Source organism: Sphingobacterium sp. (assembly GCF_039596235.1).
Lineage (GTDB): Bacteria > Bacteroidota > Bacteroidia > Sphingobacteriales > Sphingobacteriaceae > Sphingobacterium.
The window spans coordinates 1-57,671 of record NZ_JBCNKE010000001.1 but is presented as its reverse complement, the minus strand read 5'-3'; the positions used below and the strand labels follow the sequence as shown (position 1 = coordinate 57,671).

48 protein-coding genes and 4 tRNA genes (1 of these 52 running past the window's edge) are annotated in these 57,671 nt (G+C 39.4%); 16 read left to right on the top strand and 36 right to left on the bottom strand.

Annotated features, from left to right (window positions below):
• The 5 genes from ABDW32_RS00260 to ABDW32_RS00240 all read right to left on the bottom strand — a co-directional run.
• Positions 1-762 carry the 5' portion of an aldehyde dehydrogenase family protein gene (locus tag ABDW32_RS00260; protein WP_343558532.1) on the bottom strand. It extends 636 nt beyond the left edge of the window, so 762 of the gene's 1,398 nt are visible here — the first part of the coding sequence; the start codon lies at positions 760-762; its stop codon lies beyond the left edge, outside the window.
• Positions 763-801: 39 nt separating this feature from the next.
• Positions 802-1,878 (bottom strand): SO2930 family diheme c-type cytochrome, encoded by a 1,077-nt coding sequence (locus ABDW32_RS00255; protein ID WP_343558531.1) that lies wholly within the window; start codon positions 1,876-1,878, stop codon positions 802-804.
• Positions 1,879-1,880: 2 nt separating this feature from the next.
• Positions 1,881-3,155 carry a parallel beta-helix domain-containing protein gene (locus ABDW32_RS00250; RefSeq protein ID WP_343558530.1) on the bottom strand — a complete coding sequence of 425 codons (1,275 nt, stop codon included), beginning with the start codon at positions 3,153-3,155 and terminating at the stop codon, positions 1,881-1,883.
• Positions 3,156-3,182: 27 nt separating this feature from the next.
• The gene (locus ABDW32_RS00245; protein ID WP_343558529.1) at positions 3,183-5,936 is read right to left on the bottom strand and encodes a TonB-dependent receptor plug domain-containing protein; all 2,754 of its coding nucleotides are present in this window, start codon (positions 5,934-5,936) and stop codon (positions 3,183-3,185) included.
• 76 nt (positions 5,937-6,012) lie between these two features.
• Positions 6,013-6,621: a TetR/AcrR family transcriptional regulator gene (locus ABDW32_RS00240; protein WP_343558528.1), complete on the bottom strand. Its 609-nt coding sequence runs from the start codon at positions 6,619-6,621 to the stop codon at positions 6,013-6,015.
• Positions 6,622-6,938: 317 nt separating this feature from the next.
• Between ABDW32_RS00240 and ABDW32_RS00235 the strand changes: the two genes are divergently transcribed.
• Complete coding sequence (locus ABDW32_RS00235) at positions 6,939-7,610, top strand: DinB family protein (RefSeq protein WP_343558527.1); 672 nt, start codon at positions 6,939-6,941, stop codon at positions 7,608-7,610.
• Between the two features lie 4 nt (positions 7,611-7,614).
• On the top strand, positions 7,615-8,064 hold the full coding sequence (locus tag ABDW32_RS00230) for an SRPBCC domain-containing protein (RefSeq protein ID WP_343558526.1): 450 nt from the start codon (positions 7,615-7,617) through the stop codon (positions 8,062-8,064).
• A gap of 247 nt (positions 8,065-8,311) precedes the next feature.
• Here the strand turns inward: ABDW32_RS00230 and ABDW32_RS00225 are convergent, their stop codons facing one another.
• The 4 genes from ABDW32_RS00225 to ligD form a co-directional block, all read right to left on the bottom strand.
• Positions 8,312-8,659: a nuclear transport factor 2 family protein gene (locus ABDW32_RS00225; RefSeq protein ID WP_343558525.1), complete on the bottom strand. Its 348-nt coding sequence runs from the start codon at positions 8,657-8,659 to the stop codon at positions 8,312-8,314.
• A 545-nt stretch (positions 8,660-9,204) separates the two neighbouring features.
• Positions 9,205-9,468 carry a SemiSWEET transporter gene (locus tag ABDW32_RS00220; RefSeq protein WP_343558524.1) on the bottom strand — a complete coding sequence of 88 codons (264 nt, stop codon included), beginning with the start codon at positions 9,466-9,468 and terminating at the stop codon, positions 9,205-9,207.
• Positions 9,469-9,498: 30 nt separating this feature from the next.
• Positions 9,499-9,684 carry a hypothetical protein gene (locus tag ABDW32_RS00215; RefSeq protein WP_343558523.1) on the bottom strand — a complete coding sequence of 62 codons (186 nt, stop codon included), beginning with the start codon at positions 9,682-9,684 and terminating at the stop codon, positions 9,499-9,501.
• 45 nt (positions 9,685-9,729) lie between these two features.
• Positions 9,730-12,426 (bottom strand): DNA ligase D, encoded by a 2,697-nt coding sequence (ligD, locus tag ABDW32_RS00210; protein WP_343558522.1) that lies wholly within the window; start codon positions 12,424-12,426, stop codon positions 9,730-9,732.
• Positions 12,427-12,946: 520 nt separating this feature from the next.
• On the opposite strand from ligD, the gene ABDW32_RS00205 reads away from it, so the two are divergent.
• Entirely contained in the window at positions 12,947-13,087 is a 141-nt protein-coding gene (locus tag ABDW32_RS00205; protein WP_343558521.1) for a hypothetical protein, read from the top strand.
• 428 nt (positions 13,088-13,515) lie between these two features.
• Here ABDW32_RS00205 and ABDW32_RS00200 read toward each other — a convergent pair.
• The 4 genes from ABDW32_RS00200 to ABDW32_RS00185 form a co-directional block, all read right to left on the bottom strand.
• Positions 13,516-13,599: transfer RNA gene (locus tag ABDW32_RS00200), tRNA-Leu, on the bottom strand.
• A gap of 74 nt (positions 13,600-13,673) precedes the next feature.
• Positions 13,674-14,552, bottom strand: coding sequence for an exopolyphosphatase (locus ABDW32_RS00195; RefSeq protein ID WP_343558520.1), 879 nt, complete (start codon positions 14,550-14,552; stop codon positions 13,674-13,676).
• A 394-nt stretch (positions 14,553-14,946) separates the two neighbouring features.
• Positions 14,947-15,492: a hypothetical protein gene (locus ABDW32_RS00190; protein WP_343558519.1), complete on the bottom strand. Its 546-nt coding sequence runs from the start codon at positions 15,490-15,492 to the stop codon at positions 14,947-14,949.
• Positions 15,493-15,567: 75 nt separating this feature from the next.
• Positions 15,568-18,144: a phosphoenolpyruvate carboxylase gene (locus ABDW32_RS00185; protein ID WP_343558518.1), complete on the bottom strand. Its 2,577-nt coding sequence runs from the start codon at positions 18,142-18,144 to the stop codon at positions 15,568-15,570.
• A gap of 255 nt (positions 18,145-18,399) precedes the next feature.
• Here ABDW32_RS00185 and ABDW32_RS00180 point away from each other — a divergent pair, with 255 nt between their 5' ends.
• Together ABDW32_RS00180 and ABDW32_RS00175 are read left to right on the top strand one after the other, a co-directional pair.
• Positions 18,400-20,592, top strand: a complete 2,193-nt coding sequence (locus ABDW32_RS00180; protein WP_343558517.1) for an FUSC family membrane protein — start codon at positions 18,400-18,402, stop codon at positions 20,590-20,592.
• 30 nt (positions 20,593-20,622) lie between these two features.
• Complete coding sequence (locus tag ABDW32_RS00175; RefSeq protein ID WP_343558516.1) at positions 20,623-21,609, top strand: YpdA family putative bacillithiol disulfide reductase; 987 nt, start codon at positions 20,623-20,625, stop codon at positions 21,607-21,609.
• Here the strand turns inward: ABDW32_RS00175 and ABDW32_RS00170 are convergent.
• The gene (locus ABDW32_RS00170; protein ID WP_343558515.1) at positions 21,606-22,220 is read right to left on the bottom strand and encodes a TetR/AcrR family transcriptional regulator; all 615 of its coding nucleotides are present in this window, start codon (positions 22,218-22,220) and stop codon (positions 21,606-21,608) included. The two genes, ABDW32_RS00175 and ABDW32_RS00170, sit on opposite strands and share 4 nt — an antisense overlap.
• Positions 22,221-22,324: 104 nt before the next feature.
• Here ABDW32_RS00170 and murB point away from each other — a divergent pair, with 104 nt between their 5' ends.
• From murB to ABDW32_RS00155, 3 genes are all read left to right on the top strand, one after another.
• Positions 22,325-23,341, top strand: coding sequence for a UDP-N-acetylmuramate dehydrogenase (gene murB, locus ABDW32_RS00165; RefSeq protein ID WP_343558514.1), 1,017 nt, complete (start codon positions 22,325-22,327; stop codon positions 23,339-23,341).
• A 261-nt stretch (positions 23,342-23,602) separates the two neighbouring features.
• Positions 23,603-24,112 (top strand): sigma-70 family RNA polymerase sigma factor, encoded by a 510-nt coding sequence (locus ABDW32_RS00160; protein ID WP_343558513.1) that lies wholly within the window; start codon positions 23,603-23,605, stop codon positions 24,110-24,112.
• A gap of 32 nt (positions 24,113-24,144) precedes the next feature.
• Entirely contained in the window at positions 24,145-24,402 is a 258-nt protein-coding gene (locus ABDW32_RS00155; RefSeq protein WP_343558512.1) for a cytochrome b5 domain-containing protein, read from the top strand.
• Here the strand turns inward: ABDW32_RS00155 and ABDW32_RS00150 are convergent.
• The 5 genes from ABDW32_RS00150 to mgtE form a co-directional block, all read right to left on the bottom strand.
• Positions 24,397-25,311: a PfkB family carbohydrate kinase gene (locus ABDW32_RS00150; RefSeq protein WP_343558511.1), complete on the bottom strand. Its 915-nt coding sequence runs from the start codon at positions 25,309-25,311 to the stop codon at positions 24,397-24,399. The genes ABDW32_RS00155 and ABDW32_RS00150 overlap by 6 nt on opposite strands.
• A 57-nt stretch (positions 25,312-25,368) precedes the next feature.
• A tRNA-Asn gene (locus tag ABDW32_RS00145) sits at positions 25,369-25,442 on the bottom strand.
• Between the two features lie 94 nt (positions 25,443-25,536).
• Positions 25,537-25,610 (bottom strand) — tRNA-Asn (locus tag ABDW32_RS00140).
• A 50-nt stretch (positions 25,611-25,660) separates the two neighbouring features.
• A tRNA-Asn gene (locus tag ABDW32_RS00135) sits at positions 25,661-25,734 on the bottom strand.
• A gap of 257 nt (positions 25,735-25,991) precedes the next feature.
• A complete protein-coding gene (mgtE, locus tag ABDW32_RS00130; RefSeq protein WP_343558510.1) occupies positions 25,992-27,368 on the bottom strand; it encodes a magnesium transporter in 1,377 nt (458 codons plus the stop codon).
• A 645-nt stretch (positions 27,369-28,013) separates the two neighbouring features.
• Here mgtE and ABDW32_RS00125 point away from each other — a divergent pair.
• Positions 28,014-30,863, top strand: a complete 2,850-nt coding sequence (locus ABDW32_RS00125) for a hypothetical protein (RefSeq protein ID WP_343558509.1) — start codon at positions 28,014-28,016, stop codon at positions 30,861-30,863.
• Here the strand turns inward: ABDW32_RS00125 and ABDW32_RS00120 are convergent.
• From ABDW32_RS00120 to sppA, 3 genes are all read right to left on the bottom strand, one after another.
• Positions 30,860-31,702: an endonuclease/exonuclease/phosphatase family protein gene (locus ABDW32_RS00120; protein WP_343558508.1), complete on the bottom strand. Its 843-nt coding sequence runs from the start codon at positions 31,700-31,702 to the stop codon at positions 30,860-30,862. The genes ABDW32_RS00125 and ABDW32_RS00120 overlap by 4 nt on opposite strands.
• A gap of 391 nt (positions 31,703-32,093) precedes the next feature.
• Positions 32,094-33,284 (bottom strand): phosphoglycerate kinase, encoded by a 1,191-nt coding sequence (locus ABDW32_RS00115; protein ID WP_343558507.1) that lies wholly within the window; start codon positions 33,282-33,284, stop codon positions 32,094-32,096.
• Between the two features lie 111 nt (positions 33,285-33,395).
• Positions 33,396-35,162, bottom strand: a complete 1,767-nt coding sequence (gene sppA, locus ABDW32_RS00110; protein ID WP_343558506.1) for a signal peptide peptidase SppA — start codon at positions 35,160-35,162, stop codon at positions 33,396-33,398.
• Between the two features lie 121 nt (positions 35,163-35,283).
• Between sppA and folK the strand changes: the two genes are divergently transcribed.
• Positions 35,284-35,787 (top strand): 2-amino-4-hydroxy-6-hydroxymethyldihydropteridine diphosphokinase, encoded by a 504-nt coding sequence (gene folK / locus ABDW32_RS00105; RefSeq protein ID WP_343558505.1) that lies wholly within the window; start codon positions 35,284-35,286, stop codon positions 35,785-35,787.
• A complete protein-coding gene (locus ABDW32_RS00100; RefSeq protein ID WP_343558504.1) occupies positions 35,768-36,112 on the top strand; it encodes an Hpt domain-containing protein in 345 nt (114 codons plus the stop codon). Before folK ends, ABDW32_RS00100 begins: the two co-directional genes overlap by 20 nt.
• A 1-nt stretch (position 36,113) precedes the next feature.
• Here the strand turns inward: ABDW32_RS00100 and pssA are convergent, their stop codons facing one another.
• Both pssA and rho read right to left on the bottom strand, forming a co-directional pair.
• Complete coding sequence (gene pssA / locus ABDW32_RS00095) at positions 36,114-36,794, bottom strand: CDP-diacylglycerol--serine O-phosphatidyltransferase (RefSeq protein ID WP_343558503.1); 681 nt, start codon at positions 36,792-36,794, stop codon at positions 36,114-36,116.
• 174 nt (positions 36,795-36,968) lie between these two features.
• The gene (rho, locus tag ABDW32_RS00090; protein ID WP_343558502.1) at positions 36,969-38,468 is read right to left on the bottom strand and encodes a transcription termination factor Rho; all 1,500 of its coding nucleotides are present in this window, start codon (positions 38,466-38,468) and stop codon (positions 36,969-36,971) included.
• Positions 38,469-38,763: 295 nt separating this feature from the next.
• Here rho and ABDW32_RS00085 point away from each other — a divergent pair, with 295 nt between their 5' ends.
• The 3 genes from ABDW32_RS00085 (at position 38,764) to ABDW32_RS00075 (ending at position 42,676) form a co-directional block, all read left to right on the top strand.
• Positions 38,764-40,491 (top strand): MFS transporter, encoded by a 1,728-nt coding sequence (locus tag ABDW32_RS00085; RefSeq protein WP_343558501.1) that lies wholly within the window; start codon positions 38,764-38,766, stop codon positions 40,489-40,491.
• Positions 40,492-40,732: 241 nt separating this feature from the next.
• Complete coding sequence (locus tag ABDW32_RS00080; protein WP_343558500.1) at positions 40,733-41,596, top strand: N-acetylglucosamine kinase; 864 nt, start codon at positions 40,733-40,735, stop codon at positions 41,594-41,596.
• Positions 41,597-41,854: 258 nt separating this feature from the next.
• Positions 41,855-42,676, top strand: a complete 822-nt coding sequence (locus ABDW32_RS00075) for a UDP-2,3-diacylglucosamine diphosphatase (protein WP_343558499.1) — start codon at positions 41,855-41,857, stop codon at positions 42,674-42,676.
• Positions 42,677-42,752: 76 nt separating this feature from the next.
• Here ABDW32_RS00075 and ABDW32_RS00070 read toward each other — a convergent pair whose 3' ends face one another.
• Both ABDW32_RS00070 and ABDW32_RS00065 read right to left on the bottom strand, forming a co-directional pair.
• Positions 42,753-43,436 carry a metal-dependent hydrolase gene (locus ABDW32_RS00070; RefSeq protein WP_343558498.1) on the bottom strand — a complete coding sequence of 228 codons (684 nt, stop codon included), beginning with the start codon at positions 43,434-43,436 and terminating at the stop codon, positions 42,753-42,755.
• 10 nt (positions 43,437-43,446) lie between these two features.
• Entirely contained in the window at positions 43,447-43,752 is a 306-nt protein-coding gene (locus tag ABDW32_RS00065) for a YbaB/EbfC family nucleoid-associated protein (protein ID WP_343558497.1), read from the bottom strand.
• Between the two features lie 99 nt (positions 43,753-43,851).
• Here ABDW32_RS00065 and ABDW32_RS00060 point away from each other — a divergent pair, with 99 nt between their 5' ends.
• Positions 43,852-44,478: a hypothetical protein gene (locus ABDW32_RS00060; protein ID WP_343558496.1), complete on the top strand. Its 627-nt coding sequence runs from the start codon at positions 43,852-43,854 to the stop codon at positions 44,476-44,478.
• 89 nt (positions 44,479-44,567) lie between these two features.
• On the opposite strand, the gene ABDW32_RS00055 is transcribed toward ABDW32_RS00060, so the two are convergent.
• A complete protein-coding gene (locus tag ABDW32_RS00055; RefSeq protein ID WP_343558495.1) occupies positions 44,568-45,557 on the bottom strand; it encodes a hypothetical protein in 990 nt (329 codons plus the stop codon).
• A gap of 233 nt (positions 45,558-45,790) precedes the next feature.
• Between ABDW32_RS00055 and ABDW32_RS00050 the strand changes: the two genes are divergently transcribed.
• Entirely contained in the window at positions 45,791-46,381 is a 591-nt protein-coding gene (locus tag ABDW32_RS00050) for a thymidine kinase (RefSeq protein WP_343558494.1), read from the top strand.
• 353 nt (positions 46,382-46,734) lie between these two features.
• Here the strand turns inward: ABDW32_RS00050 and ABDW32_RS00045 are convergent, their stop codons facing one another.
• From ABDW32_RS00045 to ABDW32_RS00005, 9 genes are all read right to left on the bottom strand, one after another.
• Positions 46,735-49,458 (bottom strand): carboxypeptidase regulatory-like domain-containing protein, encoded by a 2,724-nt coding sequence (locus ABDW32_RS00045; protein ID WP_343558493.1) that lies wholly within the window; start codon positions 49,456-49,458, stop codon positions 46,735-46,737.
• A 118-nt stretch (positions 49,459-49,576) separates the two neighbouring features.
• Positions 49,577-51,040, bottom strand: a complete 1,464-nt coding sequence (cls, locus tag ABDW32_RS00040) for a cardiolipin synthase (protein ID WP_343558492.1) — start codon at positions 51,038-51,040, stop codon at positions 49,577-49,579.
• Positions 51,041-51,096: 56 nt separating this feature from the next.
• Complete coding sequence (locus tag ABDW32_RS00035; RefSeq protein WP_343558491.1) at positions 51,097-51,786, bottom strand: sulfite exporter TauE/SafE family protein; 690 nt, start codon at positions 51,784-51,786, stop codon at positions 51,097-51,099.
• 9 nt (positions 51,787-51,795) lie between these two features.
• Entirely contained in the window at positions 51,796-52,218 is a 423-nt protein-coding gene (locus ABDW32_RS00030) for a FixH family protein (protein ID WP_343558490.1), read from the bottom strand.
• Between the two features lie 11 nt (positions 52,219-52,229).
• Positions 52,230-53,618 carry a cytochrome c oxidase accessory protein CcoG gene (gene ccoG / locus ABDW32_RS00025; protein WP_343558489.1) on the bottom strand — a complete coding sequence of 463 codons (1,389 nt, stop codon included), beginning with the start codon at positions 53,616-53,618 and terminating at the stop codon, positions 52,230-52,232.
• Positions 53,619-53,635: 17 nt separating this feature from the next.
• The gene (locus tag ABDW32_RS00020; RefSeq protein WP_343558488.1) at positions 53,636-54,529 is read right to left on the bottom strand and encodes a cbb3-type cytochrome c oxidase N-terminal domain-containing protein; all 894 of its coding nucleotides are present in this window, start codon (positions 54,527-54,529) and stop codon (positions 53,636-53,638) included.
• A 3-nt stretch (positions 54,530-54,532) separates the two neighbouring features.
• Positions 54,533-54,727, bottom strand: coding sequence for a hypothetical protein (locus tag ABDW32_RS00015; RefSeq protein ID WP_343558487.1), 195 nt, complete (start codon positions 54,725-54,727; stop codon positions 54,533-54,535).
• 4 nt (positions 54,728-54,731) lie between these two features.
• Positions 54,732-56,870, bottom strand: coding sequence for a cytochrome-c oxidase, cbb3-type subunit I (ccoN, locus tag ABDW32_RS00010; RefSeq protein ID WP_343558486.1), 2,139 nt, complete (start codon positions 56,868-56,870; stop codon positions 54,732-54,734).
• A gap of 422 nt (positions 56,871-57,292) precedes the next feature.
• A partial coding sequence (locus ABDW32_RS00005; RefSeq protein ID WP_343558485.1) for a hypothetical protein occupies positions 57,293-57,671 on the bottom strand: 379 nt, incomplete at its 5' end.

Genomic DNA, 57,671 nt, shown 5'->3' with positions numbered 1-57,671 from the left:
TTGGACAACAATATAATCCGGAGCAATACAGGTCTGACCAGCGTTGATCAATTTCCCCCAGGCCACTTTATTTGCTGCAGTTTCAAGATTGGCAGTTTCATCCAATATGACCGGAGATTTCCCGCCGAGTTCCAAGGTTACTGAACTCAAATGGTTGGAGGCAGCTTTCATAATCTGCTTACCAATCGTAGAACTTCCCGTAAAGAAAACATGGTCAAAAGGAAGCTTCAAAAGCGCTTCCGCAGTAGATTTCTCCCCTTCAATACACGCAATCTCTTTCACATCAAATGAATCGGATATCATCTTCTGAATCGCAGCGGAGGTATACGGACTGTGTTCAGACGGTTTCAGTACCACACAATTGCCTGCAGCGATTGCAGATACCAAGGGGCTCATGGTAAGCTGAAAGGGATAATTCCAGGGAGATATAATCAGCGCCACTCCTTTGGGCTGATAGACGATTGAACTTTTTGCCAACAGGTTGGTCACCGACCTTCCTACACTCTTGGAACGCATCCATTTTCGCAAATTACGAATTGCAAATTCGATTTCCCCGTAAATAAATAATACCTCACTTATTGCAGCCTCATTTCTTGATTTTCGCAGATCTTTCGCCAATGCTTCATAAATCAAATCCTCGTTGCTTTCAATCGCCCGACGCAATTTACGTAGCTTTTCTATCCTTTGTTGTGCATCACTATAGCGTAATTGGATTTTAAAAAGTTGCTGTTGCTGAAATATTGATTCTATTTGCTCAATCATGCTTTACTAATTAATATAAATCGAAAGGTGAATGTATTATTATTTTCTTCTGGGCATATTATCTATCCATTGCCGGATCAAATCTACACCTTCCTTATGGATAATACTTCGGGCTAATTCGGGCATTGCCGTCCCGGGTTCGGTACTATTCATCCGATAAAGCAAGATCGAATGCTTTGAATCTCCGGGTATGATATCAAAGTTTAAGCCACCTGCTCCCCCTCCGGCAGATACTGGTGCCTTATCCACACCTAAATGCGCTGGAGTATTCTCCTCATAACCGAGAAAGAGTCCGGTATTAAATGCGTCCCCCCCTTTTGTATGACAATGCGCGCAATTGATATCCAAATAAGCTCTAGCACGTTCTTCGATACTGTATTTTTCCGTATCGGTCCATACAGGCAATTGCTCAATATTCTTTAAGTCGGGCATATTTTTCAATAAACCTTTCGAACTCCAGCGAGCCAATTGATTGATGGTATCGCCCGAGCGGACAACATTCAGATTACGCGCTTTAGGCCCTATGGGCATTAGTTTCGACGAATTATTATGACAACGTTTACAATCATTGGTATTCGGCACCATATAATTTGTTGTATGTTTATTACCGAAGTTATCGACCAAAGTAATCGCCAGTTTCGCTCCTCTAATGTGTTTAACCGCTTCCGTTTGCTCTGCATTCCAAAGATAATTCATGACTTTCCAGTTATGATCTGCTGGATCTTTAACCAACAGCCGGGTTTCAATAACTATCTTTTGTCCCTGCACATTGATATAAGAGAAATTTTTAACAATTATCGTTGAATCAGGAAAATCCAAGGGCCCATGCGAAGCATATTCAATTGGTTTTCCCTGTGGAAGCACAATAAAACGATCTTTAACCGTATAGTCCGAAAAAAGAGGTGTACTTAACTCGTACGGAAGTACCCCCTCTTGTGGTATTAGATTATTTAGCTTGCCCTTGAAAAACCCATAATCAGACAGTTTTTCTTTAAATACGAACGATGTATTGGTTTGTTCTGATTTATTTTTCCCCTGTCGGCAGCTTTGTTGCAAAGTCAAAGAGAATACAGTCAAAACGATGATAACGGCAATGGACAATTTTATATTTTTCACGGTTATTTACATTGAAATGGTTTCATATTACTTGATGGTTTCCATTTATCTACTTGCCCTACATGTTTAAAGTCTGCTGAGACAAACATATTTTCGCCGGGTTGGTCAATACAAATAGAATCTGGATTTAAGGAAGTGCCATTGGTCATCATATTGCTCGTGATTCCATCGTACAGGATTGCAGGAATTCTTTTTACTTTGCGGCCAGGTTCAACTGCATTCAGTTGTGCTTCCGTAGCGATAATTAACTGACCAATACGATGCTCATAAGCTGGTTGCGGGAACTTGTCTTCCATCTTTATGGTATTGCCGTGGATCTTAATATGCGTAGGTATCGGCGAGTAGTTGGCATTGATGCGCTCAGCAGCTTTTTCATCTACCGCAAAACCAGAAGCGATGGTAATTGCCGAAGTATTATTTTTTTCAATCGTATTGTTATATATCTCAATATTTGAGGTGGACAGGATAATGATTCCACTTCCGGGAGAGGCGTTTCCCACCCCCCAAAAAGTACCAAAACTGCCTCCTTTCGCAAAATTTCTGAAATTGTTATCATAAATCTTGTTGCGATAAGCCTTCACACGCCCGCCCCGCTGAGATAGATCGGGTAAATCGAAAATCAGAAAGCCTGCAGTATTGCCGTAAAACTCATTGTCATAGACCTCGGCATCTGTTGTATTTTCAATTTCACAGCCAGCGACATTTTTGGATGCTTTACAATTTTTTACCACTACACCCTTGGTTTGTCCAACATAAATACCCGCATCGGAAGCCCCTTCTGCATAGCAGTTGTCAATCAGCACATTCTTACAGAGTACCGGGTAGATTCCATAGCCGCCACTGGTAGAGTCGGCCGAACTCCATATACTATGCAGATCTGAAATAATAATGTCCTGGCTATTGTTGATCTTTAGGAGATCCCCTTTTGAATCCCGGATCGTCATATTTCCGATAGTGAGTCCTTTCACATCAGTGATACGAATCCCCTCTCCCCCCTGCGTCTGTCCCGAAAAATCCACAATCGTTTTTTCATGCCCCTCGCCTTCAATTTTAATATGCTTTACCTGAGCGATACTTAGGTTGGCAAAACGATATCGACCTGCTTTCAACTGTATATTTGTACTATCTTTAATCGAAAGAAAAGCTTCTTCGATCGCTTCCTCCTGCCCCGGACCAAAAGTCAATACTTTATAGTCCGTACTTTGCTGATTCTTACAGCTCCAGAAGGAGAGCCCAATAAACAGCATTATGAATCTGTTTGCTACATTTCTTTTCATGATTTATCTTTTTACGATTTTATTTGGTTAAAAAATATTATAAGCATAAGTGACATAATACACCGCACCAATGCGAGGGTTGGCAATACCGGTAGAATAATACTTATTCGTAATATTGGTTCCACCGATACGAATGCCAGAACGCGCTTTAATAAACTTATAGCTCACCTGTGCATCAATGACGGTAGAACTAGGCACCTGCCCGGCCGCAAGCCCGCCAGACACAACATAATAATATCCGGGTTTATAACGAAGTGATGTACTAAAAGACCATACCTGCTTTTTACCAAAACCACTATTTCCAAATTCAAAGTTAAAGTGATAATTAGGTGTATTAAAATTATTGATCTGACTATTATTTTTATTTTTAAGATAGTCCGAGTAATAGTTTGCCTTGGTCATAAAATTCTTACCAAGATCTATACTCACACTTGCGGCATAGCCATACGTATTTACTGTTTCTCCTCCATTGAAAGCAACATTATATTGAACATAGGTCGCATGATCCTTAAAAGCATTGATATCATCAGTACCCGGTGTATTGGCGACATTGGCATAACCGATAAAATTTTTCCATGTTGAAAAATAGCCGAGCACATCAACCATGACACGCTTACCAAACATCGCTGCATATCCTAGTTCAAAAGCATTGACCGACTGTGGTTTGATATCATCAAATTTAAATTTTTGGAGTACTTTCGGATCATCTGTAGCCTGAAATTTTTGAACACTTTCCAATGTATACGGCGGATAACGGTCAAATTGATAATTATCAATCAATAAGAGAGAAGACCCACCAGATGAAAAACTATTATACCCATTTAATGTATTTTGAAGCGCCTGAATATTAGAAGGGAAACTGTACGCATTTTGATAAGAGAAACGCAAATAATTCTGTTTCTGCATCTCATAGACCAACGATGCCCGTGATGTAAGGCGCGGTTGAGCAAATAGGGTGTTTTTATCATATCGAAAAGAGGTAGCAATATTCAATCGTTCGTCAATCACCCGCTTTGCTAACTGAAGATAAGCACTGTATTCATTAACATGGATTGGTTTATCCTTATCCGGAAACAGTGTATTTTTAGAATTGAGGCTATACAGACGCCAGTTTATGCCGGCTATAACCTGCATAAATTTGATTTGATCTGAGAAATTATATTGCGCTTCGGCATTATATAACTTACTTCTATCCAGAAACAATGTTCCACCTTCAGAAATTGGCGTATTGCTAATGCTGTCTTTAAGTCTATCAAAAAGAGCGCTACCAAGTTCAGCTCGTCCCTGATCCGCCAAACTACGTCCTTGTAAATGGGCATCTGTAAGCGGCGCTCCTGACGCCAGCGCATTAAGAAGTCCGGCAGTATATTCTGGATACCAGCCGCCTACATTTCCATCGTAACTTGTCTTCCAGGATTCATTAATGTATTGGGCAGTCGGGCCGGCCACGAGTGTTTTACCTGAATTTTCCTGTGTCGTATAAGCCCGGACAAACCATTTGTCATTCCGTACCTCCAAACGGTATTGGCCTACTTTAAATCCTTTCAACTGATAGCGGGTATCATTGGTGTACACAATATTTCCTGTACCGAAAGTCGCCGACGCAATAGCTTCGATATCGGGTGAAATCTTATAGCGAAATTCACCATTTAACTTAAAAAGCTTTGCCCTATTATCAAGATACCCATACTCAGGATAGCCTGTCCGGGAAACATAATTTGAATGAGTAAGGAGAGGTTCAACAATTGGCGCCAAATCTGGATTTCCAGCAAGAGCAGCTTCCAGAAAAGGGTTAATATCTACCGAAGTCGCTCCACCGTACATATTGACACCATTATAATTGGGATCCGTTAGCGCTGTACCCAATCCATTTTTATTCGTCTCATCATTTGCCACCCAATCTTTTGCCTGTGTATATTGACCGTTGACCTTAAATGCAATCTTATCGCTCAGTTGTTTGGCATAGCGAATAGACCAATCATAATATGGCGATGCGGGAACAGGGTCATTATTCTTTTTAGCGTTTATATGATTGACTCCCTGAGTTACCAATACACTTAATCCCTGATATTTGAATGGATTTTTTCCGGTCGCGATCATGGTGCCATTGAGTCCCCGAGAGCCATATAGGGCGGAAGAAGCCCCCGACAGAAGTTCAATATTATCCACATCAAGCTGGGTCAAACCAATGACTGAGCCCAGTGGGAAGTTCAAGCCCGGAGCCTGGTTATCCATACCATCAACAATCTGCGTAAAATTTGTATTTCCACTTGTATTGAATCCGCGTGTCGTTACACTGGTAAAACCGATACTGGACACGGTCACATCCACTCCTCGCAGCCCCTGAAGCATATCCATGTAATTGATCTGCGCTGAATTACGGATATCTTTGGTACTGATCTGCTCAATGGTTACCGGCGAAGACAGTTTTGTCTGTACTGTTCGACTTGCGGATACCACCACCTCCTGTCCCAAAATCGGTGACACATCCAGCGGAATTTCTAATGGAGTGGCCGCATTTTCGACAACAACCTCACGCGATTCAAATCCGATCGCTGAAATAGAGAGAATGAGCGGTAAAGGTCTATTCGTCTTCAATTGAAAACGACCTCGATCATCCGTAAAAGTTCCTTCCTTGCCGTCTTTTACACGTATGGAGATCGCATAGGCACCTTCTCCGGTCAAGCTATTACTAACACGCCCATTTATTGTCTGCTGCGCAAACAGGGATAGTGGAGCGCAGATACAGAGAATCTGGATTAATAAGGTAATTTTTTTCATAGTTTATATTGGTTAGCGTATAATATTCGCTTCAATGCCTCACTTTACCCCATCCTTGATTCCCTGAAATAGGTCATCATTCTTGTTTTCTGATTCCCTTAAAAATTAAGGAAACCAAAAATTTAGTATCCCGAAGACTTTGCGCATAGTCGATCTCCACTTGCTTCTTGAGGATCGCCTGTTGCTCCGTACTATGTTTTAATGCATTCGCAAAATTGATCAGTACGGAAGCCGTATTTTCCGGTTCGGCCATATCCAGCTGCTCCTGTACAATGGCCTGTGTCAAAAGTTTCGTCAAAAAGTCTTTCTCTTGCAGCATCATTGCATCATACAGTTCAAAAAAACGAGGTAAAATCTTATCAAGTGATTCTACCGAAACCCTATTCATATTGAGTACATTTGTATAATAGTTCAACCTTGACTCCAGATAGAAGGCTATCTGGTTTTCTATCCCTTTTTTCTTTAATGTACTCTGTTGTAATGTACTTATAAAGGACTCTCCTTCACGGATGGCAACCTCTATAAAAATATCTTCCTTGTTCTTGTAATAATAATAAAGAGACGTTTTGTTCAGCCCCACCGCTTTTGCGATATCGTCCAATGTTGTCTTCTCTAAGCCGTATCGCTCAAAACATTCCATTGCGGCCTGACCAATCCGCACCTTAACCTGTTCCTTTTTGTTCATCTGAATTAAAGTTAGTTATATCTTTTCAATTTTCAAACATTTTAATAAAATGTTTGAAAATTGAAAAGATATAAAATGAATACTGTTATTAGTCGTTGAATAAGCAATTAGGGCAAACCTTTATCCCACCTACTCCTTATTAGGAATTAAATTTAACATTTCGTAGGTAGTTTTAGCGTTGTCATCCTAAAAAACATCGATTTTAAATGCTCATCTCCAATTATTTATTTTCTTGTCTTATGAAAAGAATAAAAAAACAAAAATGAATTATAATTGTAATGAGAACGTGACATTTTAACAATTTAAAAAATATAACTATGCAGCAGATTATGAATATGATAGCGATTGCCGGCTTGAGCGCAGTACTCCTTTCATCAGCTCCTTCCCAAGGGGAGACAGCAAATCAAAGCAGCCTTATTGAAGCGGCTGAGCGAGCCACACTTGTAGAAAGGCGAGAAGGTACGGACTCGCTATTGCAGTATTTCAACGAGACAAGCAAAGAACTCGAAAAACAAGTCGCAGGCCTGAGTGAGGCCCAGTTACAATTTAAACCTGCTCCTGACAAATGGTCGATCAGCCAATGTCTGGAACATATTGTACTTTCTGAACGAATGATATTTGATATGGCAAAAGCTGCTTTGACAAAAGCTCCGCAACCTGAAAGAAAAAGCGAGGTACAAATGACGGATAGCAATTTAAAAACGACTATTACAGATCGCAGCCATAAGTTTCAGGCTCCAAAAGAACTCCAGCCTAGCGGCATATACAAAGATTCAAAAACTGCTTTGGCTGATTTTAATGCCGCACGGCAACCCGTCATTGATTATATCAAGAAAGCAGATGCCAATGATCTTCGCAATCATATCAACGATTATCCAACAGGTGTCGTAGACGGTTACCAGGGTTTAATGTTTATTGCGGCCCATTGTGCCCGACATACCAAACAAATTGAAGAAGTAAAGGCGAATCCCAACTTTCCAAAACAATAAGACCATGAAGAAAATGAATTATCAGATCACAATCAGCGCTCCTGTAGATCACGTGTTTAAGACTATGCTTGGCAAAGAAACATACAAAAAGTGGACGGCGGCTTTTAATCCAACTTCTGATTTCGAAGGTAGCTGGGAAAAGGGTGCCAAGATTTATTTTACGGGCATCAATAAAGACGGTGAAAAAGAAGGTATGGTCGCTGAGATAGCCGAACATATTCCAAATAAATTCCTATCCATTCGTCATTACGGTATTTTAGACAAAGGCAAAGAGATTACCGAGGGACCAGCCGTTGAAGCATGGGCCGGATCATTTGAAAATTACACGTTCAGCGATCTCGATGGTAAAACATTATTAAAGGTAGACGTTGACACCAATGAAGAATATCTTGATTATTTTGACGAAGCCTGGCCAAAGGCTTTACAAATTCTCAAAGAAATCAGTGAGAAATAAAAATAGTCTATTGCTTTCTTCCGCTATGGTACAATTGAGGTAACTAGCCTTCTTCATGAGACACCAAAGAACTTTGGCAAAAATAATGCAGCTTTTTGAGAATAATAAGTCAGGTAAAAAATTTATAAATATTCTCAATAAGATTAAAGTGAAGACCTAAGACAACTGCTTACAAAATCAAACAATGCGAGCATATCGACATATATGCTAGCATTGTTTGATTGTTTTAGTTATACGATTTATGTTATTAATCTGTATAACAAGCAATCATTTTGTAAATTTTCCCTTCGTCGTTGTAAAACATTGTCTCTATGGCTTTTTTATTCATAACAGATTGGTAAAAAAGGGAGATACATCCGACCCCCGCCGTTATTTCATATAATTCAAAATGAAGGTCAGGCAATTTGTCTAAAGCCTTTTTCCAATATTCTGAAACTGCAGTTTTACCTTTTAAGTTTCCGTTTCCTGACCCTAAAGCCATTTTTATCATTGGAGTAATGATTTCAATATCATCCGTGTAATGATTTAGAATATTTTCCAAATTATGGGAGTTCCAGGATTCTATCCAATCTAAGGCAAATTTGTTTACATCCATAACACTATTTGTTTAGTAAATTATTTACAATCTATGTAAAAAAAATAAAATTAAGGCCCATATTCTCCAAATCTATAATAATTTACATTTCATGGCGATTTTAGGAAATAAATGATATATAACAACTCTTGTTAATCGTAGTTATGATATTATTAAATCCGGACAGAATGAAAGTACTTACATCAATACAGTATCATTGGGTTGGGCTTCAACTTTTCGCCTATGCATGTCTCAAATATGAAGGTGAAGTAGTTTTCTGAAGAAATATTTTATTGGATAGTTGAATTACCCATCAGTAATTTTTCAAGTTTTTTGTTAGGCCATACCTGCCTTAGGAGCATGTGTTAATTGTCTAATCATAAAAGTAGGGCGAAGAAACATACTGATTTAGATCAATTGGTATTCGTTAGCGCTGACCTATTATTGGCCTGTACTTATTCGAGGAATGATTTCAAATCCATCGCTATGATTTCAAAAACACCTAGTTTAATATTCACGATACCCAGGGAAGCATATGTTAAAATCCATATCGGTCATGCTCCTAATTAATCAGCATTATCCTTATACAAAAAATAGCAGATAAAAAGGCAGATATTCACCAATACTGCGAATGCGTTTGAGACAATAATCGGGTGTTCATTTTTCAGAACTCCATACCATACCCACAAAGAAAGTCCCAAAATAAGAATCAGAATCATGATCCATGACAAATCACCAACATTTTTTTCTTTAATAACTTTTATGAGCTGCGGGAGCATTGATATGGAAGTTAATATCCCGGCAGCAATTCCCAACAGATTTTCATTCATCGTTAAAATAAAAAATTATGCGAATTAAGATTAAGACTCATCCCTGGTATTCTTCACAAGTCCTATACCCGCGAAAAAGAAAATGAAACCAAGAAAGCCTACTACCCCTAATGTCATGTAAGCATTACTTTTATTGATTAGTTCATAACCTGTGTAAATTAAACCAATGATTCCAAGAACCGTCAGTATTGTTCCAAAAATGCGTTTAACGTTCATAATTATTTGTTTTAAGGTTATATATTATGCTGGAAAATGAAAGTTTTATTTATAATATTTTTCTACTATACTTTTTAAATTGATTCCCTTTCCAAGTACCGGTTTAAAAATATCCCCTTCACTGTTCATTCTTTCAATGGCATTCAGGATATGAAAATCACTTATTTTTAAACCCGTCTTCACTTCATCCCAATGAAGCGGCATGGATACGGTTGCGCCCGGTTTAGGACGAACTGAATAGGCTGCAGCAATTGTTGCGTGGGGTCTATTTTGTAAAAAATCAAGATATATTTTTCCTTTGCGATCTTTAACTGACCGTTCTATACTTGTGAATTTTGGAAGTTCACGATGAACTAAAGTGACAATCACCCGGGCAAATTCTTTGGACTGTTCATAGCTATATTTTCCCCCTAGCGGAATATAGATATGAAGACCTGTAGAACCGCTGGTTTTACAATAACTGGGCACGCCCATATCATCCAATACGCTCTTGGTAACCTGTGCTGCCTGAATTACCTGATCGAATGAATTTTTATCTGGATCAAGGTCAATAATACAGAAAGAGGGGTTTTCAGGCTTTTTGACCGTGCTGCTCCAGGGGTTCATTTCAATACAACCAAGATTGGCCATATAAAGCAGTGTCGCTTCATCTTTTCCTACTAGATAATGCCTATCCTTGTCATCTGTATCGCTATGGTAAAGGTAAGTTTCAGCCCAATCCGGAGCTGTATCCGTTACATTTTTAAAGTAAAAACCTTCACCTTCAATACCGTCAGGAAAGCGGTTCATGCTCTGTGGACGATTTTTCAAATAAGGTAATATAAACGGTGCTGCCTGATAATAGTAATTTATAAGGTCCCGTTTGGTTATTCCTTCTTTGGGCCAGAAAACTTTATCCAGGTTGGTGAATTTTAATTCATGACGGTTTATCTTTCTGACCTGGGTTTTGTCGTTAGGGTTTAATAGCGTTTTTCGCTCAGCCTTTCCTCTAGGAGTGATTATTTTATCTGCCATATCTATTATTTTTTCTGTTGGAGCCTCCTCTTCCAAAACAACTTTTTTAGCACTTTTATCCTCACGCATGCCATCAAAAGAAGGATGCCGCATTATTCCGTCGCCAGTCAATTCCGTAAAGCTCACTTCACACACCAGTTGCGGCTTTAACCATGTGACTGTGGCATGCGGCGGATTGGGTCTGAAACGTGAGGGTTTATTGATATCCGGTTCCTCTGAAAACGGCGTTTTAGATACAATGAGGGGCTTAAAAAGCACCATCATTTCCTTTTGTAGCTTTTCATTGAAACCTGTGCCAACTTTTCCTGTATAGATCAGCTTTTTTCCATCATAGACGCCTACAAGGAGACTACTAAACAATTTACTTGAATCATCATTCAGTGTATATCCTCCTATTACTACCTCCTGTCTTTTGTTCGCTTTGATCTTTAACCAATCGTTCGAACGGTTATGGACATGGTATATACTGTCCTTTCGTTTAGCCATGATTCCTTCCAGTCCCAGCTTCTTGGCTTCCTCAAGAAACTGGGTACCCGAAGTTTCAAAATGTTCGCTGATTAAAACACTTCCATGCTGTGGCAAAATTTCTTTTAAAATAGCCTTACGCTGCAGCAGTGGAAGATCTTTTAAATCCTGTCCATCATACCAAAGGATATCGAATACGTAATACACCAGATCACCATCTGCTTCGCTACGCCAGTTTTGGAGCGCTCCAAAGTTAGCCGTACCACTTTCACTGAGCACCACTACTTCCCCATCTAAAACAGCATCTAATTCCAGCTCTTTTAATTTATCGTAGATGGGATAGAATTTTTCGTTGAAGCTTTTATCATTGCGCGACTTCAACTCCACTTTACCATTATTCATAAAGGCAACGGCTCTATAGCCATCCCATTTGACCTCATAAACCCAATCCTCATCATCAAATGGTTTATCAACCAAAGTTGCAAGCATGGGTTCGATATGGGAATAAAATTTTTGCTTTGATGTATTTTTTAATAAATCCCGAAAATTTGTTTTCTTCGAGCCTTTCGCCGTGGGAACTGCTTCAAGCTGATCTTTAATCAGTTCAGCAGCTTTTGTTTTGGTAGCACGTTGATCTTTAACGGTGCTGTCTTTTTTTATGATATTTTCTCCATATACTTTATCTGGTGACTTCTCCATCTGTGGTATTGTTTTACCGGAAATCACCGATTTATCCTTTGCCGTGATATCCTTTTCACTGGCATATTTATCGTCCAGTTTCATCAGCAACCAGCCGTTATCTCCCCTTCCGTAAGCTTTTACCAACGCAAATTCTCCTTTTAGCTTTTTGCCATGGAGCTTAAATTTGAGCTTGCCGGAGTATAACTGATGTAAAAGAGCTTTTTCTTGTTTTGAAACATCCATAAAATCGCCTTCTGCCGGCTCATAGATACCTTCATCCCACACAATAACAGTACCGCCACCATATTGCCCTTTTGGGATGATTCCTTCAAAATTCCGGTAATCATAGGGATGATCCTCTACCATCATGGCAAGTCGTTTAACATTTGGATCCATAGAAGGTCCTTTGGGTACCGCCCAGCTTTTTAGTACGCCATCCATTTCGAGACGAAAATCATAATGTAGATGTGAAGCATCGTGTTTCTGAACCACAAAGCGTAATTCTGTTCCACTTGGTTTTCCGCCGAAAGGTTCCGGAGTTTTCTCTTCAGAACGTTTCTGACGATATTTAGATAGTCCCATAGCTCTTGTATAATGAATAATTTGAAAATTGAAATATTGAATTCCTAATGCTCAGAACCACTGCCTCAATTTCTAGCTGATTTTACTTTTTCCGATTTGTTATCTACCATGATTTCCTCTTTTTAAGACCAATATTTTAGTCATAAAAAAATGCAAATATTAAGCCGCCACTATTGCTTCTATAACATGACTCGAAAAGGTTTGGTTGAATTCTTTTTACTTCTTTCTTAAGAATAGGTAGAACGGACATTGAAATCTAAGTCAAGACCTGGCCATTTTTTCTTGTCTTAAAACAAAATTATCATTACTTCGTCTAAAATTTAATTGCTGGCACTTCGCTTATTTTATAACAAATTCTGAACTTTTATTGGCTAAAGATAATTTATGTATACTGATAGACGATTTTATCTTAGCGTCCAAAATACAGCAATTATTGAAATAAACAGCACCTCTTTACTACCTTGTTCGCAATTTTTAATTTAATAATATGTCTTGATCTATAGGCACTGATATCTTTAATATGAAAGCTTCAATTAATATTCTTCAACAATTGCTATTTGAACTAGCAGGTGTGCTACCCGATGGCACCTATCCTCTTTTTGAGTTGACCAGAGTCGTAACATTGGATGCCAATAAAGCTTATATCCGCAAAGGAGACTGAAGCCGTCGACTGACCTTTATCGAAAAAGGTATTAAGCTCTCGTTGAAGGAATGGTATTACTGCCTATCGTATTCCTCTTACCGATTCACCCGTTTACCATACTGCTATTTACGATAATCGCATTTATGATTAATGTTTACGGCCATTTAGGTTATAAAATTGCACCTAAATGGTTTCGACACACTTGATTGTTTGAAATCGTCAATACTTCTGTCTATCATAACATGCATCACAGTAAGTTTAAGGGAAATTATGGTTTATACTTTCGGATATGGGATCGGCTAATGGGCACCGAAAATCCCAATTACGTCAAAGAATATGATAGGATAAAAAACAACGTTTAACTAATCTTCTCAAGGGATTTGTGCAAATTGGCAACGAAATAAACAACAAAAAAGGAGACTACTATTGACTAGTGTCTCCTTAAGTGCCCAGGAGCAGATTCGAACTGCCACGCCCATACGAGCGCCACCCCCTCAAGATGGTGCGTCTACCAATTTCGCCACCTGGGCTCATATTCGCCTTTGGTATCACAAAAATAAAGATTTTTCCTTCTTTTGCAAGGCGAAAAATGCTTTTTAATGCTTTATTTCACTAAATTCCTATTGATCAAGGTTCTAATTACACCGTCAACCAAACCTACACGCGGGACAATGATTTGTTTTAAACGGCCGTACTTCATAATCGTCAGAAAAATCTCACTCGCAGGGATAATGACATCCGCCCGGTCTTCATTAAGTCCCAGCAAAATAATACGTTCCTTTAAAGAGAAAGACGACAAATGTTCGTACACAGCTTTCAATTTTGCATAAGACAATGGTTTATCCAGTTTCTCATTGGATAATCTCGCCAATTTATTGATATTACCACCGGTTCCTATCCCGATCACCTGCTTATACATATGCGTATTGCTGCGGACCCACTCCTTGAGCTCGTCCCAGGTTTCTGCTTTATCCTGATTATCTAAAATACGGATCGTACCTAAATTAAAGGATCTCGAATTAACCAAAACGCCATTCGCAAATAAAGACAGTTCAGTACTGCCGCCACCTACATCAATATAAAGATAGACCTTATCCTTTTCCATCTTATTATCCCAATGACTGTTGTAGATAATTTCAGCCTCCTTAGCACCTTCGATAATATCGATGTTGATTCCATTCTTTTTAACTTCTGCAACAATATCAGCACCATTCTTCGCATCGCGCATGGCCGATGTAGCACAGGCCATATAGTCTTCCACATGATACACATCCATCAATTCACGAAATGCTTTCATTGTTTTTATCAAACTCTCCGCCTTTCTCGGCGAAATTTCCTGATGGATAAATGCGTCATCGCCCAGGCGTAAAGGAACCCTTAAAAGCGTATTTTTTTTAAAATTATATTGATCCTTTTGCCCAATGATATCAGCGATCAAAAGGCGCACCGCATTGGAGCCTATATCTATAGCAGCGTATCTCACGTTATATTGTTTCTTATCTATTATTTGATTAAATCATGCTAAAATAAACACAGTTCTCAACAACTGTATTATAGTAATGTTAAGTTATTATTAATTTAACAACCCAACAAATTATTTCTCGTTTTGATTCCCCTATATTACTCCAAAAATGTTAGACTATACCATACAAAATTGAATTCCATTTTGAATGACGATGGCTAAAATACGTCCAAAAAAGGCTTTTGAATACTCCCGAACAAAAAAGACTGTTCTGTCCTCTCATTTTCCAGCAGTCTTATTAGTGCTCTTATAGCGCCTTCAATTAATCCTTGGTAACAGCGAGGAAACGAGCGCATAAAAAAAGGAATATTCACCTGGATGAACATTCCTCTTTTTCACACATGTAGTCACCTACTTAGTGATGGCCATGGCCTTCAGCTTTTCCACCAGCCAGTTTATAGATTTCTTCAACTTTTTTCAACGACTCTTCAGAAACATGAATGACATTGCGATTGGTGTTTAGCTCTTCACGAGTCAATCTACTATTGATTTCACCCTGTTTTGCAAGAACCACTGCCAAAAATGCTTTATCATTGAATGCCGCAGTACTATCTGATCCGATTGAAGTTGGTGTTTCAAACGCAGGTACACCACGTTGTGCATCACCGACATGCAACTCTTTAGCCAAACCGTCCAACTCGGGCAACACCGTCGCATAAGCTTCCTTAATTTTAGCCGCCACATTCTTCACTTCTGCTGAAGTCGATTGTTTTGCCGCTACATCAGCAAGGTTTACTAAATAGTTTCCTTCCTCACCAACGAATTTAATCATTGCAAAAGCATCACCATCTGCTAAAGATGCATTAGCATATTGACGCTGTCTATTTGCAGCTGTTTCACCACAAGACGCAAATACAGTACTCGCACAAGCAGCTACAACAAATAACTTATTAATCTTCATATCAATTTTGTTAACTATACAAAAGTAGATAAAATATACTTTCTGCGAAACCTTATCCGCGAAAAGAAACAAAAATTAGGCAACATTCCTTCCAGCATTGATAACACCGAATATTGTCCGCGCAATCAGTTTCGAATAATCTTCCCGTTGTGCCTCATCCAGTTTATCGGAATTGAGCGCACGAATAGCATAATGTTGGATCACCAATAGAGGCAATACAATACTTTCGCGTGCAAGAATCGACTCGCGGTCTACCGGATAGTTCTCCATCAATTTCGATGTGCCACTGAGTTTTAAAAGATACTCTTTTGTAATCTGATATTCCGCATGGAGGTTTTTCCAAAATTCACCGTACACCTTATCTTCCTTCATATAAGCTGTGATATCAAAATTAGACTTGGTCATGGACATCATACAGTTGTCGATCAGTGTCTGGAAGAATCCCGAAGAAACATACAATTGTTGCACATCTTTCCATAGGTTGTTCTTTTCAGCCCATTGCAATGCGGTACCTACGCCATAAAATCCAGGGATATTTTGCTTCAGCTGACTCCACGATGTAACGAAACTGATCGCCCTTAAATCTTCAAGCCGCAGTTCGCGCCCTGAATTTCTCTTTACTGGTCGACTCGAAATATTGATGGACGAAAGTGCTTTCAATGGAGACATCGTTTCCAAATAAGGTAGGAACAGCTTATTGGTACGGAGATCCATAAATTTATGGTGACTCAATTCGGCCAATTTATCAATAATCTCTTGCTGATGTTTAGTCAGGGTATCCCCCACACGTTGCTTTAAATCAGAGATAATGCCCGCATGTAGGAGCTGCTCTATATTAAATCGAGCGGTATCCAACGAACCATATTGGCTACTGATTGTCTGTCCCTGGATCGTCAATTGAATATGATCGTTGGCGATTTCCTTACCCATGGAAGCATAAAAACGTTGTGTTTTACCTCCGCCACGCGCTGGAGGCCCACCGCGGCCATCAAAAAAGACAAGATCCACATCATATTCACGCGAAATGGCTGTCAACTCTATTTTTGCCCTATAAATTGACCAGTTTGCCATCAGATAGCCTCCATCTTTTGTACTATCCGAATAACCCAACATAATGGTCTGTTTATTTCCTCTCCGTTTCAAATGCGCCTTATACTCTTTATTGCTATATAAGGTCTTCATTACGTCGGCAGCTCTAGTCAGATCGTCCACTGTTTCAAACAAGGGCACAAAATCTATCGTTAATGCATCTTTCTTCCAACCGGACCACAAAAATAACTGACGCAATCCGAGGATATCACTTGCTTGCTGGCAATTACTAATAATAAAACGCTGCGCTGCACGCTCAGAACCCGAACGTTGGATGTCCTTCAGTAATTTGATTACTCCGGAGGTGTCTTTCGTCAATGGATCTGCATCATCACCCACACTTAAATCCAATTCTTTAAACTTCAATGCTTTTTGTTTATCCGCTTCATTCAGTTCCAGGTAATTCAACGGAACACCAGTCGCCTCCGGATTTTGCTGTATCAGGTAATTTGTCGCTTCACGTAGGATTCGGCTATCCTGTCTAATATCCAGGGTTGTGAAAAAACAACCGAATGTCATTACCTTTCGGAGCAGGTCATCGACAATCTCTACAAAGAGACCATTATGATATTCTTCCAATACATTTTTGATCGCTTTTAAGTTTGTAATGATATTATCCGTTTCATCTGCTGGATTTTCAACAGGGTTAAAGCTATTTTCATAAAACAGGGTCTGTAGGTTATCCATATAGGTTTCTACTCCCCTGAACGTGATACGGCGTCTTACAATGCGGAAATCACGATAATAACATCTAAATAAAATCGTCCGTAATAAAGCGGCTACTTTTTTGGTACTTTCAACACTTACATTCGGATTTCCGTCCCGATCTCCCCCTGGCCAAAAGCCCAGTTCGATCAGCTGTTTTACCTCTTCGGTATCTACATCCAGCTCATCATCGATGAAAGACTGGATCTCAGAAGCTACCTTATAAAAAACATTTTCCAGGAACCAGGCTAAACTTGCGGCCTCGTCTACCGGAGTCGGCTTATTTTTATTGATGAACGGTGTTTTACCCAGTTGCTGCAACAGTAAATGTATACTATGGATATCATTGGTCTTTATTGCATCAATCAGATCATTGATAATCCCTAATACCGGTCCTGGATAAAATTGTGTAGGGTGAGCCGTAAGAACCAAACGGACGGAGAAATCTTTTAATTTAGAAACGATTTTCCGTCGCATATCACCATTCCCCTCCGCATTCTTGATCAGGGCTCCCAAGACGTTTTCATCGTCCCCACGGCCAACCATCTGAAAGGATGAATCCTCTATTGCATCAAACAATACCACCTGACGTTCTATATACTGAACAAAACGAAACAGTAGGTCAATACGCTGTTCCTCCGAAGAAAACTCTTCATGCTGATCAAAAAAACTTTTTATAATCTCATCCGGAGTCAAATGCTGATCAACGCCCTTCTCGCACTGCTTTGCAAAAAAAGGCAATAAAGTACCCGTATCTTTAACACGTTGAAATGGCAATGTTAAAAACAAACTTTTGAAAAGCTCAAAGCGTGTCAATACCTCGTCCTGAAAGACGGCTTCATTTTTACTTTGCTTCATATTTAAATCTTTGAAAAATGGTCAAGAGAGTTTAGGCGACTCTTGAGTTTCTGTAATAATCTGAAATACCCTACGCACCAAATATAGCAATATTATATTTAAACAAATAAAAAAATATAAATTAATCAAAAAAAACATCAAAATATTATAAAGATATTAATAGAATTTAGTAATTTTTCGTTTTTAGTATATTCTAACAGCAAATAGGGAAACCGCAGGCTAATATAGCCTTATCTCGTATATTTGTGCTACATTATGAAACAGACACAGGAAATAAAAAGTTTTTTCTACAGTCAGTATTTTGCGGATGGGCTGCGCATCACCATCGGATGTATTGTGCCTGTCCTCATCTTCGCCACCATCGGTCAGTTTACCAACGGAACCATTGTATCTTTGGGAGCCTTATTAGTTGGGTTATCCGATACGCCAGGAGCACCGAGCCATAGACGCAAAGGAATGTTTGCGGGAGCTATACTGACCACGCTGACATTTATTCTCACCAATATTGTCAATCAGAATGTATACCTTCTCGCTATTTTTATCGGAATAGCCTGTTTTATCTTTGCCATGTTTGCGGTATTCAACAGTCGGGCAGCAAATGTGGGCCTGATGTGTATACTGATGATGCTGATCCACGTACAAATACACTATCCCCTTGATCAGGCAATCAACTACCTTGGATTCTACACATTGGGCTGCCTGTGGTACATCACAATCAGTCTCTCCATCACACAGGTACGCCCCTATCGCTTGGCCGAGCAGGAACTTGCGGAAACCATTCGTTATGTCGCTGATTATATTCGACTGAAGGCCAATTTTTATGATGCTAAAATTGACAATGATAAAAATTACCTAAAACTGATCGACAAACAGGTCGAAGTAAATCAACATCAGGAAAACGTAAGAGATCTGCTGTTTCAAAGTAAAAGATCCATTAAAGACACCACAAAAGTAGGCCGTTACCTGACGTTAATCTTTAATGATATCGTTGACTTATTTGAGCAGAGCATGGCGGCTCACTATGATTACAATACCATCAGTGAGCGCTTTGGCCCTACGGGTATCCTCGATGATTTTCGAAACGTTATTTTAAAATACACCAATGAACTCGACAATCTGGCCTACCAGCTCAATACGAATATTCAACCCAAGCCCCTGTATGATTTTGATGCGGACCTCGCACGGCTCCATGCTAAAATTGACCAGCTCGATAAAGAACATCAATACAGCACCTTTGCCCTACGTAAAGTATTGATCAACCTACGTGACCTGGTACGCCGTATCAAAAACATTTATGGCTATTCACATCTGCAACCGGATGACGTCAAACGTAAAGAAATTGATGATGCGAAACGTTTCGTGCAAAGCTCAGCCATCGACCTAAAGAAATTCCGTGAAAATCTTACCTTAAAATCAACGATCTTTAGACATGCCTGCCGCATGGCAATCGTTATGTCGATCACGTATTATGTTTTTGAGACCACCAAGATCACCAACAATGTTTATTGGATTTTACTGACGATCATGGTAATCTTGAAACCAGGCTTCGGCCTTACCAAAGAGCGCAATATACAACGTCTTATCGGAACCACCATCGGCGGACTGATCGGGGCTGTCATCCTATTGACAATACATGATCCAACCATACTATTTGTACTTCTAGTTTTCTTTTTCCTAACAGCCTATAGTTTATTTCGGGTCAATTATGTGGTCGCGGTATTATTTATGACACCTTATGTATTGATCATGCTCAGTTTCGTCAGTTCCAATACCCTTGAAGTAACCAAAGAACGCATTTTGGACACCTTTATTGGAGGAATGATTGCTTTTCTCTCCAGCTATATTATCTTCCCGAACTGGGAAAGCATGCAGGTAAAGGAGTCTATGCGAAAACTGCTGATCGCCAATTACAATTACATCTTTCAGGCGTTAAAAGAAATTGCAGGTCAGGCGCCATCGATTACAGACTACAAGTTAGCCCGAAAAGCCGTTTATGTTGAAACCGCGAATATGGGTTCCACCTTTCAGCGTATGCTGACGGAACCTAAAAAAAGGCAGAAATACAGTAAGGAGGTCAATAAATTTGTCATCTTCAACCATATTCTGGCTTCTTTTTCTGTTACACTGATGAATCATCTGGATCAGATGGATAATAACTACCTTACCAAGGAGCACGTACGGACTATACGAAAAATATTAAGCAGTCTGGATCAATCCATTCAATTACTTCATTCATCAGATTCCACTACGCTATTTTTACCGATGGATATTGAGATATCAAACCATCGTTTTGACAATAGTGACATCAATTCCGCTGATGGAAAACTATTGGAAGAGCAATTGGAGTTCTTGTACAAGATTGCACAGGACTTAAATAAGATTGTCCAGGATCTCCATGACAAAAGTGCCGCGGAACATGCAGCAGAATTATCTAAACAAGCAGGCTAATTTATCTGAAAAATTCACGAAATTTACATTATGAGTGAACATCTAACAAGCTCCTATGACGTTATCATCGTCGGAGGTGGACCCATCGGCCTCGCCTGTGCCTTGGAAGCAAAACAGGCCAATCTCAACTATCTCATTTTGGAAAAAGGATGTTTGGTTAATTCGCTCTATAACTATCCGCAAAATATGACCTTTTTCTCCTCTTCTGAACGATTGGAAATTGGGGATATCCCTTTTGTGACGACAAATCCAAAACCCCGAAGGACAGAAGCGCTGGAATATTACAGACGTATCCAGCAAAAATTCGAACTGGACACTCATCTGTTTGAAGAAGTATTGGATATTCAGAAAAATGAAAATGCCAATTTTAATGTAAAAACCAGCAAACGCAGCTATGTCACAAAAAAAGTCATCATTGCTACAGGATTCTATGATATCCCCATGCTACTCAATATTCCCGGAGAAAAACTTGACAAAGTAAGACACTATTACAATGATCCCCATTACTACAGCGGCCAGAAAGTTATTGTTGTAGGTGCGAGCAATTCGTCCATTGACGCTGCGCTGGAAACATTTCGAAAAGGGGCGCAGGTAACCTTGGTCATCCGCGGCCATGAAATCAGCCCAAGAGTCAAGTATTGGGTAAAACCGGATATTGAGAATAGAATTGCTGCTGGAGAAATCGATGTACTTTACAACAGTGAATTAACAACTGTGACCGAGACAAGCGCCTTCATTCAAACACCAACAGGCATTATTGAGATCGAAAATGATTTTGTACTTGCACTGACAGGATATCGGCCAAATTTTGACTTCCTACGAAAAATAGGTGTTGATATCCCAGAACAGGCCCCCTGCATCCCATGCCATAATGAACAGACGATGGAAACGAATATTACAGGCCTATATTTAGCAGGAGTCGTATGTGGCGGATTAAATACCCACCTCTGGTTTATTGAAAACTCACGTATCCACGCCAAGCAGATTATCGAACATATTCGCTCAACGCCGATTTAACGCTGTTGATACCGTAAACCGTTTAAGAAGATTTTCATCATTTTCTTCTGCAAACTGAGGATATGATCAAATTCTTCTTTCGTAGGGAAGAGCATATTTTTCATATCCTTTAAGATTCCCATCCGCATACCAAACAACGAATACAACAAAATACGGGCAGTTTCATTCAGATCATCTACACGAATCTCCCTTGCCTCTACGCCAATTTTAAGGATTTTTTCAATAATTTCAACTTCCCGCAGATAGGATTCTTTGAACACTTGCTCCAATTCATCCGGAAGTTCTTTGACCATTTTCATGGTATATTCAAACAGATTATAATATTGATTAATGGCCTTGACGCGCATATCAATAGAGTACATCATGATTTCTTCAAAGTTGCCCCCCTTATCGATGACCGCTTCGATCTCTTCAATCATTTTATTAATAACATACTCAAAAACAGCAGAGTATAAACTATTTTTATCCGGAAAATAATAATAAAGCAATGCTTTCGAAAAATTAAGATCCTTAGCTATCTCCGACATGGTCGTTTTAGCCATTCCAAAATGTGCAAAGCGCCTTGTTGCAGCTTCCAGAATTTTGATCCTTTTTACATCTGCGTTACCCATTAAACTTATATTTTTTATCGTTAAATAAACGGTTTATACTATCTTTACCGATTATCATGCTAAAGATAGCTGATTTTTTTGAATTTCTGAAAACTTAAGTCAATATGGAATTAAACATTCAATCGAATATCTCTTTAAAACCCTTCAATACATTTGGAATAGAAGAAAAGACAAATTACCTGATCGAAGTGAATGATAATGAAACATTGACCGAAATTTTTAAACAGGGTCTTTTTAACAAGAAATTTTTTGTTCTTGGTGCCGGTAGCAATGTTTTGTTTACCAAGCCGTTTGATGGATATATTATCCGAATGACCAGTAAAGGTATACAGTCAAAAGTGGAATCAGACGATGTGTATGTTACCGCAAAAGCTGGGGAAATCTGGAATGACTTTGTTTGGCATTGCATCAGAAACAACTATGCCGGAATAGAAAATATGGCGCTTATTCCTGGAACTGTTGGCGCATCTCCCGTACAGAATATTGGAGCTTATGGCACCGAATTAATGTATGTTTTTCACACCTGCGAAGCATTCGATACCCAATTGGGTACATTTAAAACTTTCAAAAAGGAAGATTGTGATTTCTCCTATCGGGACAGCATCTTTAAAACAGCGCATAAAGGTCGTTTTATTATTACTGAAGTGACCTATAAATTGAGCCTCACAGCACAGATAAATACAAGCTATGGTGCGATTGAAGCTGAACTTCTAAAAGAAAATATAACAGCGCCTTCCATCGCTGATATCGCGACCATAGTATCGAAAATCCGTGTTGAAAAGCTGCCAGATCCAAGTACCGTTGGCAATGCCGGAAGCTTTTTTAAAAATCCCGTGATCGATGCCGATACTTTCGAAAAATTATTGGGACTTTATCCAACGATCCCACATTATCCAATGCCCGGCCAACAAACAAAACTTGCTGCAGGATGGTTAATAGAACAGTGTGGCTGGAAAGGTAAAGAATATGGACAAGCCGGTGTCTGGAAAAATCAGGCACTTGTACTAATAAATAGACAACATGCTAGCGGTCAGGAAATTTATGACCTTTCTGTCCAAATTATTAACGATGTACAGGACAAATTTGGAATTACGCTCGAGCGTGAAGTTAATTTATTGTAAAGAATAAAAAAAAACATCTTTGCTACATTGCAACTTTATAGAACAATAATATAGCCTCTATCCGTCCTCAACATCATCTAAAGCCAAGCTTATTTACTTAAGGTTAATACACGCACACGTTTGCACGTCTTAAAATAACCTTAAAATTACATTAAGAAATCCCTTTTTAAGGATTTTGGCGCATTATTTGCCTCATACTTAACGAACCGCATTTTATAAACTTACTGTTTCCCAAAAAGAACAGTTATAATTCATTAAGCTATGACAAAGAATGAATTTGACAGCATGGTTATTGAGCAATCGGACTCATTAAAACTCTACGCCAGAAATTTTACCAGCGACTATGAAGATGCAAACGATCTTGTACAGGACACCATCCTCAAAGCTGTAACCTATTTCAAGAATTTCAAAGAAGGCACTAACCTAAAGGGATGGCTCTATACCATCATGAAAAACACGTTTATAAATAATTATAGACGGATTGTAAAAACCAACTCCTTTATCACTAAAGATGAAGAAATCTCCAATTCAAATTTATTAATATCCGCTTCAAGCAATCAGGGAGAAAGCAAATTTGTCATGGAGGATATCCACGAGGCCCTAGCCAATCTTTCAGAAGAATACTACATTCCCTTTTCCCTCTACTTCGAAGGGTTTAAATACCATGAGATATCAGAACATTTAAACATCCCCATTGGAACAGTAAAGACAAGAATACATGTAGCCAGAAAATTAATGAAACGATCATTATCAGCTTATAAAGTAGCTTAGTTTTTTCTATCTTCGCATTCTTACAGATTGTGATGGAAAAAGAAGGATTACCTGAATACAGCAAGAGTCAGCTTGCATTGCGAAATGGCCAGGATAAACCGCAGGTATGGGTTGCTTATAAAGGTTACATCTACGATGTCAGCGACAGTAGGCTTTGGAAAAGGGGCATGCACTATGAACACTGGGCGGGACAGGATCTAACTGAGGAGCTTAAAGACGCTCCTCATTCAGACAGTGTATTTTCAAGGTTTCCAGTAATCGGAATCCTATATGTTAATCACAACCTATAGATTAAATTGAGAAAGGGCGACAAATGCGTTCAGACGCTTCTGTATATCCTCTTCAGTAAGATCTACTAGCCGCTCTGTGCCAAATTTCTCCACACAAAAAGAAGCCAGCGCAGACCCGAAAATCAAAGCATTCTTCATATTGGTAAAATTGATGGTTTTAACTTTGGCCAAATAACCGACAAAACCGCCAGCAAACGAATCACCCGCTCCTGTAGGATCAAATACATCTGCTAAAGGTAATGCAGGAGCGGAAAAGATCTGATTTTCCCCAAAAAGTAATGCACCATGCTCACCTTTTTTTATGATCAGGTATTTTGGCCCCATCGCCAAAATAACCTTTGCAGCTTTGACCAGTGAATATTCTCCGGATAACTGTCTGGCTTCAGCGTCATTGATCGTCAGGACATCAACCTCCTTAAGTACTTTCTTTAAATCATCTAAGGCAACATTCATCCAGTAGTTCATTGTGTCAAGCACAACCAATTTTGGCTTCTGCTTTAAGCGCGCTAAAGTGGTCAATTGCACCTGTGGCGTCAGATTCCCAAGCAGAAGATACTCACAGTCCTGATAACTGTCAGGAATAATCGGATCAAAATCTGCCAGTACATTTAAGTCAGTCGCTAGCGTATCCCGGCTATTCATGTCATTGTGATATCTTCCTGACCAGGAAAATGTTTGTCCGCCCTGCACAATCTGAACACCCGATACATCGATTCCGCGATCCTTTATAAGGTCAAGATTGCGGCTTCCAAAATCTTCGCCAACAACGCTGACCAATTTGATGTTGTCACATAAATAGGACGCCGCTAGACTCGCAAAAGTACCGGCACCACCTAGAATTCTGTCAGTTTTACCGAACGGTGTTTCTATTGTATCAAAAGCCACCGTACCAATAATTACTAAACTCATAGTTTTTTAATAAGCATGGTAAACAAAAAAACCGGCGTAAAGCCGGTTTCAATATTGCTCCTGAAGCTGGGCTCGAACCAGCGACCCTCTGATTAACAGTCAGATGCTCTAACCTGCTGAGCTATTCAGGAATGTTTAACTTTCCGAGAAACTTCTTTCTCATTGAATGCACAAAAATAGCACATTTATATATTATTCGCAAATAATTTTATCATTTGCTTACTGCTCCTGAAGCTGGGCTCGAACCAGCGACCCTCTGATTAACAGTCAGATGCTCTAACCGGCTGAGCTATTCAGGAATGAAAAATTGAATACTTTAAAAACTCCGGTTATGTAAGTCTTTAAATTGCTCCTGAAGCTGGGCTCGAACCAGCGACCCTCTGATTAACAGTCAGATGCTCTAACCTGCTGAGCTATTCAGGAATGTTTTCTTCAATTTTTCCGGAGACCCTATCGCGTTTCCGTGATGCAAGTATCGGAAGATTATTAGAATACTACAAATTTTTTGAACACATTTTTTACAACTTCCTAAAATCCAATTAGAATAATTTATTTTCTCTTTTTCCAATTCATGCTCAAAAACCTCCTTTATGCAATTCAAACAGCATAATTACTATTTACTGCTGTCCAAATAACGACAGCTTGATCCATTTTTCCGATGCATCAAATGCAAACGAACCTTAAAGTAACACGCCTTTGAGAATAAGTGTGGCCACGGTAAAATAGATTAAAAGACCGGTAACATCGACCAGGGTTGAGACAAATGGTGCCGATGAGCTCGCGGGGTCAGCACCTAGTCGCTTCATCACAAAAGGAAGCATAGAACCCATAAGGGAACCCCAAAGGACTACACCGATTAGCGACAAAGAAATAACCAAAGCCACCAATACCCAGTATTCGCCATAACTATGGGCAAAGGACTGCCAGGCCATAATCCTTAAAAAACCCAGAGCACCCAAAATAAGCCCAAGCAAAAGACCAGACAAAATCTCTCTGCGCATCACACGCCACCAATCCGAAAGTGTCACCTCCCCTAACGCCATAGCCTGTATAATCAGCGTCGAAGCCTGGGAACCACTATTGCCCCCACTGGAAATAATAACCGGCATCAAAGCAAACAACATAATCGCGCTCGCCATCTGCTCCTCAAAATGCTCGATAACCGTAGCAGTCAACAACTGACCAAGAAATAAAACAATCAACCAACCGGCCCGTTTTTTCACCAGGTTTTTAATGGATACGTCCAAATAAGGTTCATCCAAGGCCTCGGTTCCCCCAATACGTTGCATATCCTCTGTATACTCTTCATTGGCAACCCACAGGATGTCGTCGACCGTAACAATTCCAAGCATCACTCCCTGCCCATCGACAACCGGAAGCGCAACCCTATTGTTCATACGGAAAATATTGATTGCCTCCTCCTGCGGATCATAGGCATTCAAAGAAATCAAACGGTGATCAATCAAGTCTCCCACGATTGTTTCAGGCTCCGCCATCAACACATCTTTGATACGAATATCATCAATCAGCTTACCATTTGAATCAATGACATACAGCACATCTATAGTCTCTGAATCCTTCCCATAGCGACGGATATGCCCCAATATTCTTTCGATGCTCCAATGCGCTTTTACCGTAATATAATCCGGAGTCATCAAGCGCCCTACACTGTCCTCGGGATACCCCAGCAATGCCAAAGCTTCTACCCGATCTTTAGGTGGTAAAAGCAAAATTAAATGCTTAATATCGTCCTTCATTTCGGAGAAAAAAGAGGTCCTGTCATCCGGAGGCAACTCGTTAATTAAAGCACTTATTTTAGCCTTGGAAAGCTTCTTAAAAATCCGATTTTGGGTAGGAAAATCCAGGATCCGGAAAACGTTTACAGCACGATTTAAATTTAAGGATTCTATAAAGAGTGGACCATGTTCTGGCAGTTCATCAATCAGCTCCTCCACCTCAGAAATATTCAATTCATTTAGAAATTCTTCCAGCCCAACAAGATCGCCATTCGCTATCAACTGTTCTATTTGACTTACCTGCATTTCCAGTTCTTCCATATCTTCCTTTCGATTTTAAAATCCTACATCGGTACAAAATTATATGTTACAAAAATCGCTTTTTTAAAGTAAATTCTGAATAAAAAAATAAATAATAAAAAGATATCAAATCAGTACTGATGTTTAACCTTCACAACAGACCAAAGAATTTAATCTGCCTCTAAATAAGACATTTTGTCACTAACAGATATTTCAGGAAGCCGCTCGGGATTTGACCTGGGAAAAGAGAAAGTCTCCGAGTGAAAAGCCCCTCAGTCCAAAACTCATCTCCACACCAATCAAACACGAAAACCAAAATAATCTAAAAGTTCAACGCTTCAGGTACAGCACCTTCATCTGGCCACATCCGAAAAACTTATACCTGCAAAAATATGCAAATATTTTTTTTGCCTCAGCTATCTTATGGCTGAATATTTAAGTATATTCGTCACATACTTTTCGCTAACTGAAAAGTGAATTTACAGCGAAAAAGAAACGTATCAAAGTTGATCTTTAAATGCCATTATAGAGCAATAAAATCAAAAACATAAACACAATAAATGCATAAAAATCAACTAATTAAATAGTAATACAAAAACATATAATTCATATAACACAAGAATATTTAGCTAAAAAAAATAGCAAGCCATAAAACATACCTCAATAATGAAATATAAAAATATAATTATCAGTATATTAACACAATTCATATTAACATTATATTCAAAAAATACTTTTGCACAGTTTTTTGAAGATAGTCAAGCGCCACTCAGCCAAAAATGGTTCAAAATCGAGACCCCGAATTTTAAACTTATTTTTCCCGAAGAGATGAAAGGTGCAGCTCCTACCCTAGCAAATCAAGTCTACAATTCTTTACGAATAACCAGTAGAAATTATCAAATAAAACCCCGGCAAATTCCTTTCATTATACACAACACGAATCTACAGACAAACGGTTTTGTTCAGTTATCCCCTCGAAAATCCGAACTCTATAGTACTGCTGGAGCCGAGCCCGACAACCAAACATGGTTACCTAATCTGATTCTTCATGAGTCAAGACATGTAAACCAATTTGACAAATTGACAGGAAAATTACACGCTCCTTTTTTCGAACAACTAGCCTTAGCTTACTATGGGCTAACAGTTCCTTCCTGGTTTTTTGAGGGTGATGCGACATTGACTGAAACCATTTATTCCCTTGGAGGAAGAGGCCGGCTACCATCTTTTGAAATGCCGATAAAAGCCAATTTTCTGTCTCAGCAGAAATACAGTTTCAATAAATACCTGCTCGGATCCTTTAAAGACATTGTCCCCAGTTATTACACCATCGGTTACCTCATGACATCGACATTAAAGTCCGAACTGCCCTCAAATTACGAAGCAGATTTGTTTTCCGAACTCAATAGACGTCCGCTCTATCCCTATAATATTAACCGTGTACTAAAGAAAAAAATCGGGGGAAATAGCAACGATTTGTTCCATAAAACAATCGCAAAATTAGACACCATATGGAAAGAAAAAACAGCAGATTATTTAGCTCAAAATTACACGGAAATTTCTGGTCAAAGTAACCGTTATTATAACAGCAATTTATTACCAAAATCAAGGGGAAATTTGATTTACTTCATTAAGGAAAACCCGGAAAAAACAAATGCAATATATACGTACGACAGCGACAAAAAAACAGAAGCACAACTTGTAAAAACTGGCATCCAGTTGACCCCACATTTCGATATCAACAGCGACTATATTGTATGGGATGAACTCCGAAAAGATCCTCGTTATAACAAAAGAACTTATAGTATCATCAACTTAATGAACCTGAAAACAGGAAAAACTAAAGGCCTCACTAAGCAGTCGAGATATTATTCACCCGTATTTAGCCCCGTAGACGAATCCATTGCCTGTATCGAAGTAGATTTATCCAATAGGAGCTACCTTACGCTCATAAGCCTTAAAAACGGCTCTGTGATCAAACGGATAAAAGCAGCGGGATTCGAGCAGCTTCAGCACCCGGCATTTAATACCCAAGGCGACAAAATAATTGCGATCCGATTATCAGAAATGGGAACTGCACTCTGTGAAATTGATCTCAAAAATGATGAAATCACCAACCTGACTTCATGGGGAAACCAGCAATATGAACGTCCTCAATACCTTTCAGGTATGAACATCCTTGTAAAAGCAAACTTTAATGGTATTGATAACGTTTATAAGATAAACCGTCAAACAGGAACAAAACAACTGCTGACGAAAGCACCATTCGGTGCTTTTAACCCTTTTTATGATAAAACGACAACGCGACTACTTTTTAACAACTACCAATATAATGGTTATAAAATCAGTCAGACAAATTTGGACACAGTCTTCGATATCAAGCCGGAAAAGGATTATTTTTCTCATTACTATGCCAGTACATTACAAAAAGATAGTATATTCAATGTTGCCGCCACAGCACCGGACTCCAGCCAACGGTACAGCATTACACCTTACAAAGGACTTGAACGGACATTTAATTTCCATAGCCTTTCACTGAGCAGTAGTAACTTTGAAAGTTTCGACAATTTTAAACCCGGAATCTTCTGGCTGTCAAATAATATCTTAAACACCACCCAGATTGCTCTTGGTTACGAGTATGATACAGATATCAGAAAGGGAATTTATTCAGCCGAGTTAACATATAATAAGTACTTTCCAAAATTCTCATTACGTTACGAAAACAGAGGTCAGATCGCAGCAGCAACGATGCCCAACAAACCTGATAGCAGCATTCGATTCGATTGGCGGGAACATTACGTATCCTCGCAGATTTCCATTCCATTGTCTTTTTATAGACTTGACTATAATTATTCCACGGGATTCAATTTCGCAACAGCCTATCTGAAACGTTACAACCTGAGCCGCAATGACCTCCGAAACTTCAATTATGAAACTGCATTTCCATTGACCTACCAACTATATTTCAACCGAAATGCCCGTATGGCCAGAATGGATCAATACCCGAGATGGGGACAGAATTTAAGTGTAACCTATAGACATACTCCTTTTGAAAATAAGGCCAAAGGGGAAATTCTATCTGCACGAACAGTGTTCTATTTTCCTGGATTCGCAAATAACCATGGATTTCAGATCCGCTTAAGTGCTCAGGCCGGAACAGGAATCTATGAATACATCAACGATATTCCACTGGTCAGCGGATTCAGTTACTATAAATATGAGAAAGTAAAAAATACATTGCTAATTAATTATCGATTCCCTATCGCTTATCCTGATTTGGGAGTAGGGTCATTAGCTTATATAAAACGGATAAAAGGTGGGCTATTTGCAGACTATCAGAATATTCACAAACATAAAGAAGCAGCTCCAAAGAGCTTTGGAACATACCTTTCCTTTGATTTCAATGCCTTCAGATATCCACTCCCCGATTTTGAGTTTGTTGTAAAGGGAACCTATATCAATGATCGTACGGCGACACAGCGCATCGTACCGACAGTAAGTCTAAATTACACCTATTAGCGATGCAAGGCCCAATTAAAATTAGCCGCTAAGGCATAATGATCTGACAGTGGCAGGCCCTTGACATTGGTAAACAGGTTATTCTCTATATTATAATCACGCGCGGCCAAACTTAGGTGACTATTGCTACGGTAGAGGATTTTATCTATTGACTCATGCTGATTGCCAATAGATAACATATGCGGGGGCTTAAATGCATGCTTCGCTTCTGGTACAAGACCACCATTCTGGAGTTCGACCCAACTATCTACCAATGCGGTTGACTCCATAAAATCATGTAGATTATCATCACCAAAACTATAATGCGCATTAAAGTCCCCCATGACAATCAGTGCATTTTCACTGGAATGCTCACCGATATAATCACGCAACTGGTTAAGATTATCCCTTCTAGCGCTGGAGGCGCGTCTATTGTTCTGCGCATTTGCATGTACATTATAGACATCCAACCATATCCCGGAAACGATTTCCACTTTAACCAAAGTAAAACCTTTTGGCGTTAAAAAATCGGCTCCGGTACGCCTCTTCCAGGGAACGCGCACAACATCCGACATCGGAAAACGGGATAAGGTATTTAAGCCGTCTCCAAAAGGTACCCGCCCCTTGGACTTCGTGCGATAAGGATGTTGGTTACCGCCAAAATAAAGACTATTGTTATAATTGAAATCCTCCTGAACGTTCACGATATCAAAAGGATTAATTTTTTTACCTATTTCAGCGATACTCCGGCTTCTACCCGTAATTGCAGAAGAAATAAACCCCGGCAACCCCGCTACATTATAGGTCAATACCGAAAAAAAACCTGAACTATCTCTTTCTTTTTTGTGATTCGCATCCATCAATAAAACCTATATATCATCTAATGATAAATTTAAGAAATACCATAAATACTCGCCAAAGCTGTACAGATATTTAACAGATAATTGATTTAAATCTGACATAAGCAGAGAAAACTGTTTCTTGGCAGCCAAAGCCATCATTGTAAAAACCTATTGAAACACTATCGCAATACATCATACCCATAAAAAATGATTTCCAATGCATTTATAAGAAACCTATCCCCCTCATTTGCTCACAGGCTACCCTAGCAATGAAAGCTGACAAAAGTTCCGACTAATCAATAAACTGTGCTCCGTGAACTTTTGATGAAATTATGCAAACCAATAAAAAATACCTGCAAAAAAAAAGGGATAACTCAACGTTATCCCCTTCCTATGTTATTTTAAATAATTAGTCTTCAAGTGCTTTTACACCAGGAAGAACCTTACCTTCCATATATTCCAATAGCGCGCCACCACCTGTACTCACGTAACTTACATCTTCGGTCATACCAAATTTACTTACCGCAGCAGCTGAATCCCCACCCCCTATTAAGGAAAATGCACCATTTTTGGTCGCCTCAACCACAGCATCAGCAACAGCTTTCGTACCTTTTGCAAAGGTATCAAACTCAAAAACTCCCATAGGGCCATTCCAAAGAACTGTTTTTGAATCCTTGATAATAGCTGCAAAATTCGCAGCAGACTCCTTTCCGATATCCAAGCCTTGAAGATCTGCAGGTATCTGATCATTTGGACCGTCATATACATTGGCATCGTTGGAAAATGCATCGGCGATTTGGGCATCTGTAGGAATAACCAAATTGACACCTTTTTCCTTCGCTTTTTTTACCAATTCATTTGCCAGGTCCAGTTTATCCATCTCAACCAATGACTGACCAATTTCGCCGCCTCTTGCTTTAATGAAAGTGTAGGCCATCCCTCCACCGATTAACAAGTTATCTACTTTATCCAATAAAGCTTCGATCAACTGAATTTTATCAGAAACTTTTGCTCCACCCATAATCGCTGTAAACGGTCTGACGGGGTTATTCAATACTTTCTCTGCGTTTCCCACCTCAGCAGCCATTAAATAACCGCTATATTTAGCTGTTGGGAAAAACTGCGCGATGATCGCCGTTGATGCATGTGCCCTATGGGCAGTACCAAAAGCATCATTCACATAAACATCGCCTAATTTCGAAAGCTTTTCAGCAAATCCCACATCCCCTTTTTCCTCCTCTTTATAAAAACGTAGGTTCTCAAGTAATAACACTTGGCCAGCCTGCAATGCCGCAGCTTTCCCCACAGCCTCATTTCCAATACAATCATTGGCAAATTGAACTTCCGCACCTAATACCTCAGAAAGGTGAGAAACAATATGTTTTAATGAATACTTATCAGTAGGACCATCTTTTGGTCTTCCTAAATGGGACATCAATATCACACTTCCGCCGTCATTCAAAATTTTCTTTATTGTCGGAGCAGCTCCCTGAATACGATTATCATCCGTAATATTGAAATTCTCATCCAAAGGAACGTTGAAATCTACGCGAACCAAGGCTTTTTTACCTGCAAAATTTAAATCGTCTACTGTTTTCATTATGTAACTTTAATGTTTTAGGATCTGTCGTTTGCCAAACGAACAGCTAAATATAGAAAAAAGGCATTTATTTTCATCAAATAAATGCCTTTTTATCGGATTAAATTATCATTAATGGATTTCAACAGCATAAGGTAACCTGGCCTGCACCCCACTTTGTGCTGTTGCCTGCCTCATTACATCGAAATAACGATAGTATTCACCCATTTGTTCTTTCGCCACCCAAGCCTGAACTTTTTCTTTCGAATTGTTCAATATCGAGGTGAACGGATCCTCCTTGGCAGGATATTGGGTAACTTTATACTTAGTTAGGTTTGCTTTTTTAGCCGCAGCCTGAATAGCGGCATCAAGATTACCCAAACGATCCACCAGTTTATTGCTTACGCCCTGTATACCTGTCCAGACACGGCCTTGACCAATGCTATCAACATTCGCCACCGGCATCTTTCTACCCTCGGACACAACTTTTGTAAATGTAGCGTATACTTTATCAACCTCGCGCTGGATTATATCTCTTTCTTCTGCTGTCAAAGGACGATCAAAAGTCGTCATCAGATCCGCAAATCTCCCAGTTTTCACACCATCATAGTGAACGCCGATTTTATTGTTCATGAGATTCTGAAAATTCGGTATTACACCAAATACACCGATTGATCCCGTAATTGTCGTTGGTTCCGCAAATATAGAGTCTGCGGCAGCTGCAATATAATAACCTCCCGAAGCCGCAACATCTCCCATCGAAACGACAACAGGTTTAACTTTCTTAGTCAAAATCACCTCACGCCAGATCACATCTGACGCGAGAGCCGAGCCACCCGGAGAATTCACCCGCAGCACGACTGCCTTTACAGCATCGTCTTCGCGCAACTTTCTGAGTTCTCTTGAAAACTTATCGCCTCCGATCTCTCCTGGGCGCGTACCCTCACCATCCACGATCTCGCCAACAGCATAAAGAACCGCTACTTCAGATCCACTCACATCTTCTTTTACCTTCTTATTATAATCCAATAGGGAGACAAAGGATATTTCTTCCTTATCGCCTATTTTCAATCTTTTTCTGAGATCAGAAAGCAATTCATCCTTATATATCTTCGCATCGGCAAGTTTATACCGCACCGCATCATCCGCATTACGCACCAAATAACCATTGGCTATACCACGCAAAGAATCCGCAGGAATATTCCGGCTCATGGATATTTCTTTAATGAAAGTATCATATATACTACCCAGATAAGAAGTTACTTGCAAGCGGTTTGGATCACTCATTTTATTTAGGAAATAAGGTTCCACAGCACTTTTAAACGTTCCCACCTTCACAATCTGCATTTCGACCCCAACTTTATCCAATAGATCCTTGTAAAACATGGTTGAACTCGCAAGTCCCCTAAAATCAATGGTTCCCTGCGGATTGACATACACTTTATCGGCAATACTCGCTACATAATATGCTTTTTGATTGTATCCCGCATTGTAGGCAACGACAAATTTCCCTGTTTTTTTAAATGCCAACAGTTCGTCCCGTACGGCTTTCAGACTTGCAAAACCGGTACCGATGCTGCCCGCATCCATATAAATTCCCTTAATATTGCCGTCAGTGGCTGCATACCTTATTCTCCCCAAAATATCATCCAATCCGATGCTCTTCGTAGAATAACCGGGAAGATTTAAGCTCCCAAAAGGATTATTGTCATTCCTTTCATTGATGTCATAGTCAAAGGAGAGGAATAACACCGAATTGCTTTTGACAACCACCTCCTGATCAGAGGAAGCCGAACTGATAAGCGCTCCGATAATCCCCATAAAAACAATAAACAGAATCACAAAAGATATCACAATCCCCGTGATCGTAGCCAATACATACTTAAAAAATGATTTCATATTTTACAATTAATTCCAATCCATACAGCCTTGCAAATGGAATGATTTATTTTACACTAAAGGTAATGCAATATTTTTTATTCCTCCAGTATTTTATTTCATAAAGACGTAATTTAGCAATATGAATAAGATTTTTATATTATTGGGGACCAATTTAGGAGACCGGCTGCAACAACTCGCTAGAGCAAGGAAAAACCTTGAACAACAAATCGGAATCATCTTGCAGGAATCCTCAATTTATGAAACGGCAGCTTGGGGAGTTGAAGACCAACCAGCATTTCTTAACCAGGTTATCCTAATAAGCTCGCCTTTATCTGCACCTGAGTGTTTGCATCTTACCCAACAGATCGAGTCGGATCTTGGAAGGATACGGCTAAAGAAATGGGGAGAAAGAGCCATAGACATTGATCTACTTTATTTCAACGACGAAATTATCAACGAGCCGAATTTGATTATACCACATCCTTATATTTCAGAAAGACGCTTTACCCTGGAACCCTTAGCAGAGATAGCCCCAACATACATACATCCTGTTTACAAAAAAAATAACGTATCTTTATTGTATAATTGCAAGGACGAATTACCCGTAAAGAAAATTAGCGACGATGAATCATATCGACATTGACCTGATCAGCCAAAATATGTTTGACAATACAGACTTGATCAAACAGTTTGTATCAATGTATCTTATACAGACCCCGGTTGACTTAGATAATTTGCAAAATGCACTAAATGTTGGAGATCATCAAAAAATTGCAGATGCTGCCCATCACATCAAACCTACGATGGACTATATTGGAGCATTTCATTTAAAGGCCAAATTCGAAGAATTGGAAATGAATGCCAAAAATCAGGAATCGTTAGAGGGACTCAGGGCAACTTTTCAGGTGCTGAACATCGAAATGAAGGAATTATTATTTGAACTCGAGCAATACGAAAAAACGATCTAAATCAGATCGTTTTTTTATTAAAATGCAATGCTGACAGGATAAAATACAACAGTAGAATCACTGGCAAAGCCATAAATTGTCCAATCACAAATAAGATTAGCGTTAAAAACAGAAAGATAAAGCGATATTTATTTGTCGCCCAGTCCATTGAACTGAATTTCATCGAAAAAAGCCGAATCTCGCTAATTAACAGATAACTGGTCAAGAATGCGCTACAAACCAAAAAAATTGGATTTAAAATAAGTTCGGGATACTTGTCAGCGATATAGGGCAATGAAAGCACATAAAAGGTATTCATCGGCGTATTGAGTCCGATAAAATCTGAGGTTTGTCGTTCGTCCAAATTAAATTTAGCCAAACGTAAGGCCGAAAACACGGTAACAATAAACCCGATATAAGGCAGCAAGGAACCACCAGGAAATGCCTTTTGCAATAACGTAAACATAATGACACCTGGTAAAAATCCAAAACTGACCATATCCGCAAGTGAATCCAATTCCTTACCGATAGATGATTTTACATGAAGAAGCCTTGCGACCATACCATCAAAAAAATCAAATATTCCAGAAGCTAGTACACATATCGTAACGGCTTTTATGTCGCCATTCAACGCCATCAATACAGCAATACAACCACTAAAAAGATTTAGGCAGGTCAGCAGATTTGGAATATGTTTTTTCATCAATAATCTATTTATATACGTATTGCAATTTTTAACCTGGCTCCAATGTTTAAGTTTGCAGCTTAATATCGCATCAATATGAATATTTCGAAGTTGAGTTATACCCAACTTATCGAACACAAAAAAGCCATCATTTTAGTAAAATGATGGCTAAAATATTAAAATTTGATGGGATTACCCATTCATACTGATCAAAAATTCTTCATTTGATTTAGTACCACGCATTTGTCCTTGCAAGAATTCCATTGCTTCTGTAGAATTCATATCTGATAAGTGATTGCGAAGCACCCAAATACGTTGCAATGTTTCTTTATCTGTCAATAGATCATCGCGCCGTGTACTAGACGCAGTAATATCAATAGCAGGGAAGATACGTTTGTTCGCCAATTTACGATCCAATTGCAATTCCATATTACCAGTTCCTTTAAATTCTTCAAAGATCACCTCATCCATTTTCGAACCGGTATCTGTCAGGGCTGTTGCAAGGATAGTTAATGAACCTCCGTTTTCGATATTTCTAGCCGCACCGAAGAAACGTTTTGGTTTATGCAGAGCGTTGGCATCCACACCACCCGATAAGATTTTACCAGAAGCCGGAGCAACGGTATTATAAGCACGCGCCAAACGCGTGATCGAATCCAATAGGATAACCACATCATGACCACACTCGACCATACGCTTCGCTTTCTCCAGTACGATATTGGCGATTTTTACATGACGATCAGCAGGTTCATCAAAAGTAGATGAAACAACTTCTGCACGTACACTTCTGGCCATATCTGTAACCTCCTCAGGACGCTCATCAATCAATAAGATGATAAGATATACTTCTGGGTGATTCTTCGCAATAGCGTTAGCAACTTCCTTCAATAAATTTGTTTTACCCGTTTTTGGCTGTGCAACGATCAATCCACGTTGTCCTTTACCGATTGGTGTAAACAAATCCATGATACGAGTGGAGTAGTTACCCATTCCCATATCTAAATTTAAGCGCTCATCGGGAAATAATGGTGTCAGGTAGTCAAAAGGCACACGGTCGCGTACCTCTGCTGGATTCTGTCCATTAATGGCCTCTACTCTGACCAATGGAAAATATTTTTCACCTTCTTTTGGTGGGCGGATACAGCCACGAACAGTATCTCCTGTTTTCAAACCAAATAATTTGATCTGAGATTGTGATACATAAATATCATCTGGAGAGGTCAAATAGTTATAGTCTGATGAACGCAAGAAACCATAACCATCTGGCATAATTTCTAACACACCCTCATTAACGATAACATTGTCGAAATCTGTACTGGAAGAAGTAGTTTCAGCTTTAGGAGTTTGAGATGTTTTTTCAGGTTGGGAACCTTTATCTGTTGTTGGCGTATTTTCTACCGCAGGACTGCTTTCTTCACTTTCAACAGCTTCACGTTTTCTTACCGTCACAGGCTCAGCCGTCTTCACTGTTCTTACGCGTTTACGGGTACGTTCACCCTGTTCCTGACTATCCTCCTCCACTTTAGCAACTTTTTCTACAGAAGCCGGAGCTGCTTCTTCTTCCCCACCGGTATTGCTAATTCTTTCTATTAATTCTTGCTTACGCAATTTATCAGCATCCGCGATACCGATCAACTTAGCAATCTCGCGCAATTCTGATACGAGTTTAGCGTTTAATTCGTTAATATCCATTAATGTGTTGTGTATGATTTTTGGATTTTCTTTTGAGCTTTATTCTGATTACACACCTAAGCTTGTTTCCTTGTTTAAGTGAATGAAGAACTTAATGATTTCTTTTAAACCCGAAGTGGATTAAATCTTGAGAACCTAGACAAAGAAAAAAACAAATTTTGTTATTTCAAAATATTTCAAAAAAAATATTTACTATTGTAGCTAGTAAAACGATTTAACAACATTTTTAGATTGAATTTTATATTTTTTTTCATAAGTTCGTACCTTTCAAAATTTAAGTTTTTAGATCCCTTATATGGAACAGCAACAAACTAAAACCAATTACCCCGCACTCTACACACTGATTATTGTGTTTTTCTTTTGGGGATTCATTGCGGCGGGAAATAGCGTATTTATCCCTTTCTGCAAGAATTATTTTCACCTGGATCAATTTCAGTCGCAGCTTATTGACTTTGCCTTTTATACGGCATACTACATCGGTGCATTGCTCCTATTTATCTTTAGTTCAATTGGCGGTAAAGACCTGGTCGGAAAATGGGGATACAAAAAAAGTATCGTTTATGGTCTACTCTTTTCCGCGTTAGGTGCTGCAGCGATGATTGTCGCGGTCGAGGTAAACTTATATATTGGCATGTTGCTAGGTCTATTTGTAGTTGCTCTGGGATTCTCCTTACAGCAAACAGCAGCTAATCCCTTCGCCGTTTTATTAGGTGATCCTAAGACTGGAGCTTCCCGTGTTAACCTTGGTGGCGGTATCAACTCATTCGGAACAACAATTGGCCCATTGGTTATTGGTTTCTCTCTATTTGGAACATTTGAGCCCATCTCAGATTCTGAAATCGCCAATTTACCATTGAATAAAGTAGTCTATCTATATGTAGGTGTAGGTTTATTGTTTCTTTTGGCAGCGGCCCTGTTCAACTTCAGCAAAAAAGTTCCAGCTGGAATCAGCAATGAGCCAATGGAAAAAGCAAATAAGGCATTACGTACCTTGATCATCATGACGGTTTTGCTATTTGGTATGTTCACACCGGTATTCCTAAGTTACAAAAGCGACCTTGCACTGCATATTGAACAATTACACCAGCAGGTATCGAGCCTGACCGATCAAGTGCAGATTGATCAATTAAAAGCACATATTAAAGAAGTTGCCAAACCATTGGAAACACAACGTATGCTATGGTTGGCAGGTGCATTAATCGTCGTCATCGGCGGTTTACTTTTCTCCAACAGAAGCGCTAAAAAGAATCCGGAAGGCTGGGGTGCAATGAAATATCCGCAACTAGCTTTGGGAATGCTTGCATTATTTATTTATGTAGGTATCGAAGTTGCTATTGGTAGTAACCTAGGTGAATTGCTTACGCTAAAAGAATTTGGGCACTTGCAGTCGTCCCAGATCACTCCATACGTGTCCATGTACTGGGGAAGTATGATGATCGGCCGATGGGCTGGTGCGATTACAGCATTCAACCTGAGCAAGTCGACTAAAAATGGGCTGTTGGTCATTGTCCCTTTAATTGCTTTTTCTATCATTATTGGCGTGAATACACTTGCTGGCTTCGAAATGTCGCATCTGTATTACTATGTGATCTGTATTATTTTACAGATTGTCGCCTTCTATCTAAGTAAGGAAAAACCAGCACGTACATTGATTATTTTCGGTTTATTTGGGATTATTGCCATGCTAATCGGACTTTTCTCGTCTGGTACAATTGCGATTTACGCATTCTTATCAGGAGGTTTAGCCTGTTCAATCATGTGGTCATCCATTTTCAGTTTATCAATCGTTGGTCTTGGAAAATATACCGCTCAGGGTTCAGCATTCCTGGTCATGATGATTCTTGGCGGTGGTATCCTGCCTCCTATCCAGGGAAAATTAGCGGATATCATTGGAATACATAACTCCTACATTCTACCGTTAATCGGATTCTGTTATATAGTTTTCTTTGCTGTGTTTGTGAAAGGAATCTTAACCAAACAAGGAATCAATATTGATGAAATCGAGGCTGAAGGAGCACACTAAAGACATCAACTAATTGTAAATAGTACACTATTTAAACAATTTTATTACAACAGCTAAAAACTGGCTTAACGACATTGTTAAGCCAGTTTTTTTATATCATCAGCAAAATCATAAAATTTATTTTTTCAAAAATACGTGGATAAATTATGATATTTAAAATTAAAAAATGTATTTTCGGGGAATTGATTAATGAATTGATTGCTCATTTTATAACGATAAACACAATTAAAACTACTCAATAATGATAATCATTGCTGACGGGGGATCAACAAAAACAAACTGGTGTTTGTTAGACGATTCAAATAAAAAGATCTACTTCAACACAGAAGGATACAACCCTTATTTTGTTGACAGTGAATACATTGTAAACTCCCTAAAAAAAGGATTACCGCAGGATTTACCTTTTGAAAAAATTGCGGAAGTAAATTATTATGGTGCAGGGGTCCATAATAAGGAAAAAGCTCAGATTGTAGTGGATGCACTCAAACAGGTATTTACTACGGCGAAAGTAGAAGTAGGCCACGATCTGCTTGCCGCAGCAAGGGCATTGCTAGGATCCGAAGCTGGCTTTGCAGCAATTTTGGGTACTGGAACAAATTCTTGTCTCTATGATGGTAAAGAAATCACATTAAATATTGACTCCGGAGCTTACATTTTAGGCGATGAAGGATCGGGTAGTTACATCGGTAAAAAATTACTTGCAGACTATGTACGTAATTTAATGCCTAAAGATGTAAAGGAAGTGTTTTGGAACACCTATAAAATGACGAAAGATGAAATCATGGATGCGGTTTACACCAAACCCATGCCAAATCGTTTCTGTGCAAGTTTCAGTAAATTCGTATATGACAATAATGTAAACATCGAATACACACGTAATATTGTCGATGAGGCATTTGAAGCTTTCTTCAGAAATTTAGTCAGCAAATACCCTAATTACCAAAGTTATACCTTCAATTGTATTGGTTCTGTAGGTTACAATTTCAGAAATGTGTTGGCTGAAAAAGCGGAACAATATGGAATGAAAGTAGGTAAGATTTTACGTTCTCCTATTGATGACTTGGTACAGTTCCACATCGACAGAGCGGCAGCAACTGCTAAATAGAAAAGTAAAATAATCTTTAACATACTAAGAAAAAGGTGCATCTTATGATGCGCCTTTTTTTATATACCAACAATAAATCTTTTTTTCGATCGTTGAAAAAGGTCCTTCTTTATATGTATTAGACTAACCAATATTAAATTCTAATAAACTTATTTATACCATTTTACAGTATATTTTAATAATTTAATAACAGGAATTTCATCAGTACAAAATAAAATTACCTTTTTTTTGTAAAAAGAATATTTATAGTTTATTCCGATGAAAAGAAGCCTTGATATACTTGTACTCTCAGACATACACTTAGGTACATACGGAAGTAGAGCCAAAGAGCTTTTACTTTACCTGGAATCCGTCGCACCCAAGATATTGATCCTCAACGGCGATATTGTAGATATCTGGCAATTTAAAAAAAGCTATTTTCCACAAGATCATTTGAAGGTTATCAAGAAGATTATCGATATGAGCTCAACAGGTACTGAAGTCCATTATATTACGGGAAATCACGATGAAATGTTGCGCAAGTTCACTGATCTTAAGTTAGGGAATATCAAACTGAGCAACAAACTGCTTCTTTCACTTAATAATCAAAAGGTATGGATTTTTCATGGTGATGTTTTCGACGCATCCATACATCATTCAAAATGGCTGGCGAAGCTCGGCGGTTGGGGTTACGATAAGTTGATACAGCTTAACAATGTGATTAATTATTGCTTGGATAAGATGGGAAAAGAGAAATACTCACTCTCAAAAAAAATAAAAAACTCTGTTAAAAAGGCCGTTAAATATATATCGGATTTCGAACATACTGCAACGGAATTGGCTATTGAGAAAAATTATGATTTTGTTGTCTGTGGCCACATTCATCAACCTCAAATTAAGGAGGTCATTACCCGCAAGGGCACATGCACTTACATGAACTCTGGCGATTGGATCGAGAATCTAAGTAGTTTGGAATACAAAAATGGTGAGTGGAAGCTCTTTTACTTTGAGGAAAATAAGGAGCAAATCCTTAAAAATAAGATCATCGACACCCCTCTTTTCAGCCTGGAGGATTTAAAGAAAATCGTTATATCATCATAGACAAAAAAGCGTAGTAAAAAATAAATCTTGACAGAATTATAGTGATCAAAAGCCGGGCTAGCCCGGCTTTGATTTATTACAACGTTATTGTCTCTCCTACTTTTGGAAGTGACAATGAAATATCTTCGTTCTGGAATTTGTCCAGCGCCTTTTGTTTGTCGATCTGAATCGGTGGGAATGAATCATAGTGAATTCCGACCACACGGGCGCAATTGATGAATTCCGCCGCCCTGAGCGCATCATCCACATCCATTGTATAGTATCCACCGATAGGAAGAAAAGCCCAATCCAATTTTAGATCAGCCAGCAACTTCATCTCCATTGTCAACGCTGTATCTCCAGCGAAATAGATCTTCTTACCCTTTACGTTAAAGACAAATCCAACGGGGAATCCACCATATTGACCGTCAGGTGTACTATTGGTATGTGCGGCGTAAACCATCTTTACAGAACCAAAAGGCAGCTGTACCGTACCACCGAGATTGAACTCAACAACTTTATCTTCAGGTACCCCTTGTCTCCTTACCCATGCCGCTGTTTCAACAATGGCCAATACTGTGGCATTACTATTCTTTTGAATGGTAGCCATGTCGGCGACATGATCTTGATGCCCATGGCTCAAAAAGATGTAATCCGGTTTAATTGCATTTACGTCAATTTCTTTTGCCAACGGATTATATGTTACGAATGGATCCAACAAAACCTTCGTTCCATCAAAATCAAACTCAACACAAGATTGGCCGTAATAAGTTGCTTTCATAAGCCTATTTTTATTGATTAAATAATCCGCCTAAACCTCCTAACATATCTTTGCTCGCGGCTTGCATTTCAGCTTGACTGATACTCTCCGCTTGGGTTATTGCTTTATTCAAAGCAACAACTAGCAACTCCTCTAATTCTTCTTTATCGGCATTGGACAAAAAAACAGGATCGATCGTAATCTCCTTAATCTCCTTATTGGCTGTCGCCACCACACGGATCAAACCGCCCTCAGCCTCACCGGATACCGAAATGGTATCTAATCTCTTTTTGATTTCCTCTGCTTTTTGCTGCGCTTGAAATAATTTGTCAAACATATCTATCACATTTATTTAATGCCAATTTACAAAAAACCTCCAATACCTACTATTGCTAATTTACTTTCGCTAATGCCACCCTTTTTGTATTTTTGCAGCATGCAAAGCAATCAAGAAAAATTAGTTGCCCATTTTTTGGAACAGCTGAATCTAAATAACACCACTGTCCCAGAGGAAACATATGCTAAATTAATGGCAAAACAATCAGAAATCGTTAGTATCGAAGATGTGGTTGCCTATATCAATACGCTTGGGGAAGAATTAAATATCAAGGAAAATGTAGCCGAGCTCATCGAAAAAGTAGAAGATGAGACCAGTATCCTCATCCATAAACTCAAATTTATAACGGCTAGCGACAGACCTAAAGTATTGGTTTTAGATCGAATTGACCCACAGCAGATCAATCAGTCCGCGTATCTACAAGAATCCATAAAAATCGCAGGTGGGATTCCTACCACAATTGCTCAGGAAGCTGATAAGATCATTATCATTGACAGTGATGAAAGTGTATTTACTCGTATTCCACTTTTATTAAATGATTCTGAAATTGCGCAATCAAAGGCGATCCAACTTGATCAGCTATTTATTATGACAAAGCCTGATTTTGCCCGAATTCCGGGCTACGAATACCTAACGGAATTGGAGTCTTTAGCAGAGATCCTGCAGCCAAAATATTTTGTTTATGGGCACGAAGGCAAAGAATGGTTACAATTTCAATTGAAATAAAACGATATAATAGGCCTAGGGGCTATCGCGTTACAAAAAAGCATCTTTAATCAATTAAAGATGCTTTTTTTGTGGTGTGAACGTTAACACTAATTATATCTTCTGCGTAATACCTCATATAATTTTTCAACCGTATGAGGTTTATCCGCCCAACGGTTCTTAACTGCGTAGTTGGTCTGCAAGAATGCGTCAGCTTCTGCATAAGTACTGAATCTGTTCAATAACTCTACAGCTTCACTATAAGCTAAACTATAGCCATTAAACAAATCTTTGATAAATAAAAGTTTATCATTCAGGCTTATCCCGGTTTTAATATCTGTCAACTTATCTGAACTTCCGGATTGATTGACCTGATATACCCGATTCTGTACCCCGGCCTGTTTTTGTTGTGAAATAATCTCATTTAAGGTCAATGGCCTGGATGGAGTCTCCTCCACCACCGTATTGATTTCTTCCTGGATGAAGCTTTGCTGAGCCTCCTCAATAATGATCTCTTTCGGTTCTTCGACAACCGCTGTAACGACAACCGGCGGCTCGTCGATAAGATCTATTTTGGGATCATCAATTTTGTAATGATTTTCTTTTATATGTTCTACAGCATTTTCATGTGTTACAGGCTTACTTTCGCTCACTGATGTTGACGAATAGGGCGTTGTTGGCAAATTATCGCGTTCTTCGCTTTCGACATTTGCTGCAGCAATATGCTCTTCTTCTGCCTGTACAGGCTCATCTTTTATGGGCTCATCATTACGCGCAACCTCTTTCTCCAGGGGCTCCCGTTCGATAATAATTGGACTGGATGTCCGCAAAGAAGAAGGAGGAGTAAAATAGTCGTTAAAGGCTATTTTTTTGCTGTCAATCACCGAATCTCTCAAGGTATTTTGTGTTTGCTTGTCTTCTAACACGGCATCTGTTTTGAGTAAAGTGATATAAGCCGCAACAGACTGAGCTTTAGCTTCTAATCTCACAAGCTCAGCTATTTCAGCACTACCGCTTTTTTCCGACAAAACCAAATATTGTGCATTCAAATCCTGTAATAAATCACCTATCTTATTAAAAATTTCCGCTTTAGTACTCATAGTTCTATTTGAAATCGCCTATTAATCGTTTATAATACCTCTTTATTTATTGCCCTAAAAGTGGAAAACTCAACCCTTTGATTTATAAATATTTGAATTTACGCTCACTTTTTTGCTACTCAAATTTAATATTTAATTTCGATATTAGCGCTGTCAAAAACAGAATATAATCGGAAGTCAATTGACAAATAATACCTTATTCGCCGACTATCCGAAAAAAATAATTTAATCAAATGCTTTTTTCCGAACATAATCTGACATTGAGACCGGCTCGATATGGAAGTATTGAAGTGATCTGTGGGTCAATGTTCTCAGGCAAGACCGAAGAATTAATACGCAGACTTAAACGGGCTCAGTATGCTCGTCTAAATGTTGAGATATTCAAGCCTTCCGTAGATAAGCGATATGATGATAAATTGGTCGTTTCTCACGATAGCAATAGTATTCCCTCTACGCCGGTCGAAAATTCCTCCGCAATACTATTATTGAGCTCAGCTACCCAAGTGGTTGGAATAGATGAAGCGCAATTTTTTGATGGCGGATTGACAGAAGTATGTGTCAAATTGGCAAACAATGGTATTCGTGTCGTTATTGCAGGATTGGACATGGATTATAAGGGACAACCCTTTGGCCCTATTCCCAATTTAATGGCCGTAGCTGAACATGTCACCAAAGTCCATGCGGTTTGCATGCAATGCGGAGCTCCAGCAAATTATTCTTATCGTTTGACGGAAGATACCCAGACAGTACTTCTCGGTGAAAAAGATGCCTATGAGCCCCGTTGTAGACAATGTTATTATCATTTAGATCAACCGGGCATCTAAACGCCAATCAGAAATCGATCGACAATTGCAGTCAGTTCATGCCTTTCACAGAGCAACCGTAAGAGCACCATTACCTGCACGATTGATGATCGGTCAACAATCTCGCCGTTGTTATTTTTTGTTAAAGAGAACTGCCAAATAGACGATGTATCAATTTGGCATAAGATTTGAATTATACTTTACAAATAAGAAGATAAACGCTTTCAAAAGCGACAAAATACTTTTCATAATTTAGGTTTATAATTGGTTAGTTTGCACCTCCTTGCCCATCAAGGAGGTGTTTTTTTTATTAAAAAAAATGCTGCCCTTTCGGAATGGGCAGCATTTCTATTTTACATTTTTGTTTGTTTCATTTAAGGTTGTACGCGGTAATTCAACACCTTACGGCCTATATTTCCGGTTTGGTCCATTCCCTCCACAATCACTTTATAATTACCATTTCCATCGGCATTGTAAAACTGAATTGCTGCTTCTCCTGTCTCAGTTACCACAACCTTCGGATTCCAATAAATCGTTGTCCGCAGGTCGTTGGCAGATTTTCTTTCAGGTGTATCATACTTTGGTAAATAAAATTTACGCTCTTTAATATACCCCAATGGGAACATATCAATGACATTGGATTTTGGCAACAGTTTCTCGATTTCACTCATCGCCATTCGAGGTTTCTTGGCCTCAACTTTCTTCGTGTAGATCGATACAACACCGTTGTTTTGGTACATCCTTGACACTGTTCCGAGCTCGTCACGTAAAAAGATTTCTATTCCCTCGATATCCGCAACATTGATACTATTTAAGCCGGGTTCATCAATGGCCATGCCGTTTAGGAAAAACTGAACCGGAGTGCGTCCACCTGCATTGTAATCACGCGAAACGTAATACTTCAAGGTTTGTGGATCATAAGTAATACCCGTCAGCACAGTTTGCAGACACATCGTCAATACATTACAGCCTGTCAAGCGCTCCGGTTCAATACGATGTTCGGGCATAGATAAACCCGAAATTGCAGGGAAATCCTTATTTGTAATTACCTTTTTCTGTACAGCCGTCACCTCTACCTCATCCAATAAAATAGATTTTCTGTATTCTTTACGACTATTATCCAGATAGGGAGCGAATGCTTGGTCTATATTCGGAACAAAATAGCTTTTATAACCGTTATTTTTATCGATTTCAGGGTAATAACTCTGATCCATATTGATCACCAGACTACGGTAATTGTCATTCGACCTTGCATTTACCGTCACTTTCGATGAGTCTGGAAAAACAAGATCTTTGAATGTGAAACGACCGTTCTGGTCGGTATATACATCTTTTTTGATATTCCGGGAAGGTACCGACAACAACAATCCCCCATTCGGATATGGACGGCCAGTGTTCATGCGTAAAATTCCCGACAATTCTATCCCTTGTTCTGGAAGAAAACTAACCTGAGGCAACTTTTCAGCTATTAAAGCAGGATAATCAAAACGGCGGTATCCCTGTGTCATCAATAATGCATCCAACGCCTTTTCTCTATCCGGATTTTTTTCATCAAAATAAGTATTTGGATTTTCGACATTTCCTTTCAGGTCCGAAGTCAGCAAAAAGTTGCTTACAATGGAGAGATCGGCCTGATCATTATAGGGAACCTTAGATTCGTCGATCACAGAAACGGAATAACTACCGGGATATTTCTGTCCATTATTATCAACTGAAAGTTTCAGATTGACCTGATCTTTCGCCTTATAACTTTGCTTATCGCTTGTAACCTGAATATTGAGCAATTTCTCACTTTGAACAAATGCCAGGCGTTCACTCACCGGTTTGCCATCCGGTGTCAATAAAGTAACCTGGGCAATACCGTTTGGCAGACGCTCTTTTGGGATACTGACCAAAGCAGATGAAGATTTTAAGTTTACCTGAGCGCCAAAACAAAGATGTCCATTGGACTGAACCAATACATAGTAAGATTGTGCTGGATTTTTAGAAAAACTCTCTTCGCTGGTCACTACAGCAAATTCTATATTCTTTTCATCCTGCTTAACAAATACAACGTTTGCTTTGTCGTTAACAACAGCTGGAAGCTTATACTTGCGTTCCTGTCCATTATTAAATTTTATGACTGCCTGATAATTCTCTCCAGCCAGGGGCAATAAAGAGAAATAGCCCATACCTAATCCCAGATCCTCAAATTCTGCGACGGATTTACCCTTTGAATCGAGAATTGTGCCTTTCACTTTCAAACCCCTACCATCAGATCCAACAGCTTTAAACGCGACTTTCTTGGCAAATCCGGCGATTAAATCTCCGCCCTCAGGAAAAAACTGTACGTCAGCATCCCAAAGGGCATTTTTAAGCAGGAAGGAACTGGACAAAGGTTTTTCATTTTTGTTTTCCTGAATACTAACTTTTAATTGCCCCTTCTCCAAATCAGCCCTTTCCTTTGCCGATAAGTTGATTGTCACCTTACCCATCGCATCTGTTTCGCCTTTCCCTTTGTCTACTGTTTCCCATCCGGCGACAAACTCCCAATTGATCTTTGAATTAATCATCGGTTTGCCGGCCCGATCCCTGAATTGTATGACGGCCTGGCTCTTATTCCCATTGAGATTATTCTGAAATTCAATATTTGTAATCAATTTTTTATTGATCACATCTCCTATTGGAACTATTTTGTTAAAAAAATAGGATGCATCAAAGTTTGACATCCATTTTGTATAAGCCCTGAAACGATAATTATCCTGTGTCATGAATTGCGGATCGAGGACCATCTGTCCACTTCCAACACCTTTATCCAATGGGATTCTAAATGTTTGGATCAGCGAGTCACGGCTATTCAAAACCTCCACATAGGCAATTTTGCTGGGTTCGTATTCTGGAAGATTACGCGATAAATACGAAGAAAACCATAACGTATCTCCTACTGCATAATAGGGTTTGTCAAAGTGAAGGTGTACTTTTTCTGTTGGGTAACCCTGAAAATATTTTTGAACCCGTTCTACGATCGTATTAATAGGTAATGTAGGTGCAGTCTGTGCATAGGTTGACCCGATTCCTAAAATCCCTATCGATAAAGTCAATAGTTTGATGTGCTTCATTGAAAGTCTTAGAATTAAAAAAAGAATAGCTAAATATATTCAATTTTAAGCAAAGACCAATCCTACTGGGGCATTTTTAACATTTATTATAGCATTTGTACTCGCATTCAGGAGCCAGCTATAATAAAGGTGCAAGCAAACGACAAATGGAATCTACTCCTCGTTTCCATCGACTTCGCTGCATCCATTTACGCATTGTAATTAAATCCGAAACTTCAATATCAGCGAGAAATTGATTATTCATGCGTTCACAAAGCGCTTTATCGGAAACTATTCCCGATATCTCAAAATTGATGTAAAAACTTCTGATATCCAGATTGGTCGTACCGATATAGGCTAGCTTGCCATCAATACAGATCGTTTTGGCATGGAGAAATCCCTTTTTATAAAGATATACATTTACACCTCTTTCGAGTAATGGTTTAATAAAAGAAAACGAAGCATGTTGTACAAAAAAGGAATCAGATTGTGCAGGTAACATCAGATCAACGCGCACCCCAGAAGAAACGGCCAGCATCAGCGCTGTCGTCAGTTGATCACTCGGAATAAAATACGGCGTACACAATTGAACATACTCCTTTGCCTCGTTGATCCCGGCTATAATTGCTTCCATGTTAAAAGGAGCAGGAGAACCCGGGTCACTCGCTGTAAAACCAACACCACTTGCGTCTTCATCGCTCACAGGAAATCGATTTAAATAACCTTTCCCTAACTCAAATGATTCACCATCCGTCTGGTTCCAGCTGTTCCAAAACTGAATTTGTAAGGTATTGACGGCAGCTCCAATGATCATCATCGCTGTATCCCGCCAATAAATATCGTTTTTCCCATTGTTGATATAACGATCCGAGATATTGATCCCGCCCACAAAACCAACTTTTCCGTCAATCACTGCAATTTTACGGTGATTTCGGTAGTTGCTATTAGCCAATGAAGTAAAGGTAACCGGGAGAAATGCTTCAAACAGAAAATCAGGTTTATGTTTATGCAAATATTTAATCACATCAGGTGCGCCAAAACTATCTAAAATCAAACGTACCTTCACTCCAGATTTTGCCCGCTCTTCCAAAATATCCAATATTTCACATCCGATCTCATCCATTTCCCAGATATAGTACTCCATATGAATCGAATGTTTTGCCGCTTTCAATTTTTGAATTAATACCGGAAACTTTTCTTCGCCGTTAATAAACAAAGTGACATCATTGTTCAGCGAGAATGTGGATATTTTCTGATTTTTAAGGTATCGATAGACCATGGCCAAACTCCCTATACGTTCGTTCAGGGTATCAATATGTTCCTCCATAATCTCCGATTCTTTTCGCCATGCATCGAGCAACTTTTTTGACTGTTCGCGATACATCCTTTTCATCCGTTTGACCTTCTTAAATTTCTGCCCAAAGAAATAGTAGCTGAGCAGACCGATTACAGGTAGGAAAACAATCACCATAATCCAGGCAATCGTCTTGGTTGGATTACGGTTTTCAATCAAGATGGTGCCGATTACACCAATATATAAGACAAGTAAAGGAATCCAGTAATATTGTAAAGCAATTTGTAAAATATGATGAAGTACCTCCATTGATGCGCTAAGTTTAATACCAAATATAATACTTAGCCCTGACAAATTGTTTGTTTTCAGGCACAGTTTATCGCACCCTCAATATGAATCAGCGGGCTTAAATAAGGAATATTTAAGTTTGCCCCCCGAAGTATGAACCAAATTCCGAGCAGAAAATATAGAAAAGGCATCCATTTCGAAAAACCAATTTTGAAAGATCTGGAGAAGTTTCCCAAAAAGGAAAACAGAAATAAAAGTGGTACTGTCCCCAATCCAAAACAGAGCATGAATAGGAAACTCTGCTGTGCACTATCGGCGTTCATTGCTGACATTAAAGCCATATACACCATACCACAGGGTAGCAAGCCATTCAATATGCCCGCGACAAAACTGCCTCCTGGTCTATACAACCATTTGGACAACAACCTGACAACCGGCTGCACCGAGCGGGTTTGTAAATGGGCAATGGTACGATTGTTTTTCCCCACAAGCTGGAACACTGCGATCAGCAGCAGTACAATCCCCGTGATCCAGCTCAAAGCACGCTGCCAGCCCTGAATCTGGGCAAAAGTTCCTATCGTTCCCAAAAGAAAACCTAAACTTGCATAGGTCAAAATCCGGCCCAATTGATACAGTACTTTATTTAGAAAAGCAGACCAACCAAACCCTTGGCTACCCTCAATTGCAAAAATTAAGGGACCACACATGACCGCACAGTGGATACTTCCAAATAGCCCCATAAAAAATGCAAAGTAAGTATAGCTCATTTTTCCTGTTTAAAATAGAATATGTTCCTCAAATAAAAACTCCCTGCCTTCGCTTTTCCAATCCACATACAAATTCCACATTCCTTTGTCGAATGTAGAGATGGGCAATACAAACAGATTAGCCGTTGTCTGAAATGGTAACTCCCTATCCAGCTTATTATCCGAAGGCTTACGGAACAATAGCTTCCCTTTGTTTATTTTGGAGACGAAATGTATATACAGTGTATCTTTTCTGATTTCCACAGTTGGCGATTCTTTCATATTCAGCACATTTTGTTTCTTCTCATAAGCTTTGTCGTAATTCAGCCCCTGCTCATAATAATCATCCTCTTCTAAGCTGTCTGTATCATGGGTAACCATGTAAAATCCAGCAGCAACGATGCACAGCATAAATACCGCTAAGCTCAAAAAAATTTTTGTACCCCAATTCATTGTTTTATTTGTTAATTCATTCCAGGAGGAGCGATGAAAGTCGTTTTTAGGCTCTCAACTTTTTTATCTCCTGAATAGATAGATAATTTGATATTACTTTTGTATGTCTTGACATCCTTATTCGCGATAATCAAAAAGAAACTTAAGGTAGCATGTCCATCTTTATTAAGCTTTTGGATGGGATTGACCAGTTGGATTTTGAGTCTCGGATCCTCACATACCAGTCGAAAAGGCATTTCCTTACCCGACTTGTTCATTAACTCCAAGGCGTAAAGGTTACTGATTGTCTTATCCTCCCGGAGCTGGTAGGTACTTCCTTTTGCCCTTAACAACCGACCATCAACTTGAGAACGATTGAACAGCAAAAAACCAAATACCGACATCAGCAGCACCAAGACAATGGAATATGCCACCGCCCGTACGTTGCTTTTCTTCTTGAGTGTACCTTCAATCTCCCCCATGGGGTAAAAACCGATCAGCTTTTTGGGCTTTCCGATTTTTTTCATGACAGCATCACAGGCATCAATACATGCGGTGCAGCTCACACATTCCAATTGTAAGCCTTTGCGGATATCAATTCCTGTTGGACAAACGTGTACGCAGAGTTTACAGTCTACACAGTCCCCCTGTGAAGTGGAAGCACCCTTTTGCTGCTTTCCTCTGGGCTCACCCCGCCGATGATCGTACGCTACTGTAATACTTTGATCATCCAGCAGGACGCCTTGCAACCTTCCATAAGGACAAATTGCAATGCATACAATTTCCCGGATGTAGGCAAATACCGCATAAAATACCAGGGTAAATAAGATGATGGAAATTAAGCCGACAATATGCTGATCCAATGGATCGGTAATTATTTTAATCAACGCATCTGAACCGATAATGTAAGCCAAAAAGATGTTCGATATAAAAAAGGAAATAATCAGAAATATGCTATGCTTCAATAGCTTCTTCATCTGTTTCTGATCCGTGTTCGGGCCTTCATCACTTTTCTTCTGTTGCTGCCAATCCCCTTCAATCCAATATTCAATCCGCCTGAAGATCAATTCGAGAAAAATCGTCTGTGGACATGTCCATCCACACCAGACACGTCCAAATACTACGGTAAATAATACCACACATACCATAATGATCAACATGCCGAAGACGAATATATAGAGGTCCTGGGGGTAAAAGAGGTTTCCTAAGATCGAAAATTTCCGTTCAATAATATTGAACATTAGAAACGGTTCACCCTTTACCTTGATGAAAGGCGCTACAAATAAGAACAGTAGCAGTGTATAACCAACCCACTGCCTTTTTTTATAAAGTGCTCCCTGCGGTTTTTTGGCATAGATCCACTGTCTCTTTTTTGATTTAGATCCGCCATTATTGGCATTGTTAACTGCTACTGTACTCATACTTCAATCTTGATTTTCTATTCAGCCTTTTTTTCCATCCCTGCGCCATCATTTGGCTTTGCGGCATCCTCAGCATTTCCATAAGTAACCTCCTCCCCCTGCGGTTCTTTTGGATTAGCAGGATGTGTATCTCTGAGGGTAACAATGTAACTCGCCACCTGTGCGATCTGCGCTGGACTCAAAGTCTGTTCCCAGGGTACCATTCCTTTATCCGGAACACCATACTTGATGGTTTTGAAGATATTTTTAATCTCACCGCCATGTAACCAAAATTTATCCGTTAAGTTAGGCCCGATACCACCTTCTCCGTTTCCTCCATGACAGGCTACACAGTTTGCTGCGAAAATAGCTTTCCCCTCCACAGCCATATCTGGCTCAAATTCAATTGTATTTTCATCAACATTGCTAGCGGAAGCAGCTAAATACGCTTGTCTTTCTTTTTCTGCTATAACCATTTCATGTGCATACTCCTGATCCTGGTTCATACCGATACCAGAAACCTGATAGATGAATAAGTAAACCAGTCCAAAGAAGATTGTCCCATAGAACAAAAAGTTAAACCAGATTGGGATAGGATTGTCCAGTTCGCGGATACCATCATATTCGTGATCGATAACGATGTCCTTTTCTTCTGAAATAGGCCTTATTCCCATGATCTTGTTCCAAGACCGCTTCAACCATCCCTTATTGGCCAATTTCTTGCGTTCTTCCTCCTTGACCAATTCTGGCATCGTAATCTTAATAATAGATTTCATTGCGCGATTAACCATCAATGCCGAGGCCAAAAGAGCCAACATCACGACAATCAATACGATAATTAAGATATCTGTGTATAAATTATCCGTACCAAAACCCCAGGTAGACTGAACAGCTTCTATTGTGGTAGGTGCGGTATCTAATAATAAACTCATATACTATATACTTTCAGGTGAATGATTCATTTCCTTGTCAGGTTCCTCTTCCAAAGGCAGTTCCTTCATATAGTTTACATAGTCCTTTTTCATGCGAAACAACATGATTGCGACCGAAATAAAGAAAATCAGGAATATCCAAAGTGATACAATAAGGTAAAGCTCACTTCCGTTCAAATTTGTGATCTGTTTAAACATAGTATTATTGATTTACGTTAACTTCCGTAGCCACTTTCGGAGCTGCTTTTATATCCGTTCCCAATCGTTGCAAATAAGCAATTACGGCTATAATCTCACGGTCAGCTAGTATATTGACTTGATTCTGTTTCAGATCGTCGGCAATTTTCTGAGCCTGTTTGTGCAGATCCTGTTCCGCATTTGCTATCGCCGCATCCGTATAAGGAATTCCCAATTTGCGGAGGGCTTCCATTTTATCTTTCAAAATAGTGTTGTCCAATTGCTGGTCTATTAGCCAAGGATAAGAGGGCATAATACTTCCGGGAGAAGTTATTGTCGGATCCAAAAGGTGATCAAAATGCCACTTATTAGGATATTTTGAACCAATCCGGTGCAAATCAGGTCCGGTACGTTTGGATCCCCATAAGAACGGTGTATCGTAGACATATTCGCCAGCCTTACTGTATTCACCATAACGGGCAGTCTCTGACCTAAATGGACGGATTGCCTGCGTATGGCAGTTGACACAGCCCTCTCTTACATACAGATCGCGTCCCTGCAGTTCCAATGCTGTATAAGGCTGCACACTTGCGATTGTCGGTACGTTTTTGGAAATGGTGAATGTTGGAATCATCTCCACCATACCACCGATCAGAATCGCGATAAGTGCCAGCACCATGAACAATATCGGTTTACGCTCAAGACGACGGTGTTGAGACTGTTCATTGACCTGAACAGGTAGTAAAGCCGGTGCCTCCGCTGGCTCATTAGCCATCAGCTTGCCTTGCTTCATGGTCTTAATTAGGTTGAAGGTCATCAGGAAGACACCTGATAAATAAAGTGCCCCACCTAAAGCTCTCATCATATGCATCGGTAGAATTTCCAATGTTGTTGCTAAGAAGTTTGGGTATTTCAAAACGCCTTCGGGTGTAAACTCTTTCCACATCAGCCCTTGTACAACTGCAGCCCAATACATCGGAATAGCGTAAAACAAAATTCCAAGAGTACCGATCCAAAAGTGAGTTGAGGCTAATTTCTTCGAATAAAGTTCTGTTTTATAAATACGTGGTATTAGCCAGTAGAGGATACCGAACGTCATAAAACCATTCCAGCCCAATGCACCCACGTGTACGTGCGCAACGATCCAATCTGTAAAGTGAGCAATTGCATTTACCTGCTTTAACGACAGCATTGGACCTTCAAACGTTGCCATACCATAACAGGTCAGTGCAACGACCATAAATTTTAACATCGGTTCGGTCCGTACTTTATCCCAGGCACCGCGCAGTGTCAACAGACCGTTTATCATACCGCCCCAACTAGGTGCAATCAGCATAATTGAAAATACTACACCTAGGGACTGAACCCAGCTTGGTAATGCCGTATATAACAAATGGTGCGGTCCGGCCCAGATATAGATAAAGATCAATGACCAAAAGTGCAGAATGCTTAATTTATAGGAGTAAACCGGACGATTAGCCATTTTAGGCAGGAAGTAATACATCATTCCCAGGTAAGGGGTAGTTAGGAAAAACGCAACAGCATTATGGCCATACCACCATTGCACGAGTGCATCTTGCACACCTTTATAAACATAGTAGCTTTTCCAGCCTGCTACAGGCAGTTGAATGGAGTTGACGATATGTAGCACTGCCACTGTAACAAATGTGGCAATATAGAACCAAACTGCGACGTACATATGACGTTCACGCCTTTTGATAATTGTACCAAACATATTGATCCCAAATACCACCCAGATTAGGGTAATTGCGATATCAATTGGCCATTCCATTTCAGCATACTCATGACTTGAGGTAAGTCCTAGCGGAAGAGTGATAGCCGAGGCGACAATAATTAACTGCCAACCCCAAAAGTGGAGCTTACTTAAAGCATCACTAAACATTCTCGCTTTAAGTACACGTTGCAAGGAGTAATAGACCCCCATGAAAATACCATTACCCACGAAAGCAAATATCACCGCATTAGTGTGTACTGGGCGTACACGGCCAAATGTTGTGTATTGCAATCCAAAGTTCATCTGAGGCCAGACAAGCTGCGTTGCCACAAGCAATCCTATGGTCATACCAACTATCCCCCAAATAATGGTAGCGATTCCGAAATTTCTGACAATTCTATTGTCGTAATTAAATTGCTCTAACTGCATTACTTAAATTGTTGATTCTGAATCAAAAGTAAGCAGCATTTTATGACAATCTAATGATAGACAATGCGTACAGAAGTGATCTACGTCACCTTATTGCTCTAGGTCAAAAGGATTGGATATCCGCAATTTAGTAACTGATTCTAAGTTATTTAAACAAAGAAAGGAGAAACAAAAACAATCTCTTCCATTTATTTTGAAAACAAAAGTGATGGCTGTCACTTCCATCTAGGGCAAAACTGTGCTTTACCCGTGTGAAAAGTATTTGATAGGCAAATTTGGGGCTTCTTACAAGAATATCCTTTGGATTCAATCTACTTCGGGGACCGGGCTGTATGGCTATATGCCTTATGCTCAATCGGTGGCTTTCTCAAGCAATGATAATACTTATTAAAGTCGTGTATGTATACTTGCCGCCAAACCAGCTATACCTTTGTCCAATAATGATGTTGCAGGAATAAAGTGACTGTGGGGAACTTCCCATCCAGGCCGGTTGGCCGTCGGTAGAAGAACGAGAGAAAAGTAAACCCCGGGCGGGGCGCTGCAGCTGTTACGGTTACAGTTACTCTTGCCGCTACAGCTATTGCTGCCACGGTCTTGCTGTTAAGGCTATCGTTACAGTTACCGATGTCTTTACTAGCGTTGTTGCTTCTGTCGCTGCCGGTTCCGGTTCCGGCAAAAGTCTCCAAACGAAAGAAGCCCTTGACTGTTTCCAGCAAGGGCTTCCGTGTAAAAAAAGGCACCGACCTACTCTCCCACCTGTTACGGCAATACCATCGGCTCTGGCGGGCTTGACTGCTCTGT

Bases quoted from the DNA above. Each gene is read 5' to 3' on its own strand.
- ABDW32_RS00250 (WP_343558530.1), bottom strand. From the start codon at position 3,155: ATGAAAAGAAATGTAGCAAACAGATTCATAATGCTGTTTATTGGGCTC.
- ABDW32_RS00245 (WP_343558529.1), bottom strand. From the start codon at position 5,936: ATGAAAAAAATTACCTTATTAATCCAGATTCTCTGTATCTGCGCTCCA.
- ABDW32_RS00240 (WP_343558528.1), bottom strand. From the start codon at position 6,621: ATGAACAAAAAGGAACAGGTTAAGGTGCGGATTGGTCAGGCCGCAATG.
- ABDW32_RS00235 (WP_343558527.1), top strand. From the start codon at position 6,939: ATGCAGCAGATTATGAATATGATAGCGATTGCCGGCTTGAGCGCAGTA.
- ABDW32_RS00230 (WP_343558526.1), top strand. From the start codon at position 7,615: ATGAAGAAAATGAATTATCAGATCACAATCAGCGCTCCTGTAGATCAC.
- ABDW32_RS00225 (WP_343558525.1), bottom strand. From the start codon at position 8,659: ATGGATGTAAACAAATTTGCCTTAGATTGGATAGAATCCTGGAACTCC.
- ABDW32_RS00220 (WP_343558524.1), bottom strand. From the start codon at position 9,468: ATGAATGAAAATCTGTTGGGAATTGCTGCCGGGATATTAACTTCCATA.
- ABDW32_RS00215 (WP_343558523.1), bottom strand. From the start codon at position 9,684: ATGAACGTTAAACGCATTTTTGGAACAATACTGACGGTTCTTGGAATC.
- ligD (WP_343558522.1), bottom strand. From the start codon at position 12,426: ATGGGACTATCTAAATATCGTCAGAAACGTTCTGAAGAGAAAACTCCG.
- ABDW32_RS00205 (WP_343558521.1), top strand. From the start codon at position 12,947: ATGAAAGCTTCAATTAATATTCTTCAACAATTGCTATTTGAACTAGCA.
- ABDW32_RS00190 (WP_343558519.1), bottom strand. From the start codon at position 15,492: ATGAAGATTAATAAGTTATTTGTTGTAGCTGCTTGTGCGAGTACTGTA.
- ABDW32_RS00185 (WP_343558518.1), bottom strand. From the start codon at position 18,144: ATGAAGCAAAGTAAAAATGAAGCCGTCTTTCAGGACGAGGTATTGACA.
- ABDW32_RS00180 (WP_343558517.1), top strand. From the start codon at position 18,400: ATGAAACAGACACAGGAAATAAAAAGTTTTTTCTACAGTCAGTATTTT.
- ABDW32_RS00175 (WP_343558516.1), top strand. From the start codon at position 20,623: ATGAGTGAACATCTAACAAGCTCCTATGACGTTATCATCGTCGGAGGT.
- ABDW32_RS00170 (WP_343558515.1), bottom strand. From the start codon at position 22,220: ATGGGTAACGCAGATGTAAAAAGGATCAAAATTCTGGAAGCTGCAACA.
- murB (WP_343558514.1), top strand. From the start codon at position 22,325: ATGGAATTAAACATTCAATCGAATATCTCTTTAAAACCCTTCAATACA.
- ABDW32_RS00160 (WP_343558513.1), top strand. From the start codon at position 23,603: ATGACAAAGAATGAATTTGACAGCATGGTTATTGAGCAATCGGACTCA.
- ABDW32_RS00155 (WP_343558512.1), top strand. From the start codon at position 24,145: ATGGAAAAAGAAGGATTACCTGAATACAGCAAGAGTCAGCTTGCATTG.
- ABDW32_RS00150 (WP_343558511.1), bottom strand. From the start codon at position 25,311: ATGAGTTTAGTAATTATTGGTACGGTGGCTTTTGATACAATAGAAACA.
- mgtE (WP_343558510.1), bottom strand. From the start codon at position 27,368: ATGGAAGAACTGGAAATGCAGGTAAGTCAAATAGAACAGTTGATAGCG.
- ABDW32_RS00125 (WP_343558509.1), top strand. From the start codon at position 28,014: ATGAAATATAAAAATATAATTATCAGTATATTAACACAATTCATATTA.
- ABDW32_RS00120 (WP_343558508.1), bottom strand. From the start codon at position 31,702: ATGGATGCGAATCACAAAAAAGAAAGAGATAGTTCAGGTTTTTTTTCG.
- ABDW32_RS00115 (WP_343558507.1), bottom strand. From the start codon at position 33,284: ATGAAAACAGTAGACGATTTAAATTTTGCAGGTAAAAAAGCCTTGGTT.
- sppA (WP_343558506.1), bottom strand. From the start codon at position 35,162: ATGAAATCATTTTTTAAGTATGTATTGGCTACGATCACGGGGATTGTG.
- folK (WP_343558505.1), top strand. From the start codon at position 35,284: ATGAATAAGATTTTTATATTATTGGGGACCAATTTAGGAGACCGGCTG.
- ABDW32_RS00100 (WP_343558504.1), top strand. From the start codon at position 35,768: ATGAATCATATCGACATTGACCTGATCAGCCAAAATATGTTTGACAAT.
- pssA (WP_343558503.1), bottom strand. From the start codon at position 36,794: ATGAAAAAACATATTCCAAATCTGCTGACCTGCCTAAATCTTTTTAGT.
- rho (WP_343558502.1), bottom strand. From the start codon at position 38,468: ATGGATATTAACGAATTAAACGCTAAACTCGTATCAGAATTGCGCGAG.
- ABDW32_RS00085 (WP_343558501.1), top strand. From the start codon at position 38,764: ATGGAACAGCAACAAACTAAAACCAATTACCCCGCACTCTACACACTG.
- ABDW32_RS00080 (WP_343558500.1), top strand. From the start codon at position 40,733: ATGATAATCATTGCTGACGGGGGATCAACAAAAACAAACTGGTGTTTG.
- ABDW32_RS00075 (WP_343558499.1), top strand. From the start codon at position 41,855: ATGAAAAGAAGCCTTGATATACTTGTACTCTCAGACATACACTTAGGT.
- ABDW32_RS00070 (WP_343558498.1), bottom strand. From the start codon at position 43,436: ATGAAAGCAACTTATTACGGCCAATCTTGTGTTGAGTTTGATTTTGAT.
- ABDW32_RS00065 (WP_343558497.1), bottom strand. From the start codon at position 43,752: ATGTTTGACAAATTATTTCAAGCGCAGCAAAAAGCAGAGGAAATCAAA.
- ABDW32_RS00060 (WP_343558496.1), top strand. From the start codon at position 43,852: ATGCAAAGCAATCAAGAAAAATTAGTTGCCCATTTTTTGGAACAGCTG.
- ABDW32_RS00055 (WP_343558495.1), bottom strand. From the start codon at position 45,557: ATGAGTACTAAAGCGGAAATTTTTAATAAGATAGGTGATTTATTACAG.
- ABDW32_RS00050 (WP_343558494.1), top strand. From the start codon at position 45,791: ATGCTTTTTTCCGAACATAATCTGACATTGAGACCGGCTCGATATGGA.
- ABDW32_RS00045 (WP_343558493.1), bottom strand. From the start codon at position 49,458: ATGAAGCACATCAAACTATTGACTTTATCGATAGGGATTTTAGGAATC.
- cls (WP_343558492.1), bottom strand. From the start codon at position 51,040: ATGGAGGTACTTCATCATATTTTACAAATTGCTTTACAATATTACTGG.
- ABDW32_RS00035 (WP_343558491.1), bottom strand. From the start codon at position 51,786: ATGAGCTATACTTACTTTGCATTTTTTATGGGGCTATTTGGAAGTATC.
- ABDW32_RS00030 (WP_343558490.1), bottom strand. From the start codon at position 52,218: ATGAATTGGGGTACAAAAATTTTTTTGAGCTTAGCGGTATTTATGCTG.
- ccoG (WP_343558489.1), bottom strand. From the start codon at position 53,618: ATGAGTACAGTAGCAGTTAACAATGCCAATAATGGCGGATCTAAATCA.
- ABDW32_RS00020 (WP_343558488.1), bottom strand. From the start codon at position 54,529: ATGAGTTTATTATTAGATACCGCACCTACCACAATAGAAGCTGTTCAG.
- ABDW32_RS00015 (WP_343558487.1), bottom strand. From the start codon at position 54,727: ATGTTTAAACAGATCACAAATTTGAACGGAAGTGAGCTTTACCTTATT.
- ccoN (WP_343558486.1), bottom strand. From the start codon at position 56,870: ATGCAGTTAGAGCAATTTAATTACGACAATAGAATTGTCAGAAATTTC.